The organism is Sphingobium sp. GW456-12-10-14-TSB1, from assembly GCF_059424385.1.
Map to the genome: position 1 here is coordinate 432,501 of NZ_JBWKZI010000002.1, position 57,671 is coordinate 490,171.

The 57,671-nt window shown below is 62.0% G+C and carries 51 protein-coding genes (2 of these 51 cut by a window edge); 28 read left to right on the forward strand and 23 right to left on the reverse strand.

Annotated features, from left to right (window positions below):
* The 9 genes from AC07X9_RS19230 to AC07X9_RS19270 all read right to left on the reverse strand — a co-directional run.
* Positions 1 to 2,375, reverse strand: the 5' portion of a protein-coding gene (locus AC07X9_RS19230) for an efflux RND transporter permease subunit (RefSeq protein WP_017183559.1). 784 nt of this gene lie to the left of the window's left edge; only the first 2,375 of its 3,159 coding nucleotides appear in the window; its start codon is at positions 2,373 to 2,375; its stop codon lies off the left edge, out of view.
* Complete coding sequence (locus AC07X9_RS19235; protein ID WP_017183560.1) at positions 2,365 to 3,609, reverse strand: efflux RND transporter periplasmic adaptor subunit; 1,245 nt, start codon at positions 3,607 to 3,609, stop codon at positions 2,365 to 2,367. The genes AC07X9_RS19230 and AC07X9_RS19235 overlap by 11 nt, the downstream gene beginning before the upstream one ends.
* A complete protein-coding gene (locus tag AC07X9_RS19240; RefSeq protein ID WP_017183561.1) occupies positions 3,609 to 4,877 on the reverse strand; it encodes a TolC family protein in 1,269 nt (422 codons plus the stop codon). Before AC07X9_RS19240 ends, AC07X9_RS19235 begins: the two co-directional genes overlap by 1 nt.
* A gap of 57 nt (positions 4,878 to 4,934) precedes the next feature.
* The gene (locus tag AC07X9_RS19245) at positions 4,935 to 5,348 is read right to left on the reverse strand and encodes a hypothetical protein (RefSeq protein WP_017183562.1); all 414 of its coding nucleotides are present in this window, start codon (positions 5,346 to 5,348) and stop codon (positions 4,935 to 4,937) included.
* A gap of 195 nt (positions 5,349 to 5,543) precedes the next feature.
* Positions 5,544 to 7,937 carry a TonB-dependent receptor gene (locus AC07X9_RS19250; protein ID WP_086486120.1) on the reverse strand — a complete coding sequence of 798 codons (2,394 nt, stop codon included), beginning with the start codon at positions 7,935 to 7,937 and terminating at the stop codon, positions 5,544 to 5,546.
* A 222-nt stretch (positions 7,938 to 8,159) separates the two neighbouring features.
* Positions 8,160 to 9,644: a lignostilbene-alpha,beta-dioxygenase NOV2 gene (gene nov2 / locus AC07X9_RS19255; RefSeq protein ID WP_017183563.1), complete on the reverse strand. Its 1,485-nt coding sequence runs from the start codon at positions 9,642 to 9,644 to the stop codon at positions 8,160 to 8,162.
* Positions 9,645 to 9,730: 86 nt separating this feature from the next.
* On the reverse strand, positions 9,731 to 11,353 hold the full coding sequence (locus AC07X9_RS19260; protein ID WP_086486119.1) for a GMC family oxidoreductase: 1,623 nt from the start codon (positions 11,351 to 11,353) through the stop codon (positions 9,731 to 9,733).
* 8 nt (positions 11,354 to 11,361) lie between these two features.
* Positions 11,362 to 13,536 (reverse strand): PQQ-dependent dehydrogenase, methanol/ethanol family, encoded by a 2,175-nt coding sequence (locus AC07X9_RS19265; RefSeq protein ID WP_017183565.1) that lies wholly within the window; start codon positions 13,534 to 13,536, stop codon positions 11,362 to 11,364.
* Positions 13,533 to 14,447 (reverse strand): NAD(P)H-binding protein, encoded by a 915-nt coding sequence (locus AC07X9_RS19270; RefSeq protein WP_017183566.1) that lies wholly within the window; start codon positions 14,445 to 14,447, stop codon positions 13,533 to 13,535. The genes AC07X9_RS19265 and AC07X9_RS19270 overlap by 4 nt, the downstream gene beginning before the upstream one ends.
* Positions 14,448 to 14,542: 95 nt before the next feature.
* On the opposite strand from AC07X9_RS19270, the gene AC07X9_RS19275 reads away from it, so the two are divergent.
* Complete coding sequence (locus AC07X9_RS19275) at positions 14,543 to 15,040, forward strand: nuclear transport factor 2 family protein (protein WP_017183567.1); 498 nt, start codon at positions 14,543 to 14,545, stop codon at positions 15,038 to 15,040.
* Positions 15,041 to 15,044: 4 nt separating this feature from the next.
* On the opposite strand, the gene AC07X9_RS19280 is transcribed toward AC07X9_RS19275, so the two are convergent.
* Genes AC07X9_RS19280 through AC07X9_RS19295 form a run of 4 tightly spaced genes read right to left on the reverse strand, consistent with a single transcriptional unit; the run spans position 15,045 to position 18,302 of the window.
* Positions 15,045 to 15,566 carry a hypothetical protein gene (locus tag AC07X9_RS19280; protein WP_017183568.1) on the reverse strand — a complete coding sequence of 174 codons (522 nt, stop codon included), beginning with the start codon at positions 15,564 to 15,566 and terminating at the stop codon, positions 15,045 to 15,047.
* Complete coding sequence (locus tag AC07X9_RS19285; protein WP_017183569.1) at positions 15,563 to 15,976, reverse strand: c-type cytochrome; 414 nt, start codon at positions 15,974 to 15,976, stop codon at positions 15,563 to 15,565. The genes AC07X9_RS19280 and AC07X9_RS19285 overlap by 4 nt, the downstream gene beginning before the upstream one ends.
* Positions 15,973 to 17,505 (reverse strand): FAD-binding oxidoreductase, encoded by a 1,533-nt coding sequence (locus AC07X9_RS19290; RefSeq protein WP_017183570.1) that lies wholly within the window; start codon positions 17,503 to 17,505, stop codon positions 15,973 to 15,975. Before AC07X9_RS19290 ends, AC07X9_RS19285 begins: the two co-directional genes overlap by 4 nt.
* 29 nt (positions 17,506 to 17,534) lie before the next feature.
* Complete coding sequence (locus tag AC07X9_RS19295; protein WP_017181826.1) at positions 17,535 to 18,302, reverse strand: SDR family NAD(P)-dependent oxidoreductase; 768 nt, start codon at positions 18,300 to 18,302, stop codon at positions 17,535 to 17,537.
* 210 nt (positions 18,303 to 18,512) lie between these two features.
* Between AC07X9_RS19295 and AC07X9_RS19300 the strand changes: the two genes are divergently transcribed.
* The 4 genes from AC07X9_RS19300 (at position 18,513) to AC07X9_RS19315 (ending at position 21,772) form a co-directional block, all read left to right on the forward strand.
* Positions 18,513 to 19,367, forward strand: a complete 855-nt coding sequence (locus AC07X9_RS19300; RefSeq protein ID WP_017181828.1) for a p-hydroxycinnamoyl CoA hydratase/lyase — start codon at positions 18,513 to 18,515, stop codon at positions 19,365 to 19,367.
* A 117-nt stretch (positions 19,368 to 19,484) separates the two neighbouring features.
* Entirely contained in the window at positions 19,485 to 20,612 is a 1,128-nt protein-coding gene (locus AC07X9_RS19305; protein ID WP_017181829.1) for a cobalamin-independent methionine synthase II family protein, read from the forward strand.
* A complete protein-coding gene (locus AC07X9_RS19310; protein ID WP_241763587.1) occupies positions 20,609 to 21,007 on the forward strand; it encodes a nuclear transport factor 2 family protein in 399 nt (132 codons plus the stop codon). The genes AC07X9_RS19305 and AC07X9_RS19310 overlap by 4 nt, the downstream gene beginning before the upstream one ends.
* A 6-nt stretch (positions 21,008 to 21,013) precedes the next feature.
* Positions 21,014 to 21,772: an IclR family transcriptional regulator gene (locus AC07X9_RS19315; protein ID WP_019054646.1), complete on the forward strand. Its 759-nt coding sequence runs from the start codon at positions 21,014 to 21,016 to the stop codon at positions 21,770 to 21,772.
* Positions 21,773 to 21,942: 170 nt separating this feature from the next.
* On the opposite strand, the gene AC07X9_RS19320 is transcribed toward AC07X9_RS19315, so the two are convergent.
* The 3 genes from AC07X9_RS19320 to egtD are packed head-to-tail and all read right to left on the reverse strand — an operon-like array spanning position 21,943 to position 25,459.
* Positions 21,943 to 23,187 (reverse strand): MFS transporter, encoded by a 1,245-nt coding sequence (locus tag AC07X9_RS19320; RefSeq protein ID WP_019054645.1) that lies wholly within the window; start codon positions 23,185 to 23,187, stop codon positions 21,943 to 21,945.
* A gap of 32 nt (positions 23,188 to 23,219) precedes the next feature.
* Positions 23,220 to 24,461, reverse strand: a complete 1,242-nt coding sequence (egtB, locus tag AC07X9_RS19325; RefSeq protein ID WP_017181833.1) for an ergothioneine biosynthesis protein EgtB — start codon at positions 24,459 to 24,461, stop codon at positions 23,220 to 23,222.
* Complete coding sequence (gene egtD, locus AC07X9_RS19330) at positions 24,461 to 25,459, reverse strand: L-histidine N(alpha)-methyltransferase (RefSeq protein ID WP_017181834.1); 999 nt, start codon at positions 25,457 to 25,459, stop codon at positions 24,461 to 24,463. The genes egtB and egtD overlap by 1 nt, the downstream gene beginning before the upstream one ends.
* A gap of 357 nt (positions 25,460 to 25,816) precedes the next feature.
* Between egtD and htpG the strand changes: the two genes are divergently transcribed.
* Positions 25,817 to 27,703, forward strand: a complete 1,887-nt coding sequence (htpG, locus tag AC07X9_RS19335) for a molecular chaperone HtpG (RefSeq protein WP_026002170.1) — start codon at positions 25,817 to 25,819, stop codon at positions 27,701 to 27,703.
* Between the two features lie 3 nt (positions 27,704 to 27,706).
* Entirely contained in the window at positions 27,707 to 28,588 is an 882-nt protein-coding gene (locus tag AC07X9_RS19340; protein ID WP_017181836.1) for a Rossmann-like and DUF2520 domain-containing protein, read from the forward strand.
* A 150-nt stretch (positions 28,589 to 28,738) separates the two neighbouring features.
* On the opposite strand, the gene desA is transcribed toward AC07X9_RS19340, so the two are convergent.
* Entirely contained in the window at positions 28,739 to 30,139 is a 1,401-nt protein-coding gene (gene desA, locus AC07X9_RS19345; protein ID WP_017181837.1) for a syringate O-demethylase, read from the reverse strand.
* Between the two features lie 40 nt (positions 30,140 to 30,179).
* A complete protein-coding gene (locus AC07X9_RS19350; RefSeq protein WP_017181838.1) occupies positions 30,180 to 30,914 on the reverse strand; it encodes an alpha/beta fold hydrolase in 735 nt (244 codons plus the stop codon).
* Positions 30,915 to 31,030: 116 nt separating this feature from the next.
* Between AC07X9_RS19350 and AC07X9_RS19355 the strand changes: the two genes are divergently transcribed.
* Genes AC07X9_RS19355 through AC07X9_RS19370 form a run of 4 tightly spaced genes read left to right on the forward strand, consistent with a single transcriptional unit; the run spans position 31,031 to position 33,999 of the window.
* The gene (locus AC07X9_RS19355) at positions 31,031 to 31,900 is read left to right on the forward strand and encodes a methylenetetrahydrofolate reductase (protein WP_017181839.1); all 870 of its coding nucleotides are present in this window, start codon (positions 31,031 to 31,033) and stop codon (positions 31,898 to 31,900) included.
* 29 nt (positions 31,901 to 31,929) lie between these two features.
* Positions 31,930 to 32,784 (forward strand): formyltetrahydrofolate deformylase, encoded by an 855-nt coding sequence (gene purU, locus AC07X9_RS19360; protein ID WP_017181840.1) that lies wholly within the window; start codon positions 31,930 to 31,932, stop codon positions 32,782 to 32,784.
* A 2-nt stretch (positions 32,785 to 32,786) separates the two neighbouring features.
* Complete coding sequence (locus AC07X9_RS19365) at positions 32,787 to 33,650, forward strand: bifunctional methylenetetrahydrofolate dehydrogenase/methenyltetrahydrofolate cyclohydrolase (RefSeq protein WP_017181841.1); 864 nt, start codon at positions 32,787 to 32,789, stop codon at positions 33,648 to 33,650.
* Positions 33,643 to 33,999, forward strand: coding sequence for a dihydroneopterin aldolase (locus AC07X9_RS19370; RefSeq protein ID WP_017181842.1), 357 nt, complete (start codon positions 33,643 to 33,645; stop codon positions 33,997 to 33,999). Before AC07X9_RS19365 ends, AC07X9_RS19370 begins: the two co-directional genes overlap by 8 nt.
* Here AC07X9_RS19370 and AC07X9_RS19375 read toward each other — a convergent pair.
* On the reverse strand, positions 33,996 to 35,315 hold the full coding sequence (locus AC07X9_RS19375; protein WP_241763588.1) for an MFS transporter: 1,320 nt from the start codon (positions 35,313 to 35,315) through the stop codon (positions 33,996 to 33,998). The genes AC07X9_RS19370 and AC07X9_RS19375 overlap by 4 nt on opposite strands.
* A gap of 128 nt (positions 35,316 to 35,443) precedes the next feature.
* Here AC07X9_RS19375 and AC07X9_RS19380 point away from each other — a divergent pair, with 128 nt between their 5' ends.
* A complete protein-coding gene (locus tag AC07X9_RS19380) occupies positions 35,444 to 36,670 on the forward strand; it encodes a Bcr/CflA family efflux MFS transporter (RefSeq protein WP_241763589.1) in 1,227 nt (408 codons plus the stop codon).
* 5 nt (positions 36,671 to 36,675) lie between these two features.
* Here AC07X9_RS19380 and AC07X9_RS19385 read toward each other — a convergent pair whose 3' ends face one another.
* A complete protein-coding gene (locus AC07X9_RS19385; RefSeq protein ID WP_017181845.1) occupies positions 36,676 to 37,245 on the reverse strand; it encodes a MarR family winged helix-turn-helix transcriptional regulator in 570 nt (189 codons plus the stop codon).
* A 42-nt stretch (positions 37,246 to 37,287) separates the two neighbouring features.
* Positions 37,288 to 37,689, reverse strand: a complete 402-nt coding sequence (locus AC07X9_RS19390) for a nuclear transport factor 2 family protein (RefSeq protein ID WP_017181846.1) — start codon at positions 37,687 to 37,689, stop codon at positions 37,288 to 37,290.
* Positions 37,690 to 37,811: 122 nt separating this feature from the next.
* Here AC07X9_RS19390 and AC07X9_RS19395 point away from each other — a divergent pair, with 122 nt between their 5' ends.
* From AC07X9_RS19395 to AC07X9_RS19405, 3 genes are read left to right on the forward strand one after another with little or no spacing between them, the layout of a single operon-like run.
* Positions 37,812 to 38,201 (forward strand): nuclear transport factor 2 family protein, encoded by a 390-nt coding sequence (locus AC07X9_RS19395; protein ID WP_017181847.1) that lies wholly within the window; start codon positions 37,812 to 37,814, stop codon positions 38,199 to 38,201.
* Positions 38,202 to 38,212: 11 nt separating this feature from the next.
* A complete protein-coding gene (locus AC07X9_RS19400) occupies positions 38,213 to 38,962 on the forward strand; it encodes an SDR family NAD(P)-dependent oxidoreductase (RefSeq protein ID WP_017181848.1) in 750 nt (249 codons plus the stop codon).
* 12 nt (positions 38,963 to 38,974) lie between these two features.
* The gene (locus tag AC07X9_RS19405) at positions 38,975 to 39,478 is read left to right on the forward strand and encodes a DUF3237 domain-containing protein (protein ID WP_017181849.1); all 504 of its coding nucleotides are present in this window, start codon (positions 38,975 to 38,977) and stop codon (positions 39,476 to 39,478) included.
* A 95-nt stretch (positions 39,479 to 39,573) separates the two neighbouring features.
* On the opposite strand, the gene AC07X9_RS19410 is transcribed toward AC07X9_RS19405, so the two are convergent.
* Positions 39,574 to 41,703: an acetate--CoA ligase family protein gene (locus AC07X9_RS19410; RefSeq protein ID WP_176342169.1), complete on the reverse strand. Its 2,130-nt coding sequence runs from the start codon at positions 41,701 to 41,703 to the stop codon at positions 39,574 to 39,576.
* A gap of 125 nt (positions 41,704 to 41,828) precedes the next feature.
* On the reverse strand, positions 41,829 to 42,272 hold the full coding sequence (locus tag AC07X9_RS19415; protein ID WP_017181851.1) for a MarR family winged helix-turn-helix transcriptional regulator: 444 nt from the start codon (positions 42,270 to 42,272) through the stop codon (positions 41,829 to 41,831).
* Between the two features lie 124 nt (positions 42,273 to 42,396).
* Here AC07X9_RS19415 and AC07X9_RS19420 point away from each other — a divergent pair, with 124 nt between their 5' ends.
* From AC07X9_RS19420 to AC07X9_RS19480, 13 genes are all read left to right on the forward strand, one after another.
* Positions 42,397 to 43,815: an aldehyde dehydrogenase family protein gene (locus AC07X9_RS19420; protein ID WP_017181852.1), complete on the forward strand. Its 1,419-nt coding sequence runs from the start codon at positions 42,397 to 42,399 to the stop codon at positions 43,813 to 43,815.
* Positions 43,816 to 43,982: 167 nt separating this feature from the next.
* Positions 43,983 to 44,726, forward strand: coding sequence for a DUF4198 domain-containing protein (locus tag AC07X9_RS19425; RefSeq protein WP_017181853.1), 744 nt, complete (start codon positions 43,983 to 43,985; stop codon positions 44,724 to 44,726).
* A 24-nt stretch (positions 44,727 to 44,750) separates the two neighbouring features.
* The gene (locus AC07X9_RS19430) at positions 44,751 to 45,131 is read left to right on the forward strand and encodes a hypothetical protein (protein WP_017181854.1); all 381 of its coding nucleotides are present in this window, start codon (positions 44,751 to 44,753) and stop codon (positions 45,129 to 45,131) included.
* Positions 45,132 to 45,260: 129 nt separating this feature from the next.
* Positions 45,261 to 46,475: an acetyltransferase domain-containing protein gene (locus tag AC07X9_RS19435; protein WP_017181855.1), complete on the forward strand. Its 1,215-nt coding sequence runs from the start codon at positions 45,261 to 45,263 to the stop codon at positions 46,473 to 46,475.
* A 310-nt stretch (positions 46,476 to 46,785) separates the two neighbouring features.
* Positions 46,786 to 48,927 (forward strand): TonB-dependent siderophore receptor, encoded by a 2,142-nt coding sequence (locus tag AC07X9_RS19440; protein ID WP_017181856.1) that lies wholly within the window; start codon positions 46,786 to 46,788, stop codon positions 48,925 to 48,927.
* A gap of 100 nt (positions 48,928 to 49,027) precedes the next feature.
* Positions 49,028 to 50,071, forward strand: coding sequence for a PepSY-associated TM helix domain-containing protein (locus tag AC07X9_RS19445; protein WP_017181857.1), 1,044 nt, complete (start codon positions 49,028 to 49,030; stop codon positions 50,069 to 50,071).
* Entirely contained in the window at positions 50,068 to 50,997 is a 930-nt protein-coding gene (locus tag AC07X9_RS19450; protein ID WP_017181858.1) for a 2-hydroxyacid dehydrogenase, read from the forward strand. Before AC07X9_RS19445 ends, AC07X9_RS19450 begins: the two co-directional genes overlap by 4 nt.
* 21 nt (positions 50,998 to 51,018) lie before the next feature.
* Positions 51,019 to 51,825 (forward strand): haloacid dehalogenase type II, encoded by an 807-nt coding sequence (locus AC07X9_RS19455; protein WP_217884273.1) that lies wholly within the window; start codon positions 51,019 to 51,021, stop codon positions 51,823 to 51,825.
* Between the two features lie 7 nt (positions 51,826 to 51,832).
* Positions 51,833 to 53,116 (forward strand): NAD(P)/FAD-dependent oxidoreductase, encoded by a 1,284-nt coding sequence (locus AC07X9_RS19460; protein ID WP_017181860.1) that lies wholly within the window; start codon positions 51,833 to 51,835, stop codon positions 53,114 to 53,116.
* On the forward strand, positions 53,113 to 54,657 hold the full coding sequence (locus AC07X9_RS19465) for an ABC transporter substrate-binding protein (RefSeq protein WP_017181861.1): 1,545 nt from the start codon (positions 53,113 to 53,115) through the stop codon (positions 54,655 to 54,657). Before AC07X9_RS19460 ends, AC07X9_RS19465 begins: the two co-directional genes overlap by 4 nt.
* A 95-nt stretch (positions 54,658 to 54,752) precedes the next feature.
* Positions 54,753 to 55,637: an ABC transporter permease gene (locus tag AC07X9_RS19470; RefSeq protein WP_254908127.1), complete on the forward strand. Its 885-nt coding sequence runs from the start codon at positions 54,753 to 54,755 to the stop codon at positions 55,635 to 55,637.
* On the forward strand, positions 55,634 to 56,467 hold the full coding sequence (locus tag AC07X9_RS19475; RefSeq protein ID WP_017181863.1) for an ABC transporter permease: 834 nt from the start codon (positions 55,634 to 55,636) through the stop codon (positions 56,465 to 56,467). Before AC07X9_RS19470 ends, AC07X9_RS19475 begins: the two co-directional genes overlap by 4 nt.
* On the forward strand, positions 56,464 to 57,671 hold the 5' portion of the coding sequence (locus AC07X9_RS19480; protein ID WP_017181864.1) for an ABC transporter ATP-binding protein. Its footprint extends 601 nt past the window's final position; 1,208 of the gene's 1,809 nt are visible here — the first part of the coding sequence; it begins with the start codon at positions 56,464 to 56,466; the stop codon falls past the right edge of the window. Before AC07X9_RS19475 ends, AC07X9_RS19480 begins: the two co-directional genes overlap by 4 nt.

The window sequence follows — 57,671 nt, forward strand, 5'->3', positions numbered from 1 at the left end:
CGGATCTCTTCGGGCAAGCGGACAATCACCGGAAAGCGGCGGTCGCCCTCAAACATCTCGCCCGCTTCCTTGCCGCCGATGGAAATGGCGACAACATTCTGAACGTCACCAACATTGAGGCCCAGGCGCGCCAGAGCGGCGCGATCGGGCGTGATCTGCAGCACCGGCAGGCCAGTCACCTGCTCGACACCGACATCCGCCGCGCCGTCTATCTGGCTGACGACCTCCTCGACCGATTGTCCGATGCGGAGCAATTCGTCGAGATCGTCGCCAAATATCTTGATCGCGACATCGGCGCGGACCCCCGACAAAAGCTCGTTGAAGCGCATCTGGATGGGCTGGGTGAATTCATAATTATTGCCCGGTATCTGCTCGACCGCTTCCTGCATTTCAGCGACCAGCCGAGTGCGCGGCTTGCGCGGGTCGGGCCAGTCCTTGCGGTCCTTGAGCATGATGAACGTGTCAGCGACCGATGGCGGCATCGGATCGGTCGCGACCTCCGCCGTACCGATCTTGGCCACGACGCGCTCGACTTCAGGAAAACGCTTGAGCCGGGATTCAACCGCTTTCTGCATCCCGATCGCCTGGGTCAGACTGGTGCCGGGGATGCGCAGGGCGTGCATGGCAATATCGCCCTCATCCAGATTGGGGACGAATTCCGATCCCATCCGGCTTGCAGCAAAGCCTGCCAGCAGCACCAGACCGACAGCGAGTACGACAATGGCTTTGCGCAATTGCAACGCCCGTTCCAGCGCGGGTTCATAGATGCGACGCGCCCAGAGCATCAGGCGGCTTTCCTTCTCTTCGACCTTGCCGGTGACGAACAGGGCGATGGCAGCGGGCACAAAGCTGAGCGAGAGGATAAGCGCGGCTGTCAACGCCATGACGACGGTGATCGCCATGGGATGGAACATCTTGCCCTCTACCCCGGTAAGCGCGAAAATGGGAACATAGACCAATGCGATGATGAGGACGCCGAACAGCGATGGGCGGATCACTTCCGACGTGGCAGAGGCGGCCAGCGCGAAGCGCTCGTCGCGGTCGAGCAGGCGGCCAAGGCCGTGCTGCGCCTCGCCATAGCGGCGCAGGCAATTTTCCACGATGATCACCGCACCATCGACGATCAAACCGAAATCGAGCGCGCCAAGGCTCATGAGATTGCCCGACACCCCCGCCTGCACCATGCCCGTGATGGTCATCAGCATCGCAATGGGAATGACGGCCGCGGTGATGAGAGCGGCGCGGACATTGCCGAGCAGCAGGAACAACACGACGATGACGAGCAACGCGCCTTCGAGCAGGTTTTTCTCGACCGTCCAGACTGCCCGTTCGACCAGATCGGTCCGGTCGTAGATCGCGACCGCCTCAACCCCGGCGGGCAGCGCCTTGGCGGCCTGCTTCAGTCGCTCCGCCGCTGCGCGCGCGACCACGCGGCTATTCTCGCCCGCCAGCATGACGACTGTGCCCAGCACGACTTCCTGCCCGTTTTCTGTGGCGGCACCGGTACGCAATTCCTGACCCATCCCGACATCGGCGACGTCATTGATGCGGATCGGCACGCCGCCGCGATTGGTGACGATGATGGATTTGAGGTCTTCAACGCCCCCCGCCTGCCCCGGCACCCGGACCAGATATTGCTCGCCATAGCGTTCGACATAGCCTGCGCCGACATTGGCATTGTTGCGGCCTAGCGCCTCGACCACATCATCGAGCGCAAGCCCATAGGCCGCCATCCGGTCCGGCAACGGGGTGACATGATATTGCCGTTCATAGCCGCCAATGCTGTTGACTTCAGTGACGCCCGGCGTGTTGCGCAATTGCGGGCGGATCACCCAATCCTGCAAGGTGCGCAAATCCTCCGCATTATAGGGCGTGCCGTCCGCCTTGCGCGCGCCCGGTCTGGCCTCCAGCGTGTACATGAAAATTTCGCCAAGGCCGGTCGCGATCGGCCCCATTTCCGGTTCGACGCCGGGCGGCAATTGCGATCGCGCGGTCTGCAACCGTTCGTTGATCAGCTGGCGCGCGAAATAAATGTCGGTGCCATCGGCAAAGACGGCAGTGACCTGCGACAGGCCGTAGCGGGAGATGGAGCGTGTATAGTCCAGCCCCGGCAGGCCCGCGATCGCCGTTTCGATCGGAAAGGTGACCCGCTGTTCCGCCTCCAGCGGCGAAAAGCCGACGGCTTCGCTGTTGATCTGCACCTGGACATTAGTGATGTCCGGCGTCGCGTCGATCGGCAGCCGCTGAAAGCTCCATATGCCAAGTGCGCAAAGCACAAGCACGGCTGCCAACACCGCCCAGCGCAAGCGGATGGAGGTGGTGACGATACGTTCGAGCAGCGGGGGCTGGCCGGCGGCGATGGCCTCAATGGTCATGGCTGGCTCCCGACTTGTCGATGTCGGCGCGGATCAGGAAAGCGCCATCAGTGACATATTCGGTGCCGGGCTCCAGCCCGTCCAGCACTTCTGTCCATTCCGGCGTCCTGCGGCCCAGTTCGAGCATGCGTACTTCATAGCTGTTGCCGACCTTGGCATAGACGACATCAAAATCGCGGAAGCGCTGGATCGCCTTGGTCCGCACCGCCAGCTTCGCCTGCGTTTCGGCAACGGCGAAGGCGCCTTCCACTCCCATGCCGGGGCGGAACTGATCGGCTGCGGATTCGGGCAGATGGACATGGGCGAGCAAGGTCTGGCTGGCCAGGTCTGCGGTCGGCAATATCGCTTCCACTGCGCCGGTCAGCCGGGCCGCACCCGACAGACTGCGTAGCGCGACCTTCTGCCCTACCCGCACCCTTTCAGCATCGCGCGGATAGACGAAAAATTCGGCATGCAGCTTGGCCGGATCGGCAATCACGAACAGCGCCCGGTCCCCGGTCATGTCCCCAATATTGGCATTTTTTTCCACGATGATGCCGTTGATCGGCGCAGTGACGGCATAGGTCTGGAGCGAATGGCTGGATTCGACGCGCAGCAGTGCCTGGCCCCGCCGCACAGTCTGGCCCAGTTCGCCGTTCATCGACATGATCTGCCCAGGCAGTCGGGCGCGGACGTCGGCCTTGCCTTCAGGCGTGATTTCAATGCGGCCCGACAAGTCGATCAATTCGGCGATCGAGGCTGGCCCTGCCCGTTCGGACCGCACCCCGCCCGCCCGCGCAGCGTCCGCGGCGATGGTGGTTCGGCCTTCATAGGACGCATAGCTCCATTTATGCGTCCGGCCAGCTTCGGCAGCCATGACCTTTACATCGAAACTATGCGGTTCTTTCACAGCCCCGCGACCACGCAGAAAATCATCCTGCGGGGAGAAGGCAAATCGATCGATCTTGCCGCCCAGCCTGGTCAGTTCGACACTCAGTTGAACATCTTGCGGCCTGACCGGCTTGTCGTCACGATAGGCGTAGACATGGAATTCGGGTTCGGCGCCATCTTCAAAGATGGTGATTTCAACCGCGAAATTGCCGTCGCGCAGCATCCGACCGCGATGGGGACCGCGCTCTTCCTCGGCCTCTTCCGCGCCATGCTCTTCATGATCGTGCGAGGGCGGGGTTTCGCTACACCCGGCAAGCCAGGTGGGGGCGAGCAGCAGGGCCGCAAATTTCAACAAGGGGGACATCAGCGATTCTCCGCGCTGGCAAGAAGGGATGCATGGCGACCGGTCAGCCGATCGAGCCGCGCGCCGTCGAGATGGTAGGATTTGAGCAGGGCGATGCGGCGATCATAGACATTGATCATCGCCTCCTGTGCCTGCGTGACTTCCAGGAAAGTGAAAGCGGTGCCGCCGCGATTATAGCCGTCGCGCACCAGCACGACCGCGCGTTCGGCGCTGGGCAGAACCACATTGTCGATCTTGTTGATTTCGCGCACGATCGTCGCGCGCTGCGCCAGCAGCCGGTTTATGTCGCGCGTCGCCTGCACCCGCAGCACCGCAATTTCGGCTTCGGCGACACGACGTTCGGCTTGCGCCTGCTCGACATTGCCGCGCTGGGCGCGCCGACCGCCAAGCGGGATGGAGCCGCCGACCACGATGCTGACATCATTGCCCTGCCCATAATGGCGCAGCCCCGCGCGCAGGACCGGATCGGCAGCGCTGTTCGCCTCCGCCAGCCGCGCGCGCGCCGCCGCCGCATCACGCTCTGCATCGAGCAGTGCGACATCTATGGGCTGTGCGTCGGCGGCCGGATCGGGTGCCAGGCGGGAAAAGCTGCTGCTATCGATCTCCACGTCGCCCTGCGCGCCCCACCATGCGGCCAGCGACATGCGCGCAATCCGGGCAGCCTCAATCGCCTGTTCATGGGCGATGCGGGCCTGTGCCACGGCGGTGCGGGCGCGTTCCAGCGCGAACAGGGGATCGAGCGCGCGCGCGACCCTGCGCGCCACTTCCCGCTCCAGTCGTTGGGCGAGCGTCAGCCGTTCCAGCGCGACAGGGATTTCGGCTTCCGCCGCCAGCGCCTCCACCCAGGCGGTCTGCGCCTGTGCCAATATGTCGAGCTGGCGCAGGCGGCCGCGTTGCTCGGTCACATCGCGGTTCAGCCGCGCCGCGCCGATCCGCGCCTCCCGCTTGCCACCACGTTCCCAGGTCCGCTCATACCAGGCAGTCGTCTGGGTGCTGGCGATCGGCGTGTAGGGATCCGTGCGGGCCAGATCCTCCAGGTCGACCGTGACGACATCCTGGGGCCGGACCTCCGCCTGCTTTATGGCGGCGCTCGCCGCGTCATGTTGGGCGGCAGTCACGGCAACGCCGGGATCGGCCTGCGCCACGCGCGACAGCGCATCGGCAAGCGTCAACCCCTGCGCTGCCAATGGCGGAGCGGGAAAGAGAGCGCTGGCAAGCAGCATGATGGTCAGGCGCGGAACAGCGCGCGCCCTGAAATATGGAGACATGAAACAGGCTTTCGCTATGCGACGTGGATCAACCCGCGCCGCATGGCGGCCGCAGGCTCAGACGCGGAAAGCGAACAGCCTGGGTGGGCGCTCTTGCCCCTGAAAGGCGGAGTCCGGCTCCACCTGATCAATCATCATGGCAGGCGGCGCAAAGCGCGACGAGGGCGCAGCGAGTCCTGCCTGCGTGAGCAGGATGATACCGGACCCGCTATCGCCATGATGGTGATGGCTGTCGGGCAAGCGATCGGACTGCCCTTCATCCTGTTCGCCATTGACATCATGGTCGGCGTCATGCGCCTCTTCCACAGTCAGAGCGCTTAACAGGAGATGCCCATGGGCCTGGGCCGCGCCGGGCGCATGCTGCACCTTATCGATCATCCGCGAAAGGCCCATGCCCGCAAACAGGGCCAGCAGCGCAATGCACAGCAATGCGACCAGGCGAGCATGCAGGGAGAAGCGCAAGGCGGGCATGGCGTCAGCCTATCCAGCCAAGCAGGGCGGCACAAGTCTCTGTCGATCGCAAAGCGCCATCGTAAATCGCATTCATGGGGCCGGTAGCAGCATATCCTGCCGCCCTGCCCGACCAAAGCCATCGCGGCATCGGCCTGTCATGCACGGCAATGGCCAGTCGCCTTGTCCGGCGACCGGCCATTTTTGATGCCTGTGTCAGAAGCTCTTTTTCGCGGTGATCATCCATTCGCGCGGCCGACCGACCACGCCGGAAACGACGCCGAAGCTGCCGACATTTTCCGCCTTGCCAGCATAATAATAGCTATCGAGCAGATTGGTGACCCCAAGGCTGAGCGACCAGTCCTTGTCCGGCCCCTGATAGGTCAGGCGCGCATTGACGAGATGCGGCGGGTTGATCTGATTGAAGGCATTGTTGATGGCATTGTAAAAATAGTTGGAGCGCCAGGACCAGTCGATACGCGGTGTCAGCGTGCCCGATCCGGCCAGATCCGCTTCATACTGGATGCCCGCCGACAATTGCCATTTGCTGATGAACGGCGCGATCATATTCTTCGTCACCAGCGTCGCGGGATTGGTGATCTTCTTATAGTCAAAGTCGAGATAACCCGCGGACGCATCGATCGACAGGCCGTCAGTGGGACGAAGCGAAGCTTCCAGTTCCCAGCCAAGGACGCGCGCGTCGCCCGCGTTGGACGGGACCGAGCAGGAGAATACGACGCTTTCCGGGCACTGATAGCGGACCAGCTGCATATCCTTGTAATCATTGAGGAACACAGCGCCGTTCAACCGTAGCATCCGACCCATCAGGTCTGCCTTGAAACCGGCTTCATAGGTCGTCAGCTTTTCCGGGCCGAAAGTCTGCACCTGGTCGGGGGCTGAAGGACGCGGGTTGATGCCGCCGCCCTTGAAGCCGGTCGACACCTGCGCATAGGTCATCAACTGGTCGTTCCAGCGATAATTCACGCCCAGACGGTAATCGAGGCGATCGCCCTTGAACGTGCCCGACAGTCCGTCAAGACCGGCCAGCAGGAAGTTGGGCGTGAAGAAGGCGCCGCTGGGCAGACTGCCGTCAATATTCCGGCGCGAATAATTATAGGTTTTCTTGTCGTCAGTGTAGCGCAGGCCCGCGATCACGTTGAACGCATCGGTGACATGGAATTCGGCATGGGCAAAGGCCGATGCACTGCGGTTCTTGACCACGTCATCCACCAGAAAATCGAACAGGAGCGTCGGGATGGCGCTGCGCCCCGACAGAAGATCGGTCGCCTTGTAATAGAAGCCGCCCACGGTCAGGTCGACCGCATCGTTGAAATTGGCGCTCAGGCGCAGTTCCTGCGTGAATTGTTCATGGCTGTAGTTGAACTGCTGCAGCAATATGGCGAGCGGCGAGCCATCCACGTCGATCGCGCTGGTGCCGTCCGCCTTGCGATAGCCGGTGATCGATTTGAGCTTGAGCATGTCGGACAGATCATAGTCGATCGTCCCGGCAATGCCCCAGCTTTTGACCGAACTGGTCGGGCTGGCGGAGAAGCCACCGGGTGCGACCTGGGTCGGGATGCCGAACACGGTCGTGTAATTGCCGCCGGTCGCATAATTGGCGTAGGAGGTGTAGCTCTTCGACGCAGTGATGAAGCGGCTGTCGAACGGAATGCCGGCCGTAGGATTGCCCGGCACATAGCTGCGCACCAGCGGGTTGTTGGCATAGAGCAATTTGGTCGCGACCGCTTCGCTATTATCCTTCGACACGTCGGCAACGATGTTGACTTCCAGCGGCGAGCCGACCGGCGCAAAGCGCAGCGCGGCGCGCAGGGCCATGACGTCGATGCCGCCTTCGGTGCCGACCTGGCACCCCTTGTCATTGGTGCCGGTGGGCGCGATGCCCGACGCGGGATTGACGCAGCCATAGTCCAGCAGTTTCATATAGCCGTCGACATTTTTCGACACGCCCGACACGCGCAGGAACAGGCTATCGCTCAACGGGATGTTGGCGCTGCCGCGCAGTTCCAGCCGGTCATAGCTGCCATAGGTCGCTTCGATGAAGCCGCCCGCTGTTGCGTCGGGCTTCTTGCTGAACAGCTTGACCGCACCGCCGACGCTGTTCTTGCCAGCCAGCGTTCCCTGCGGGCCGCGCAGCACTTCGACCCGCTCCAGATCGGTCAGGTCCATCACCGCACCATAGGTCGTGCCATAATAAATATCGTCGATATAGATGCCCACGCCCGGCTCCAGCGCGAAGCTGGAATCCAGCTGGCCTACGCCACGGATGAAGGCCGCGACCGAATTACCCTGAAGGCTGGTTGCCGGGGCCAGAGCCACGTTGGGGGCGAACTGGCCAAGGTCGGTGACGCTGGTCTGGCTGCGCGCGGCAAGGGTTTCGCTGGACACCGCAGTGATCGCGATCGGCGTGTCCTGCAAATTCTGCTGGCGAAACTGGGCAGTGACAATGATGTCGGCGGACTGGTTCGACTGATCGGCCGCCTGTTCCGGCGCGGATGCGTCCTGGGCCAAAGCGGGACCAGCGGCCATCGCGGCCATCATCGCAATGCAGGCGGCATTGCTGCGAAATGCAGACTTCCAGATATGTGACATTATTTTCCTCCCTATTGTCAGTCAGCAAGGCAAAGGGGGAGGATCACCGGACCGCCCATAGGCGATGCCGGTCCAGGCGACGCTTATGCGTCTGCCCTTCCTGCCGTCCTCTGATCCTGCCTGCCCGACTGTTCTGCTCTGACAGTATTTTTGGAGGGGGCGACGGATAAGGCCCACCCCCTCCTCTTCAATAAATAACGATCGTTACGATTTGTCAAGCCGTCACGCGGCTTCACTGTCCACATTCTGGCGCGCATTCGCCAATTGCCGGGCCGATACCCATGCGCCATGAACCTGCGCGCGCATCGGCATGGGCATGGGCACGCGAGCGATCGGCCCGGCCGCAATTGCGCCAGCCTCCACCACCCAAAGTTCGGACTTGAAATCCGCCTCGCCCGCCTGCCGGTCGACGACCATCAACAGCCAGCCTTCATGTTCATCCTGCGTCGATGGCACATGGACCGGTTCGCTGATCGCCATGCCCGGCTCCAGCCCCATCATGTCGATACGACCATTGCCTGGTTCGATCCGCAACAGCGCGTTGAACGCAACCCCTACAGGTCCGCCGGGCAAAGGTGGCCCGCCTTGCGGGTTCATCGACAGATACCAGGCCGCCCGATAAGGCCTTCCCTGATCCGCGTCGCGCAGCCGTGGCATGTCGCCGGGCGGACCAACCAGACGCTCCTCGAACATGTCGCCCTCCTTCGACAGGTCGAAGGTCCAGCGGGTCAACCCGCCCTGTATATCCCGCTGGTCGCGCTGGATGCCACCCGCCTCGCGCATGAAGCCGAAGGCATTGGTGTCCGACAGGCAGAGATCGAGATGGACGAAACCATCCTCCTCATAGGCGTTCACAAGATGGAAGGCAGAGACGCCATTGCGTCCCTTGAACCAGCGCATCTCCTCCACCTTGCCATAACGCGGCATGATGCCGACCCAGCTTTCCAGATCCTGCTGGTGCGCCCAGTGCGCGCCGCCCGCTTTCAAGCGGTCGAGATCGGCCGTGGTGGGGAAGATCGGGAAAATGGCGTAATGTTCGGTGATCGCGAAATCGTGGATGGTCGAGCAATAGGGCTGATCGAACCATTGTTCACTGATCAGTTTCCCGTCGCGATCAGCGATCGCATAGGAAATTTTGGTCGAACACAGACCATCGGCTTCATAGCCGAAGAAGAACATTTCCCCGGTTTCCGGGTCGACGCGCGGATGGGCCGTGAAGGTCTGGGATTTGAGCGCACCATAATAGTCAAAGCGGCCCAGCGTCTCCAGCGTGTCGGGATCGACCTGATAGCCCAGGCCGTCCTCCTTGGTCATCAGCAACCGACCGCCGTGCCAGACCGGGGTGGTGTTCGCCACGGTGCGATCGCGACCCGCCACGCTGGCGTCATCGGTAAAGGGATTGCGATACTGGCCGAACAGGGCGCGCCGCGCATCCTTTTCCAGCCGGTATCGTTCGGTTTCGACATAGCGGATCGCATAATCGACCTTGCCATCATGGATCGCGAATTTCGCGACCATTCCATCGCCCGACAGCACGATGTCATCGTCAAACATCGGCGGATGGGCAGGGTCCGGCACGGCGCGGAAGAAGGCGCCGTCAATTTCCGCGGGGATCGTCCCGATGACGTCCAGATTGCGGGCGGACCATTCGATGCCCACGGGCGTATTCAGTCCGACGAAATGGATGGTCTGGGGATAGTTTGGCATCGCCCTGGGTTCCTTATTCTCTCCTGACGCACATACTAACATTCGTTACTATTATTGCAAGCGCAGAATGTATGCCGGGGCAACCATCATCCTGGTGGCTTCATGTTGCGACGTAGCGTCTTGAGGACATGATCGGCCCCCTTGTCGCCGATCATGATTGCCGTCGCATTGGTGTTACCCGCCGGCAGCGACGGCATCACCGAAGCATCGGCGACCCACAGCCCCTCCACACCAATGACGCGCAAATCCTGATCGACCACCGCAGCGGGATCGTCCCGACGACCGATCCGCGCGGTCCCGACGGGGTGATAGAGCGGGATGGACGCCATCTTGACATAGTCGCGCAGTTGCTCCGTCCCGGCCAGCGCCGCGCCCGGTCGCAGTTCGCTTTTCACATGGGGCGCGATCGCGGACTGGCGCAAAATATCGCGGGCGATGACGATGCCTTCGACGATCTGTTCTATGTCCAGTTCACTGTCGAGTTGCCGATGCGCGATGACGGGGGGCGCCAACGGATCGGGCGAACGCAGCGTGATCCGCCCGCGATGGCTGGGCCGCATCAGCCCCACCAGCGTCGAGACGGAAGGATTTTTGCGCAGCATCAACCGACCCCGCTCATCAAAATCGAAGGCGAAGGCGGCAAAGCTGATCTGGAGATTGGGCACAGGCAAATCCGCCCGGCTTTTGACGAAGGCCTGCGCGTGGCCAATCGCCGTGGTCAGCGCGCCGCGCTTCGCCAGCGCATAGCGCAGCACCTGCCACGCGCCGCGCAACCCCTGTGCGTCGCTGTTCAGCGTCGCGCCATCGACTTCATTGACGACATGGGTGCCGACATGATCCTGCAAATTGCGGCCGACACCCGGCAGGTCGCGCACCAGGTCTATGCCCATCTCCGCCAGATGATCGGCCGGGCCGATGCCCGACAGCATCAGCAGGCGCGGCGTGTTCATCGCCCCGGCCGACAATATGACGCCATGGCGCGCACGCAATGTCTTTTCGACGCCATCCTGACGATAGACGATGCCGACCGCGCGATTATCCTCGATCAGCAGCCGAAGCAGTTGCGCCTCCAGCAGGATCGTCGGCGTCTTGCCACCACGCCGTTCATGCAGATAGCCGCGTGCCGAAGAGCAGCGGGTGCCGTTGCGCTGGGACACCTGGACATAATCGACCCCCTCGGCGCTTTCGCCGTTCAGGTCCGTCGAGCGGGCGATGCCAGCCTGTTGCGCAGCCGCAATCCACTGGTCAGTGATCGGATAGCGCGCGCGCCCTTCCGACACGGCGATCGGTCCGCCGGTCCCGCGCCACGCATCCGCACCGCGTTCATTATCCTCCATCCGCCGAAAATAGGGCAGCACGGACGCATAGTCCCAGCCATCGGCACCCAACGCCGCCCACCGGTCATAATCCCAGCGGTGACCGCGAATGAACATCATGCCGTTGAGTGCGCTTCCCCCGCCCAGCAGTTTCCCAGCCGGCCAGATGTCGGCCCGTCCGCCCAGCGACGGATCCGGTTCGACCTGATAACACCAGTCATAGTCCGGATTCTGGACGATCGAACTGGTCAGCGCAGGGACGCGCGAACGCATATGCCGGTCGGTCTTGCCCGCTTCTATAAGGGTGACGGCCAGCCCGGCTTCCGCCAGCCGCCCGGTCATCGCAGCCCCGGCAGATCCGCCGCCCACCACGATGATATCGCTCTGTTCCATGTATGATCCTAAAAATTGGACATGACGGCGATGCTGGGTGCATCGAGCGGCTTGCCCGCCGCCTTGAGTTTCATTTCCCGGTCACGCAGCGCGCCCTGCTCGGCGATCAGCCAGGCATGGATCGCATCCACGTCCTGCGTCGACAGAATATCGTCCCAGCGCGGCATTCCGCCCGGCAGCAACAGACCATCGCGCACGATCGCGCCGAATACATCATGGGTCGCAGGCTGCATCCGGCGCAGGTCCGGCGCGGTCGAGCGCAACTGGTTGCTGTGACAGATGGCGCAATTCTGGAAGAAGAGGCCCTGCCCCCGCGCGATCATGGCCGCAGTAACGCCGGGCTTCTGCGCCGGGGGCGCAGCTGCGACCTCCAGCGGCGGCAGCGGATCGGGCTTCTTCACCGGTCCGCCGTCCAGTTTGAACACCAACAGGCGGTTGGCATTGCCAAAGCGATAGGCCGCGGCATAGTCGGGCACATAGCCCCAGCCGCCACCGCCAAAGCCGGTTGCGACAGCGACATATTGCACGCCCTTGACCCGGTAGGTCATCGGCGCGGCCATAATCGAACTGCCGGTATCGATTTCCTTGAGCAGCCTGCCAGTATCGGCATCCCTGACCATCAGCTTGCCGCCGATCGTCCCGTGAAAGACCAGTCCCGACGCGGTGGCGAGCGTTCCCATCCGGTCCTGCCACCCCTGGGTCGGAACAGTCCATTTTGCCTTGCCGGTCAACGGGTCGATGGCGCGCAGTTCGGAACTATAGGGCTTGTCCTTGACCCATTGCATTTCCGGCAGCTTTTCGACCTGATCGCGAACCGCCGGCGGTAGCGTCGGCAGCACCTGTTGCAACATCGGCGTGAAGATCAGCGTGGTCTGGACATTGAGCGCCCTCGCGCGGCGGGCCTGTTCAGGCGTGCCGGGTGGCGGCCCGAACATGAGATTGCCCATGTCCAGCACATGCGCGAAATAGAGTTTGCGCGTCGGATCATAGGCTGCGGGGTACCAGTTGCGCGCGCCAGCCGAGGCTGGATAGACGATGCGCGGACCGTTCCAAAAGTCGACATTGCCGGGCGTCATCTGCGCAACGCCATCCTTGTCGAAGCCCCTGGTCCAGTTGGCGCGTACCAGAGCATTGATCCGCAGCGGCTTGCCGGTTTCCCGATCGATCACGAACAGATAGCCATTTTTGGGCGAATGGAGGATGGCGGGGCGGACCTTTCCGTCCACCTCGACATCGGCCAGCACCATCGGCTGGGTCGCGGTAAAGTCCCAGCTGTCGCCCGGCGTTTCCTGATAATGCCATTTGACCGTCCCCGTCTTGCGATCCAGCGCGACGATGGACGAGAGGTAGAGATTTGTTCCACCCTTGGGCGAGCGGGTCTTTATCGAATAGGGTCCACCATTGCCGACACCGATATAGACAGTGTCGAAGGCGGGGTCGTAGTTGATCGCGTCCCATACAGTGCCGCCGCCGCCAATGTCCCAACGGCTGTCCTTGTCCCAGGTCTTGAGCGCGGCATCGAGTGCGGGATTTTCCTGCGGACCGGCTTTGGGATCGTGGGGCACGGTGAAGAAGCGCCATGCCTGTTTGCCATCAGCGATGCGATAGGCAGTAACATAGCCGCGCGTGTCATATTCCGCGCCTGCATTGCCAATGATGAGAAGGTCGCCCGCAACCTCTGGCGCGCCTGTGCTGGTATAGCCGCGCGTATGATCTATGATCGTATCGACCTTCCAGACGATCGCGCCGGTCTTGGCATCGAGCGCGTAGAGCTTTCCGTCGAGCGCGCCGACCATAACCTTGCCATCGGCGACGGCAACGCCGCGATTGGCCTGATCACAGCAGGCCGAACGGTTGGCCTGCATGTCGACCTCCGGCTCGAAGGTCCAGAGCGACGCTCCCGTTGCAGCATCCAGCGCATAGACCCGGCCGAGATTGCCGCTGGTGTACATGATGCCGTCGACCACGACCGGCGTGGCTTCCTGCACCCGGTTGGTACCAAGGTCATGCGACCAGGCCAGGCCCAACCGCGCGACATTGCTAGCATCGATATCGGTCAGGCGGGAAAAATGGCTGCCGCCGACATCGCCGCCGGTAAAGGGCCAGTCGTCACCCGCACCGCCTTTGCTGCCCCCGCTCGCGCATCCCGCCAGCATCAGCAGGGCAAATAGCGCGCCTCTCACAGCGGCCAGCTTGCCTTGTGCGCCAGCATGACCTCGCGCAGCGATTTGGGTTTGCGACCCGTGATCCGTTCGACGCAATCGGTCGCCTGGGCAAAATAGCCTTCGCGGATCGACTGGCCAAAGGTGACCATGTCATCGCTCGACCAGGGGATTGGTCCATCAGGCATGATGTCCGACGCGTGACGGGGAATGCCCAGAGAATCGAAATAGGCGAACATGCCATCGTCATCGACTGGTTCGACGATGATCGGCTTGCCGGCCATGTCGCTGGCCATGGCCATGGCCTGCGGAATGGTAATGAGATCCGGGCCGGTCAGCGTGTAGGCCTTATTCTCATGGCCCGGCTGAGTCAGCACGCCAACGGCGGTGGCGACACAATCGTCGCGGCTGACAAAGGCCACCGCACCATCGGCGCAATTGTCCGGTTTCGTCCCGGCCATCAACGCGGGAATGACCATCGCCGCGGCAACCGCCTCGGCATATTGGCTGTCGCGCAAATGGGTCCAGGCAGCGCCCGACGCCTCGATAATCTCTTCGGTCGCGCGGTGATCATATTTGACGATGGCGGGATTGCCCGGTTCGTCTGCGGCGATGATCGAGGTGTAGACGATATGGCGCACGCCCTGCGCGACCGCTGCCTCCACCGCGTTACGATGCTGGCCGACCCGCGTGCCGACGCGAGCAGTGCTGATCAAAAGCATCCGTTCGCCCCCAGCCATGGCGGCGGGAAGGGTCGCGGGATCATCGAAATCGGCGAAGCGGACGTCAGCGCCCCTGGCGGCAAAGTCGGCTAACCTAGCAGGAGTGCGCGATAGCAGGATGACGTCTTGCGGAGCGACCTTGTCCAGCAACAGCGCCGCGGCGGCGCGGCCAAATGCGCCGGAAGCCCCTGAAATAATGATCTTTCCCATGCAGCCCCTCATCTGTCTTTCTTATCGACGGTTGCGCATGATAGTAACGAATGTTATTGTTGCGTCAAGAGAGTGAAAACAGGAGAGTGACCATCATGCCAAGCCTGCCCATCGAAGACCGGATCGCCCTGCAGGATTTGATCGCCGCTTATAGCTGGGCGCTGGATACCGGCGATGTCGATGCGCTGGTCGCCTGCTTCACGCCCGATGCGCGGATGGTGGAGGAAGTGTTTGACGATCCCGACATCTGGGAAGGGCATGACGGGATTCGGGGGATTGCCGAACATTATCGCAATGCGCCAGGCTTCCCCGGTCGCCAGCATCATGTGAGCCAAATTCAATATATGCCGCAGGCGGATGGCAGTTGCATGATGCGGTCCTTCGCTTTCGTGACGGAATGTGAAGGCGAGCCGCCCTATCTGCTGCGCTTTGCAGGCTGGTATGACGATCATGCGGTCAAGGGCGATGATGGCGAGTGGCGTTTCCATCGTCGTACCGTGCGCCTTTGGGACGGCGCGGTGCTGAGCAAATTTCCTGGCCGGGGCGAGTGGGTGCCGCGCAAGCGCCCCGACTCGCTCATCATCAAGCGCTAAGGATTTAGCGGGACCGGATCAGCACCCAGCTGAGCGCCGGTTCCGCCATCCCCGTAGCCGGGACGACGGCGCATTTCTCCACACCGCCCAGCGCCAGTTCGGCAAAGGCTTCGGGCCAACGGGCGCCCGCAAGCCGCGCCAGCGTGCCGATGGTCGCGCCATCGGGCGCGCAGATCGGCACCATGACGCCGACGGGGCGATGCAGGACCAGCGCGATGCGGCGATAGCCTGCCTCTGCCGCGATTTCGCCGATCAGCAGTTCATCGCTACGCCGGGTGACGCCGAAGATCGATGCCGGCTCGCTGACCAGCAGGCCGCGCAATTGGCGGACGCGGTCGCCCTCCAGCGCAAGCGATGTGCCGCCCAGCGCCGCCGCCCGCACGGCGAACCGATGTCCTGCGCCAAGGCCGGAATCATGCAGCAGCAGCGGCCCGCCAGTTCGCGCAGCCATAGCGCCGCCAGAACCAGCGAGCGCGGAAGCAACCGCCGCGCTCGCCAGAAAGTCGCGTCTTGTCACGATCGTCATTGTCCCCCCTCCCCGGCGCGTGCCAGATGCCTGGCGATCAGGTTCATGTCGGCGTCGCTCACTTCACCACGCGGAATGGCGGGCATGTTGCCAATGCCCATGCGCGCCGCCTGCACGACATAATCGACGGTCAGGTCCGTGCGCTTTTCCAGCAGTGGTTGATCCGTCCGGCGGGCAAGCAGGCCTGTTCCCATGCCGCCTGGGCCGTGACACATTGCGCATTTTTCCAGATAGAGCCGCTCGCCCGGTCCTGCCTTGGGCCGGGAGGAGACGGTTTCCGGCGCGGGCAGCGGTGGTGGCCCCTTGGACGCTTCTGCCGGTGGCGCCGCGCTTTCATTCGCGCGGCCGCACGCCGCCCCGGCCAGCACCATGGCGGATGCCGCCAAAGTCATCCATCCGCGCCGCATCATGCCCGCCCTCCTGCTTTCCGCGTGGGCCAGATGCCGCTCTTGCCCGGCGCGATCACGCCGTTGGGATCAAGTGCGTCCTTGACCTTGCGGTTGATCTGCCAAAGCGACCCCTTGTTGAAATCATAGGTGGCAGCGACCGCATCCATATAGTCGAGATGGGTGCGATATTCGCCATAGCCCTGCGCCTTGGCGTCAGCGATCAACTGTTTGAGGAAGGGATCGACCCTGCCCATCAAGGCAGGATCATCCTTGTTGATCAGCACAGCATTGACGTTGATGAGATGGCGTTCGCCAAAGGCGAAGCTGGCCTGATAATCCATGCCATATTCCTTGTAGCGGGCATAGGTGCGCTGAAACTGCGCCATCGCCGCTGCGCCCGATTGCGGCAGGATGGGCGAGAAGCCGACATGGCCGCCGCGTCCGCCATGCCAATTGGCATTTTGCATCGGCATGGTCAGCGGCGTGCCGGTCCAACCGCTCGCCTCCATCGGCTCGCCCGTCTTCCAGCTTGTCGGGCGCATCGCCATGGGCTTGAGCGCGGACATCGCCTGTTCCAGCACGGCATAGGCCGCCTTGTTCACCGACTCGCGACCATAAAGGCGCAGGCTCACGCCCCACCAGCCGACATTGAATTTCTTGCGAATAGCGGCAATCACGTCATCGCCCAGAGCGCCGGGCTTGTCGGTCCACTGATCGCGCGTCGTCAACACAGCGGCTGCGCGCAGCCAGTTGCCGATGGTGGGCGACTGCTGCAACAGCCCTTCGCGTCGCAATGGCGCGATCGCATCGATAAGCGGTCCCAAATCCTCTGGCCGGTCAAATTCCAGATCCATGCCCATCAGCGATTCCGGCGCAGGCATCAGCCACAGGCCCATTTTGGTCACGATGCCGAAATTGGACTGGACGAACATCTGATCCCAGCTTGGACCAAAGCCGAAGCGATAGAGTTGCCAAGTGGGGGCGCCGTCCAGTGCGCCCATGCCCGTGCGCACGACCAGCCCGTCGGCCATCACCGCTTCGATGCCGCAGATGCGCGCGGCATGTTCGCCATAGGGCGTGTAGCCCACCCCCCGGTCAAGTGCATTGCCGACCACCGATCCCCAGCTGTTGCCGGGCACCGACAGCCAATGTTTCATGCCCCTCGACTTCAGGAAATCATAAAGATCGTAGAAGCCTACCCCCGGTTCCAGCAGTACTGTGCCGTTCGCCTCGTCATAGTCGATTTTCTTCATGCGGCTCATGTCGAGGACGACAGAACCCGCCAGTAGCGGCGCGGAGCCGCCATAGCCCAGATTCTTCCCCCGGCTGATCGGCCAGAGCGACAGGCCACGTTCCGACGCGACGCGGACAATCGCCTGCACCTGTTCCACCGTGGTGGGCGCGACCGCACCGGCGGGATGATGCAAGGCATCGTCGATGGCGAACTTGTCCTGATAGGCAAGCTGGTCCGCTTCATCGAAGAACACATTATCCTTGCCAACGATCGCAGCGAAGGCGGCGATGACGGAGGGCGAAAGGGGTTGGGCCATATTGTTGTGCCTTGTGACTGGAAAGAAATTCAGGCCGCCGCGGTCCAGCGGGTGCGGGCCGGCGGGCGCGCACCACCGTCGAGCCGCAATATTTCAGCGTTGATCATCGGACTGCGGATCAGGAACATGGCGGCATCGGCAAATTCCTGCGCGGTGCCCGCGCGGCGGGGAAATTCCATGCCGTCGATCAATTCGTCGACCAGCGCATCGGGCATGGGCGCCGTCATCGGCGTTGCAAAAAAGCCGGGCGCTATCCCCACGCAGCGGATCGCATGGCGCGACAGGTCGCGCGCCCAAATCAGCGTCAGCGCAGCCAGCGCCGCCTTCGACGCGCCATAAGCGTCCATCCCTTCCTGCCCCTCGAACGAGGCGATCGAGCAGGCGTTGAGGATGATGCCGCGTTCGCCATCAGGGCCATCGGGCATATTGGCAATCATGGAATGGGCAACATGGGCAGTGACGGCAACCGCGCCGATCAGGTTGACGTCGATCACCCGCCGAAAAGCGCTGATGTCCCCCGGACCAGCGGGCGATGCGATCGAACCGATGCCGCCGATGCCAGCCACATTGGCCAATATCGCGATCGGGCCATGGCGATCGACAATGGCCGAGATGACAGCCGCTACCGCCGCTTCGTCCGTGATGTCGCAAGGGATCGATTCGATCCCGGTCAGGGTAGCCGGATGTCGATCGAGCACGACGACCCGCGCTCCTGCGTCGCGCAGCGCATGCGCCAAGGCTTCGCCCAGGCCCGATGCGCCCCCGGTCACGAGCGCCAATTTGCCGTTCACGTTCATCCCGCCTCGCTCCGCCGTTCATGTCGACGATTTAATAACGATCGTTATCATCTAGCGGGTCGACGGCGTTGTCAAGCCAGCGCCGGGCGGGCCGATAGGCAGGATCATAAAATTCGCTTGCCAATTCTCCCTGCGATATTGTATCCCTAGCATACATATTCGGTGAGGCCGCCCCCGGCCCGCCTTTCACAGGACCAGCCAGGGAGCAGGATGATGGAAAACGAAAAAGACGTCGTATCGGTGCATGTTGAGGACCGGATCGCCTGGGTGAATTTCGCCCGCCCCGCCAAGCGCAACGCGATGAGCCCGACGCTCAACCGGCGCATGATGGAAGTGCTGGACGAACTGGAATTCCGCGACGATGTCGGCGTACTGGTGTTGAGCGGCGAAGGCACGGCCTGGTCAGCGGGCATGGACCTGAAGGAATATTTCCGCGAGACCGAGGCCGATGGCCTGCGCGGTGTGCGCAAGTCGCAGCGCGAAAGCTATGGCTGGTTCCGCCGCCTGCGCTGGTTCCAGAAGCCGACCATCGCGATGGTCAATGGTTGGTGCTTTGGCGGTGGCTTTGGCCCGCTGTTCGCCTGCGACCTCGCCATCTGCGCGGATGAAGCGCAGTTCGGCCTGTCCGAAATCAACTGGGGCATATTGCCCGGCGGTGGCGTGACCAAGGTGGTGGTCGACCTGCTGTCGATGCGCGACGCCATGTGGCTGACGCTGACCGGCGACCTGATCGACGGCAAGCAGGCGTCGGCCATGCGACTGGTCAATGAAAGCGTGCCGCTCGACCAGCTCAAAGACCGCACCCGCGCGGTTGCCGACAAGCTGCTGTCGAAGAATCCGGTCGCTCTCAAATTCGCCAAGGATGCAGTCCGTCGCGTCAACACCATGACCTATGACGAGGCCGAGGATTATCTGGTGCGCATGCAGGAAGCAGCCAATTTCCACGACAAGACTGAAGGTCGCAAGGAAGGCATCCGCCAGTTCATCGACGAGAAGAGCTACAAGCCGGGCCTGGGCGCCTATGACCTGTCCAAGGCCAAGGCGAACGCTGACAGCGCAGCCTGATTCCCCTAACCCTCCTGACGGGCGCCGGACAATGTTCGGCGCCTATTTTTTCATATCCGCGATATATCCATATCCGCGAAACTGTGGCAGGGTGCTCCAAACAGGAGGAGGATCTTTATGTCCATTGCCACCACCCATGTGGGCAGCCTGCCGCGTGGTGACGCACTGACCCCGCTGCTGCTGGCCCGCGACAAGGGGGAGCCCTATGACGCTGCAGCGTTCGACACATTGGTGCAAGCCGCCGTTTGCGAAGCCGTGACCGCCCAGATCGAGGCGGGAGTATCGATCGTGAGCGATGGCGAATTGGGCAAGGTTGGCTATTCCACCTACATGATCGAGCGATTGTCGGGTTTTGGCGGTCATACCGACCGCAGGCCTGCCGCCGACCTCGCGCCCTTGCCGGAACTGCGGCAGAAGCTGGCTGCGATCATGGGCAGTCAGGATTTTACCCGCGCGTCCTGCATCGGGCCGGTGCGCAAGGTGACGCTGGAACCGCTGCATGACGATATCCGCCGGTTCAAGGCCGCGCTGGCGCCCCATGGGGATGGCGTGCGGGCGTTCATAAACGCAGCCTCGCCAGGACTGATCACTGCCTTTCAGGTCAATCGCCATTATCCAAGCCACGAAGCCTATCTGGCCGATCTGGCCGACGCGATGCGGGAGGAATATGAGACGATCGTCGCGGCAGGCTTCGACCTGCAACTCGATTGCCCCGACCTAGCGATGTCGCGGCACACTGGCTATCAGGACGCCAGTGAAGAAGAATTTCTGAAAATTGCCGCGGCCAATGTCGAGGCGCTCAACGCTGCCACCGCAAATATTCCGCCGGAACGGATGCGGATGCATATTTGCTGGGGCAATTATGAAGGCCCGCATGACCATGACATTGCGCTGGAGAAGGTGATCGACATCATCCTTGCCGCCCGTCCGGCGACCATCCTGTTCGAGGGCGCTAATCCCTGCCACGAACATGAATGGACGGTGTGGCGCGATGCGACCATTCCCGATCACAAGATATTGGCGCCGGGCCTGATCGACACCTGTTCCAACTATGTCGAGCATCCCGAACTGATCGCCCAGCGGATCGAGCGCTTTGCGCGGATCGTCGGCAAGGATCGGGTGATCGGCAGCACCGATTGCGGGTTCGGTACATTTGCTGGCTATGGCAAGATCGACCCGGCAGTGACGTGGAAGAAATTGCGGTCGCTGCGCGCGGGCGCGGATCTGGCGGACGCACGGCTGTGACGGCGGATGAACGACGCGACATCGAGGCGGATTGCGCGCGGCTGATCGCGCTCTATGCCAATTTGAACGATGCCGCCGATTGGCAGGGCGTGGCGGCCCTCTACGCGCCGGACGGACGGATGGCGCGGCCAACGGCACCCGACGACTGGGTGGAGGGGCGCGACGCCATCCTGGCAGCGTTCCTTGCCCGCCCGGCGCGGGTGACGCGGCACATTTGTTCCAATGTCGTGATCGACGTGCTGAGCGCGACCGAGGCGGTGGGGGAAAGCGCGATGCTGTTGTTCACGGGCGATAGCGCGCCTAAGGTCGGATCGTTTCACGACCGCTTCGTCCTGGGCGCGGCGGGATGGCGCTTTGCCGAGCGGCGGGGTAGCCTGACTTTCCAGGGGAGCTAACTGCCCATGAATGGCACCACGCCATCTACTGTCAAATCGGCGATGCGGACGATCGACATCATAGAATATGTCGTCGCGCGGCCGGCAGGCGTGGTGGCGCAGGAGATTGCGGCGGGCCTTACCATTCCAGTCAGCAGCCTGTCCTATCTGCTCGCAACGCTGGTCGAGCGACAGTATCTGGCGCGGGTCGGGCGGCGCTACCTGCCCGGCCCGGCATTGGCCCGGCTCGTGTCGCCACGCATGGCCCTGTCGCTGGCGGACAGGGTGCGGCCGCTGGTCAAATCCTTGCGGTCACAGACCAACGAGACCGCGTCTTTCTTTGTGCGGGACGGTTGGCAACTGGAAGCCATTGTCACGGAAACAGCGGAACAGTCGCTGCGCTATTCGATCAGCGTGGGAACGCGGATTCCCATGCACAGCCTGGCGGCGGGCAAGGCATTGCTGGCTACGCTGTCCGGCGATGAAATCGACGCCTATTTCGCACAAGTGCGATTGGAGCCGTTCACGCCCCATAGCGTGACAGACGAGAAGGCGTTGCGAAAGGAACTGGCAGCGATCCGCACGACGGGCGTTGGGCGCACGCGGGAGGAGTATACGCCGGGCATTTGCGGCCTTGGTATGGCGGCATTGGTCGATGGCATGGCGGTCGGCGCCTTTGCTGTCGCCATCCCCCTGCCCCGCTTTACCGCGGAGCTGGAAGCCCGCGTGGTTCAAAAACTGGAGCAGACCGTCGGTCTTTTCGCCGCGGCGGAGACGCCAGCATAGTGAGAGAAAAGGCCATCCGGCAGAGGCGCGCCGTGCAATGCCGCCGTCGGCTTGTTACAGCTCAATGCGGGCCGAGCATGGAACCTCATCCTGAATTCTAGACGTCGGACAGTCGATGACGGAACCGATCCTTACCTCATATTGCGAATGACACTCTGGACGGGCGGCAGCTATCGAGCCGCGGGCGCAGTTGTTCCCGCGCTCTGCATCGTTCTGGCCAGTACCAGACCGGACGCGACAGCGACCGCGCCAATCATCACGCCCGGTGTTGCAGGCGAATTTGACCAGTTCTGAAGCAGATATGCCGCATAGGGGGCGGCACCGCCGAACACAGCCGTCGCGGTGGTTGCACCCAGCGCCAAGCCGCTGAGGCGGACGCGCGCGGGAAATTGCTCAGCCGTTGCCACGGCACCCACGGCGCTCACCCCGCCTGCCAGCGCGGCCAGCAACATGACGGCGAGCAGGGCGGGCATCCGGTCGCCATGGGCAATGAGCGAGAACATCGGCACCGACAGCGTGGCGCATAATCCGCACAAGCCCAGTAAAACCGGCCTGCGGCCAATGCGATCGGACAACCATCCGATACAGGGCGTCACCAGGATGACAACGAGCGCCGCAACGGTCGAAAGTTCCAGCGCCGCCGCTTCGTCCGCCGATTGGACCAGACTGACGAAGGAAGGAACATAGGTAATGCCGACATAATAGGAAATCGAACCGATCGCCGATATCGCAAAGCCGATGCCGATGCCCCGGCGCTGGTTCAGCAAGGCGTCGCCCATCGGCGAACGGCTTGAGGCATTCAAACCTCTATCCGATATGAAGGCAGGCGGTTCGGGAATCATCTGTCGGACCAGCCAAATCCCGGCAGCCAGGGCGGCACCAAAAAGGAACGGTATGCGCCAGCCCCAGCTATCAAGGCTTTCCTGCGGCAGCGCGTTGGTGAGCCAGGCGCAGAGCCCGACAGCCAGCAGCCCGCCAATTTCGCTCGCGGCTGCCGCGCTGGACGTCACAAGACCGCGCCGGTGTTTGGGTGCTGTCTCGAACAAATAGGTCACGACCGCTGGATACTCGCCGCCCACGCTAAAGCCCATGAGGCAGCGCATCACGATCAGCAACCAGCCCGCACTGGCGCCGATCTGGGCGTGGGTCGGAAGCAGCGCCAATACCAGCATGGAAACCGTCATCAGCGTCATCGATAGGAGCAGGGTAGGCTTACGGCCCCGTCTGTCACCGAACTGACCGAAGGCGATCGCCCCAAGCGGGCGCATCAGATAAGCGATGGCAAATCCCGCGAGCGTTTTGCCCAGACTTTCGCCACCAGCCCCGAAAAACACTCGCGCCAGGGTCGGCGCAAAATAGAGACAGAGTGTGAAATCATACCATTCCACCACCGTGGACAGAGCAACGGCTATCATGGAACGGCGGGGAATGGGTTCGGTGGGGGCAGTCACGCCATGTCTCTGGCCAGCCGCAGTCCCATGAATTGCCAACGGTGATGGGGATAGAAGAAGTTGCGATAGCTTGCGCGCATATGGCCGCGGGGTGTCGCGCAACTGCCGCCGCGCAACACGCACTGTCCGCTCATGAACTTGCCATTATATTCGCCAATCGCGCCATCGGCAGCGCGAAATCCGGGATAGGGACGAAAGGCGCTGCCGGTCCATTCCCAAACATCGCCGAAGAAGGAAGGGGCATCTTGCGCCGGACGCGGGCGGATGTCCCCGGCCCTATCCAGCAAATTGCCGCGATCTGGATCATGCTGCGCAGCCGCCGCTTCCCATTCGGCTTCGGTCGGCAGCCTCGCTCCAGCCCAGGTGGCAAAGGCATCCGCTTCATAAAAGCTGACATGACAGACAGGAGCAGCCGGATCGACGGGATTGCGGCCCGATAATGCGAAACTGGTCCAGCCATTTTCACCATCCGCCCAATAAAGAGGGGCCTGTATATCGTTAGCCTGACGCCAGGCCCAGCCATCGGACAGCCACAGACGCGGATCATCATATCCCCCGTCTGCCATGAAGGCGAGCCAGTCCGCGTTGGTGACCTGTCGATCGGCGATCTGATGCGAATGCAACAACGCGGTGTGGCGCGGTCCTTCACAATCGAACGCGAATTCCCGGCCCCCGGTCGTGCCAGCGCCGATTTCGACCAACCCCTCTATACCGTCCAACCAACTGAGCGGGCCGGGCTGCCCGTGAGGCGCGCCACTTTCGCGCGGCCAGAGCGCATCCTCCAGCGGGTTGAGGGAGAAGGCGTGAAGAATATCCGTCAGCAACAATTCCTGATGCTGCTGTTCATGCTGACACCCCAGGTCCACCAGCGCCAGCACTTGCGGCGAAAGTTGCCCGATTGCGCGATCCATCGCCGCATCCACCGCGGCGCGATAGTCAAGAATGTCGGCAAGCGAAGGGCGCGACAACATGCCACGCGCCGCGCGCGCCAGTCGCGCGCCTTCAGCTTCATAATAGCTGTTGAACAGAAACGGCCAGTCCGCACGATAATGGCGATAGCCCGGTACATGGTCGCGCAGGATGAAGGTTTCGAAAAACCACGTCGTGTGCGCCAGATGCCATTTGGCCGGCGACGCATCGGGCATGGATTGTATCGTCGCATCCGCGTCCGAAAGCGGGTTTGCCAGGTCTCCGGTCAGTTTGCGGACAGAATGGTAGCGATCCTGCGCAGCGCCCATCAGCCCGCCACGCGCAGCAGGTGAACGCTGAACAAGGCGTCCTCGTCCGTCCATACGTCGACGCTATCGAACCCGGCTTCTTTGGCAAGAGAGGCAAATTCGCCGATTGTATATTTGTGCGAATTTTCGACATGGATCGCCTCGTCCCGCGCGAAATCGAAAGACCGGCCATCAAGCCTGACCGTCTGATCGCGACGACTGACCAGCGAAATTTCGATATGGCCAGGCTGGCTGACATAACGAGCGCGATGCGCAAAGGCGCCAGTGTCGAAATCGGCGGCCAATTCCCGATTGGCGCGATGCAGAAGGTTGAGACTGAACTGCGCCGTTACTCCTTGTGCATCGTCATATGCATCCTCCAGCAGGGCGATGTCCTTCTTCAGATCGACGCCAATCAGCATCAGGCCATCCTGGCCCAGGCGCTGGCTCCATCGGCGCAAAAACGCACGCGCATCATCCCGGTCGAAATTGCCGATGGTCGATCCGGGGAAGAAGCAGACGTCGCGCAAATTCCCGCGCGTCGGCAGATCAAGCTCTCCAAGATAATTGCCGCAAACCGAATCGACTTCGATAGCGGGATAGCGCGTCCGCACGGCGGCAGCCGCCGACGCAAGCGGGACAGGCGATATGTCGATACAGATATAGGCGCGCACCTGCTCCATCGCATCAAGCAGGATTTCGGCCTTGCCGCCCGATCCTGCGCCCAATTCTATAAAGCGTATGTTACCGCGGATCGTCTCAGCGATCGCCTTTGCATGCGTCTCCAATATCCGCCGCTCGGTTCGCGTCGGATAATATTCCGGCAGTTCGCAAATACGGTCGAAAATTGCCGATCCCGCTGCGTCATAGAGGAACCTGCACGGGATCGCCCGGTCCGGTCTGGACAATCCCTCCACCACTGCCTGTCGAAATTCGGCTGTATCAGAGACGGGCGCAGGGGTGACCAGATCGATCAGCGTTTCATCATTTTCGATCGCATTGCGCGCCATATTGTACATGCAGAGTTCCTGTTAGCTTCAATGGCCGGGGATAAAGCGTGATTCATATCTGAGCCAACAGGAAGGACCGAGCGAGGAAAGCCGTTGGCAACAGAGGAGTCTCATTGTCCTGTTGTGGTTCGATTACAAAGACCCGCGTGGAAGTCGAAATAGCAAAACGATCGCCACGCGATAGCGTTCCCCGGTATGTGACAGGCCAGTTGTTCCAGACCATTTGTCGGTTGCTGCAATGGCGACATCGCGCCTTCCATGTCGTGGACAATGCAGCAACGATACCGGAGCGATGGCCCCAATCTTGCAAAAATCCCATGTCACCGCCATCTCCCCGCTGCATCGTGACATAAGGGGAGTAACATCGTGACCACCGAGACTGCATCGCGGCCTGAGACCCACGCCTTTGAGGCGGACGTGTCAAAGTTGCTGCACATGATGGTGCATTCGGTCTATTCCGACCGCGACGTCTTTTTGCGCGAATTGATTTCAAACGCAGCCGACGCCTGTGAGAAGCTGCGTTATGAAGCCATTGCCACGCCTTCGCTGCTGGGGGACGATCCGCAACCGCGCATCAGCCTGACGCTGGATGCTGACCAGGGGCGGTTGACGATCGAGGATAATGGCATCGGCATGACCGCAGCGGACATGGGCGAGACGTTGGGGACGATCGCGCGGTCCGGAACAAAAGCGTTCATGGACAGGCTGGCAGCGGACGCAGGCAAGGCGGATTCGCAATTGATCGGCCAGTTTGGCGTTGGTTTCTATTCAGCATTCATGGTGGCACGCGAGGTGGAGGTCTTTTCCCGCCGGGCAGGCGCTGACGATGCGGCATGCTGGCGTTCCGACGGGCTGGGAACCTATACGATCGCCCCCGTGGACCTGGACGATGCGCCGCAACGCGGCACCCGCGTCGTCCTCCATCTGCTCGATGATGCCAAATCTTATGCGGAGCGATCAACCGTAGAGCGGATCGTCAAGGCGCAGTCTGGCCATGTGCCCGTGCCTATCACCCTGTTCGAAAAGGCCGATAGCGAAGGCGCGCTTGTCGCCGATGGCGCTGCATTGTGGCTGAAGCCCCGTTCGGAGATCAGCGAAGCCGACTATGCCGACTTCTACCGCAGCGTTGCCGGGCAATATGATTCACCTGCACATACCATTCACTATAGGGCCGAAGGACGGTTTGAATATTCGGTCCTGACGTTCATTCCGCAGACCAAGCCGTTCGACCTGTTCGATCCCGACCGCAAAGGGCATATCAAGCTCTATGTGCGCCGGGTCTTCATCACGGACGAAGCACCTGTATTGCCCCGCTACCTTCGCTTCGTACGCGGGCTTGTGGATTCAACCGATCTGCCGCTCAACATGTCGCGCGAGATGATCCAGGACAGCCCGGTCTTGGCAGCCATTCAAAAGGGCGTGACGGGCCGCGTGTTGAACGAGCTGCAGAAACTGGCCGATAGCGACAGCGAAGCATATCTGCGTATATGGGAGAATTTCGGGCCGGTTCTCAAGGAGGGCCTTTATGAGGATTTCGAGCGGCGCGACACGCTGCTTGGTCTCGCCCGCTTCAAGACCACGACGTCTGGTGATGACTGGCGTTCGCTCAAAGATTATGTCGCGGACCTGCGGGAGAACCAGACGGCCATCTACTATGCCACCGGCAGCGATCTGGATCGGCTCTCAACATCCCCGCAGTTGGAAGGTTTCCGCGCCCGCGGCATAGAGGTGTTGCTGCTTCCTGATCAGGTCGACAATTTCTGGACCTCGATTGGTGTCGACTTTGACGGCAAACCGTTCAAGTCGGTGACCCAGGGCGGTGCCGATCTTACCCTCATCCCACTGAGCGACGGTGCCCCATCGTCCCCTCAGGCAGAGGCGGGCGCGCTGGATAGCTTCATTGCCTTTGCCAAAGAGGCGCTCGCCGGATCCGTATCCGACGTGCGGGTGTCGGAGCGGCTGACAAGCAGCGCGGTCTGCCTGGTCGCGTCGGAAAGTGGGATGGATCGACAATTGGAGAAGTTGCTCGCCAATGCCGGGCAGCTGCCACAGGCAAGCCTGCCTGTGCTGGAAGTCAATCCCGGCCACCTGTTGATCCAGAAGCTCGCGACGACTGATGATGCGAATGCGATGAAGGCCGATCTGGCCCATCTACTGCTGGATCAGGCGCGGATCGCCGATGGTGAGCAGCCGAGCGATGTCCGGGCGTTTGCGGAGCGGCTCGACAGGCTCATGCGCCGCGCCGTCGATTAGGCCATGGCCGCGCGGGCACCTTATCGACGGATCGGGATCATAGGCACTGGCCGGGTTGCTGCGGCAATCGGGCTGGCGCTTGTCCACCAGTCTGGCGACCCACTCCATATCTGGGGCCATAATCCGGCAAATTCGGCCGCTCTTGCCGCATCAATCGGCCGGGCCAGTGCCGTGACGCAGTTGGCCGATATAGGCGATGGGTGCGATCTGATCATTCTGGCTGTCTCGGACGATGCGCTCGAACCTTGCATCCATCAACTTGCAGCGGTTGCCGGATCGGCGCCGGCCTTTGCCTTCCATGTCAGCGGACGCAGTGGCGCAGGGATACTGGCCCCGCTCGATGCCAAGGGCTGGGGTACTGCGGCTGTCCATCCGGCCATGACCTTCACTGGCGATCCGATCGCCGAGGCGCAGCAGATGATCGGCGCGCGTTTCGCCGTGACGGCCAGCACGGCGCAGTCTGTCGCGAAGGCGCGGGCCATAGTCGCGCTGCTGGACGGCGTGCCAGTCGAGATCAGCGAAGCGCACCGACCGCTCTACCATGCCGCGCTCTGCCATGGCGCCAACCATCTGGTTACTCTGATTGTCGGCGCCACAGAAGCCTTGGCGGCGGCAGGCGTTGACGATCCCGCAGCGCTGCTGGCGCCGCTTGCCCGCGCCGCGCTGGCGAATGGGCTCGGAAAGGGCATGGCTGGCCTGTCGGGTCCGCTGCTGCGCGGCGACGCAGCAACGATCGGCGGGCATCTGGTCGCCTTGCGACAGGACTGCCCCCCTCTCCTGTCACCATATCGTGCCATGGCCTCCGCAACGCTTGACGCGCTGGAAAGGGCGGAGGGATCAAGCGGGTCTGATGCCTGTCGCTCGCTTCTGGAAACGGATGAATGATAGCGCAGATGATGGATGCGCCACCCTTTTGAGCGAGTGGTAGTTGGCGGAAATCACCGGCAATGACGCTTCTGGCCCAACCGACATCTGCCCCAAATGGAAACGGGGGACGCCTTTCGGCATCCCGCTCCTCCCGCTCACAAGGAGTGATCAGGCCTTCTTGGTGCGCCAGCCGTCGGCATAATTGTCACGGGCAGCTTCCGAATAAGGGACCGAGGAAACGATCGCCTTGATTTCGGTTTGGACGTGAGGCTCGACGGTCGGCTTGGAGGTGCCGCCATTGGGTTCGCCCCAAAGCAGGGTCACTCCGGTGCCCGGTTCGGCGAACTCGGCATCGACCATCGCCAGCGCCAGGAAGCGACCTGCGTTGATGGTATAACCGATCCAGGTGGACAGACCGATGGTCTTGCCGTCCTTCAGCACTGCGTCATAGGGATGCATGCAGTAGACCGCGCTGGGGAATTCAAGGAACTTGGCCTTGTCGCCGGTCTGGAGCATCGAGCTCATGACGCGGACAATATCTTCATTGTCCAGTGCCAGCGTCACCTTCTGGCGATGCGGCTTGTCCTTGATCTTTTCCAGCGCTTCGCGGCCGATGAAGTCATGGTCGAACTTGACCATGATGCCATAGCCCAGCTCCCACGGGTTGAGATAATAATCCTCGATATTGTCCGACACGAAGCTGCCGCCGAGCGAACACATGCCTTCATAGGATTTGGCGGGCAGCCATTCGCGGAACGCCTTGGAGCCTTCACCGGTATAGGTGGCGGGCAGCGGAGACGGGATCCAGCCCGATTCCAGCGTGTTCGAGGAATAGGTGCGGCCGCCGCAAAGGGTGAGGCCGTAATCCTTGCCTGCTTCGATCAGCGCATTGCGGACGGTGTCATAATCCTTCCAGGGACCAAACAGCTCGTAACCGGGCTGGCCGGCCATGCCGTGGCGCAGCGCGCGCACTTCGACGCCCGCGATCATGATCGGCGCCATGTGGAAGAATTTGAGATCCGGCGGGGTCTGGCCCATCGCCTTTTCCAGGACGGGCATGGCGTTTGGCCCCTGCAGCTGGAAGCGATAGTTGCGACGGTAGCCCTGCTGGTCGAGCGGGCGGGCCGCAGTACGCTCGTCGCGTTCGACCTTTACGTCCCACTTGCCGGTCGAGGCCCAATATTCGACCCATTCGATCGAGGGAGCGCGGCCGACCAGCTCGAACTTTTCTTCTTCGAGATAGAAGAGAATGACGTCGCCGATGACATAGCCTTCGGGCGTGACTGGAGCGAACTGCTTGGCGCGGTTCGGCACGAAGCCCTTGAAGCTGTTGGGGGCGAGATAGGCCAGCATGTCGAACGCGCCGGGACCGGTGACGAGCAGGTCGACCATGTGGAAGCTCTGGTTGAACAGGACCGAGCTTTCCGCCCAGCTGCGCTGTTCATCGCGCCAGTTGCTATATTCGCCCGGAACGCCCGGATAGGCGTTCGGGCCGACCTGCTGGTTACGCAGGAATTCAACGATGTCGCCCTTTTCGTCGAGCAGTTGTTGCAGGGACTTGTCGGTCATTCAAACCTCTCCTTTGGGATGATGTGCAATGTGACGGAAATCATGGGGTCGGGGCGATGGCGAGCCATTCCCCGACCAATTGGTTGAAAACCTGCGGCGCTTCGGCGGGCATCATATGGCCTGCGCCTTCGACGATGCGCAGTTGCGCGCCGGGAATGGCAGCCACGATCGCTTCATGCTGGACGACCGGCGACCACTGGTCCTGGCGACCGACCATGGCGACAGTCGGACACGCAATGGTCGGCAACAGCGCATCGACTGACGGACGATTGAGCAACGCCTCGATCTGCGCCTCGAACGTTGCAAGGCCAGCTGAGACCGCCATGGCGTAGAGACTGTCCATAAGCGGTTCGTTGCGAAGGCCAGCGAAGCCCATCATCGGCGGCAGCCAGTTCGCGACCAGCGCGGCCATGCCCTGTTCGCGGCCAAGATCGCGCAGCGCATAGCGCGCGTCGCGTTCGCCCGGCTTGGGGCCATGAACGCCAGTATCGACCAGCGCCAATCGCTCGACCCGGTCAGGCGCCTTGCGCATGACTTCCAATGCAATGCGCGCGCCCATGGAATGGCCAAGTAGCGAGACGCGCGCTGGCATACGAGCAAGCACATAATTTGCCATCGCCTCGATCCGGTCGCAGCCGGCATAAAAACCGTCAATCACCTGGGCTTCGGGGAAAGCCGACAGCAGTTCAGCAAACATGCGCGAATCGCACATCAGCCCCGGAAGGATGATGAGCGGTGCGGCTTTGCTGCCCCGATAGGATGATTTCGTATCCATGAAGTTTTCATCTATACGAATGTTTACGGATAGGCTAGGGGAAAAATGCGCCGGGGAGAGGCACGCCGCATCCGTTTTGCGGGCCGCCCCTGATCGAACGCTACCGGGAGAGAGACATGAGCCTGCCGTCGATCCATCCAAACTGGGATTTGCCGCCAAAGGGCATGACCGATGGCTATTCGCTGGAAATCACGGCGAAAGACATTGACGCTCTGCGCGAAGCAGCGCCTGCCATGGCCCCTGAAACCCCAGTCGCCGTGACCTTTCTGCCGGGCGAATCGCTGGAGGCGCGAATCGAGGCCGCACGGACGGTGCGGGCTCTGGGCTTTGAACCGATGCCACATTTTTCCGCGCGCAGGCTGGAGTCGGGCGACGATTTCGAGGCCTATCTGGCGGCAGTCGTGCGCGAAGCAGGCGTAACCCGCTGCTTCATCATCGCTGGCGATCCGCCTGAAGCCGCCGGTCCCTATTCAGACAGCATGTCGCTGATCCGTACCGGTGCGTTCGAGCGCGCCGGGATCAAGGCGATCGGCGTCGGGGGTCATCCTGAAGGCCATCCCAATATGACGCCTGACCAATGTTTCGACATATTGATCGCCAAATGCGCGGAAATCGAAGCGCGCGGCATGGCCCCACTGATCGTCACCCAGTTCAGTTTCGACGCGGCGCCAGTGCTGTCCTGGCTGGAAGAGTTGCGCGGGCGGGGCATAGATGCGCCGGTACGCGTAGGTATTCCTGGGCCTGCCGGCATCAAGACGTTGATGCGCTTTGCCGCACGGTGCGGCGTGGGGGCTTCGGCTTCGGTGCTGACCAAATATGGCATTTCGATCACCAAGCTGATCGGCACCGCGGGCCCAGACAAGCTGGTCGACGCCCTTGGCAAAGGGCTGGGAAGCCAGCATGGCAAGGTTCGGCTGCATTTCTATCCGTTCGGCGGCCTCGCCCGGACGGTCGAATGGATTAATAATTACACAAAAAGCCGCTAAGGGCGGCAAGACTTGAGCGGAGAAGCGATGTGACCGAGATTTGCACCCTGACCCTGCAATGCGACGACCGGCCAGGCCTGGTGGCCGATGTTGCCGGCTTTCTGGCGCAGCAGGGCGGCAATATTACCGACGCCCAGCAGTTTAACGACAAGCTGACCGACCGCTTTTTCATGCGGGTGGAGTTTGAAGCGGCCGACGACAGCGTGGACGGGTTGCGTACGGCCTTCACCAATGTGGCGCAGAAGCGCGGCATGGAATGGAGCCTGCGTCGCCGCAGCGAACGGCAGAAGGTTCTGCTGCTGGTCAGCAAGTTCGACCATTGCCTGGGCGATCTTCTGTATCGCTGGCGCATTGGCGAACTGGACATGGATGTCGTGGGCATCATCTGCAACCATCCGCGCGAAGCGCTGACCATATCGCTGATCGGAAATATCCCGTTCCATCATCTGCCGGTGACAAAGGACACAAAGGCGGAGCAGGAAGCGCAGATCAAGGCGATCGTCGAGGAAACCGGCGCGGACCTGATCGTGCTGGCACGCTACATGCAGATATTGAGCGATGATCTGGCGGGATTCGTGTCCGGCCGATGCATCAACATCCATCACAGCTTCCTGCCCGGTTTCAAGGGCGCCAAGCCCTATCATCAGGCGCATGAGCGTGGGGTCAAGATGATTGGTGCAACGGCGCATTATGTGACCGCGGACCTGGATGAAGGTCCGATCATCCATCAGGATGTCGAGGCGATCGGCCATGCCGATACGCCCGACGATCTGGTGCGCAAGGGCCGCGACATTGAACGGCGTGTGCTGGCAAGCGCAGTGCAGCATCATCTGCAAGGTCGGGTGTTCCTGAACGGCGCCCGCACCGTCGTATTCAAGGCCTGACCATGGCGCAGGTCATTGACGGGCGCGCGATGGCGCGCGCCCTCTCGGACGAAACCGCCGCACGGGTGGCGGCGCTGGTCGACCGGACCGGCCAGCCACCCGCGCTGGCGGTTGTGCTGGTCGGCGACGATCCGGCGAGCCATGTCTATGTGCGCCGCAAGATCAGCGAATCTCGCCGCGTGGGCATTACATCGATCGAACATCGATTGCCGGTCGATTGCCCGCAAACAGAGTTGCTGGCGCTGATCGACGCGCTGAACGCAGATGCCGGCGTCCATGGCATATTGATACAGCTGCCCTTGCCAGCCGGTATCGATGCGGCGCTGGTGCTGGACCGGATCGACCCGGCGAAGGATGTCGACGGATTTCACCCGGTCAATGTCGGACGCCTGTCCACCGGGACCGGGGGGCTGGTGCCTTGCACGCCGCTGGGGATCATGAAGCTGCTCGACAGCGTGATCGAAGATTATCGCGGTTTGAACGCGGTGGTCATCGGCAAGTCCAATATTGTCGGCAAGCCTGTCGCCATGCTGTTGCTGGAACGGGAGGCGACAGTCACCGTCACCCATATAGAAACGTTGAACCTGCCCGACATTGCACGCAAGGCCGATATCATCGTTGCCGCCGCTGGTGCGCCCAACCTGGTGCGCGGCTATTGGGTCCGCCCCGGCGCGATCGTGATCGACGTGGGGATCAACCGCATCACCAGAGATGACGGCAGCACGCAAATCGTGGGCGATTGTGCCACCCATGAACTCGACCATGCCAAGGCCGTGACCCCGGTACCGGGCGGCGTCGGACCCATGACTATCGCCTGCCTGCTCAGCAACACCGTGCTGGCAGCCGAAAAGAGCGAAGATGCCTGAGCCAATCTGCACCACCCGCGTCAAGGTGCGCGACCTGCCCTTGCTGGCCGATATCGGCATCAACCCTGACGAGATCGGCCGTCGCCAGCCGCTGGTAATCTCGGTCGACCTGCTGCTGTCTGCCGATCGGGTGGACGGGATCGGCGACACGGTCGATTATCGCAAGGTCGCGCAAGCGGCCGAGGATCTGGCCCTGGTCCACATTCCGCTGATCGAGACATTCGCGCAGAAGCTGGGCGAGCGCTGCCTGGAGTTTGCCTGCGTGGTCGAGGCGCAGATCAGGGTCGACAAACCCTTTGCGCTGACGCGGGGGCTGGCAGGCGTCGAGGTGACGGTGCAACGCGCCTAATTTTCGTCGGCAGGGCGAATCCGCGAGGCTAGCAGGACCAAAGCGGCGATGCCCGATCCCAGCGCCAGCAGCAGGGAAGTCGTCCCCCGCCCTGCCCCGGCCGCGAGCAACTGACCCGCTGCGAAGGGGCCAAAGGCAGCGCCAAAGCGCCCGAAGCCTATGACCGCGCCAGTGCCTGTCGCGCGCAGGGTGGTCGGATAGACATTGGCGATGAGCGCGTAGAGGCCAACCACCGACCCGTTGGACAGAAAGCCAAGGACGAAGGCCGCGCCCTGAAGCAGGACAAGTTCAGGTGGCACGGCGCCGAAGGCGGCGACCGCCACCGCTGCGCCCGCAAGACCAAAGATGACGAGCGGGCGCAGGCCGAGGCGGGGTGACAGCAGGCCCAGGACCAGCCCGCCGATCGCGCCGCCCGAATTCATGAATACCGACACGATCGTCGCACGCGACGGATCGAAACCCAGCACCACCACCAGCGAGGGCGCCCAGCCAAGCGCATAATAGAAAGTCATCATGTGCAGGCCATACATGACGATCAAAGCGATCGTTACGACGCGATAGCGATCGGCAAACAGGGACCGCATGGAGGCTTTGGGTTCCTCAAGCGCGATCAATTGCGCGGCCTGCGGCTGGCCCAGGCGTCGCAGGATCGCGTTGATCCGCGCCAGTGCATTCGGACCACCGCGCGTCGCCAGCCAGCCGATCGATTCGGGAAGAAACGCCAGCACGAGCGGCACCATGGCCAGCGTCGCCACGCCGCCGAACAGGAAGATCGCTTCCCATCCGTGCGTCCGCAACAATTGCGCCGCACCCCAGCCGCCGATGATGCCACCGACCGGATAGCCTGCCGCCATGATGCTGACGGCGAGGTCGCGGCGGCGGCGATTGGCAAATTCCGCCGACATGGCGTTGATCGCCGCCAGCATCGCGCCCAACCCCAGGCCGGTCAGCACGCGCAGAAGGCCAAGCGACACCACGCCCATGGCAAAGGCGGAGGCGAACATGCCGATGGTCATGATGCCAAGGCAGAGCAATATCTGGCGGCGGCGACCGATGCGATCGGCCAGTTGGCCCAGCGTCAGCGATCCGATGACCATGCCGACAAGTCCGGTCGACACGATGATGCCGATCGCCCCCGGCCCGACCGCCCAGTCCTTCGCAATGCCCGGCGCAGCGAAGGTAACGGCCAGCACATCGAAGCCGTCGAGCGCGTTCAGGAGAAAGCAGACAGTGACTGCGACAATCTGCCGCAGGCGCATCGGGCTGTCGGCCATGATGCTGCGCGGATCGTCCGCTGGCAGGGTGGCGATGGCCATATTCATTCTCTCCTGTCGCGCCATGCGGCCCGTATGACGAATTTGTATGCTGATGACACAATTAGGCGATCCTGCACGCTTGCACCAGCCCCATGATGAATGTAACGATCGTTATTAAATGGGAGAGGGTGCAGATATTTATGGGCGAGGCGAGCCGGACCATGGCCGGAGAAAGCGCACAGCCAAGCCTGTTGCTGGGGATCGGCTTTGGCCTTTTGTCATCGCTTGGCCCCCTAGCGATCGATCTCTATCTGCCCGCCATGCCTGGCATGGCGCGCGAAATGGCGGCGGATAGCGGTGCGGTGCAGCGGACCTTGTCTGCCTTTTTCCTGGGACTGGCGCTAGCGCAAATTCCCTTGGGCACGCTGGGGGACCGTTTCGGACGACGATGGCCGCTGATCGGCGGACTTATATTGTTCATCCTCGCGTCAACGGCCTGCGCGCTGGCCACAAGTCTGGAACAGTTGATCGTCTTTCGCTTCTTGCAGGGGATGGGCGCGTGCGCGGGGACGTCGAGCGTGCGGGCCATGATACGCGACCGGCACAGCGGGCATCGCGCTGCGCAGTTGATGGCATTCACATTCCTGGTGATTGGCATATCCCCGGTACTGGCTCCGCTTGCGGGGAGCTATTTGTTGCAGCTCACCAGCTGGCGCGGGTTGTTCGGGCTGCTGGCGGGCGGCGGTCTGATTGCCATATTGGCGGTGCTGCTGTTCCTGCGTGAAACGCTGCCACCGGAGCGGCGGCAGGCGCGCCAGTCGATGCTTCGATCCTATGGGGATTTGCTGGCGACGCCCGCCTTTATTGGCTGGACCCTGGTCGCCGGGCTAGCGACGACCATCCCCTTCGCCTTCGTAACGGCCGCGCCTTTCATATTCAGCCTTGGCTTTGCCCTGAGCGCGCATGAATATAGCCTGTTGCTGGCCCTCAACGCCGGCACATCGATCATCGCGACGCAATTCGCGCCGGGCCTGATGAAGCGTTTGGGCGCAAGGCGACTTGTGCTGACCGTAGCGACGATTGCCCTTGTCGCCACCGCTGCGATTGCGCTGGCGGCGATGAAACAGCCCGTCGCGCTGCCGCTTTTCCAGCTCTATTCCATGTTGCTATTTGCGATAGCGGGCCTGATCCTTACGCCAGCTGCGATTTCGGCGCTGGATGCGGCAGCGGGTGGCGCGGGCGCGGCGGCAGGCCTGCTAGGCACGCTGCAACTGGCGATCACGGCGCTGGCCAGCGGGATCGTGTCGCTGCTGCCATCCCTTTCCATATTGCCGCTCGTCAGTGTGCTGGGCGGCGCCTTCGCCATCATGTGGGTGACGGCCGGGTTGATCGGTCCGCGACAGGCGCGGGCCTGATCAATCTAAAGGTCCGCCTCGTCCGGGCGGGTGGATTCGAGGAACCGGCTATTGCCAGCCTCGTCTTTCGCTTCGAGTGTTTCAACCAGCGTGTCGAGGAAATGGTTGAGCGTATCGACCTGCGCCGCTTCCAAGCCGGACACCAGATAGTCTGCAACCTTGTCGGTCTGCGGGCGCATCAGCCCATAGAGGCGCTGGCCTTCTTCTGTCAGCACCAGCGTCTTGCGCCGCTTGTTGCTGGCGTCACGCTCGACGGTGATACGGCCATGCTTTTGCAAGGCGGCGACCGCGCGCGAGACGCTCATCGGGTTCACCCCGGTCATTTCGGCCAGTTCATGGCTGGCCGAATCAGGGAAGCGGCCGATCAGCATCAGCAGCCGAAATTCATTGAGGCTGATCTTGTAGCGATGCTCCAGATATGTGGAGAAGGGCGCCATCAATTTGTTGGCCAGCCGCAATATCCGATGCAACGTATCGGATTGGCTGACTTCGTCAGCTCGTGACCGGGGCGACTTGCGCGATGCGGTCGGGCTTTTGGGCGCAGGACTGTTCGACATGACTTTCCGATAGGACATTTGCCGGGCCTCAAGTCAAGCCGGGCATGGGAGAAGGCGCGCTCAGGCGGCAGGAACAATCGCGCAGCCGACGCTGGTGAAGTGTCCGTTGGCGACATGATAATGGATATATTGGCGCATCTCCTGCACCTCGCCTTTGCGGATCGGAGCAAATTGATCCAACCCCTGTTCGCGCAAAGCCTCAGCGGTCAGGTCACGGATCCCTTCAACCCGGATGATCCCTTCCAGCGCGACCAGATTTTCGCTGGCAGCGAAGCGTTCGATCGTCAGCGTTTCGATCACATGGGCGTGGAGGAAACTGTAGAAGCGCTTGAATGCTTCGCGCGTGCCCAAGTCTACGCCGAAGAACTGGATTTTCGCGTCGGGTGCGTAAAAATCGAACACCGTGTCATAATCGCGATGGTTGAAGGCGTGCGCGTAACGCTCATAATCGGCGCGGTTCATATCGGCCTCTCCACTTTTCGGGACTGCGATTTTTCGCCTGCCCGCTTGCCATATTAATAACGATCGTTATCGTAATGGCAAAGGGCGATCAAACGCCAGCGAAAAGATGGGATGAGGATGATATGGCCCGCACAGAGCAGGAAGAGCGCAATCTCAAACTCGTCATGGCGATGTTCGACCATGTGCTCAAACCCATGGATGCCGACGCGGTCGACCGCTATCTGGCCCCTGATTATATCCAGCACAACCAATGGGTCGATACCGGGACTGAGCCGCTCAAAGCGTTTTTGCGGCAGGTGCGCGGGGAAAACCCCGACGCGGTCCACGACATCAAGCGCTGCTTTGTCGAGGACGATCATGTGATCGTCCATTATCATGTACGGCGACGGCCGGGTGATCCTGGTTTTGCCGTGATCGACATTTTTCGCGTCGAAAACGGGCTGATCGCCGAGCATTGGGATGTGGTGCAGGATGTACCGGCCGACAGCCCCAATCCCAATTCCCCCTTTTGACGGAGCGCGAGATGCGGTTCAGCGACAAGATCATACTGGTTGTCGGCGGCAATAGCGGCATCGGTCTGGCAAGCGCCCAGGCCTTTGCCGCCGAGGGCGCGATCGTGCGGATAAGCGGACGCGATCAGGCGACGATCGACGCGGCGGTGGCAACCATCCCCGGCGCAAAAGGCTATCGCGCGGACATTGCCGATCCGGACGCGATGGACGCGATGATGGCCGACATCGCGGCACAGGACGGGCGGATCGATACATTGTTCGTGAATGCCGGCGTCGGCGGCTTTGCCCGCTTGCGCGATATGACGCCAGCAGACTGGGATCATGTCCATGGCGTTAATCTGCGCGGCTGCGTGTTCGCCATCCAGAAGGCGTTGCGACTGATGCGCCGGGGCGGATCGATCGTCGCGACCGGTTCCATCGGGGGCCATGCGTTCGTACCGGGCAATACGGCCTATGCGGCGGCCAAGGGCGGGCTTTATGCAGCGATGAAGGTGATTGCCGGCGAGTTGGTAAGCGAGGGTATCCGCGTCAATCTGGTCAGTCCCGGTCCCATCGAAACGCCCCTGCTCCACCGCAATCCGGGGATGAGCGAGGCCGATGTGGCAGCGATGCGCGAGGCGATGATCAATGCCGTACCAATGAAGCGGATGGGCCGACCGGAGGAAGTCGCCCGCGCGGTGCTGTTCCTGGCGTCGGACGAGGCGAGCTTTATCACCGCGGCTAACCTTTTCGTCGATGGCGGTACGCTTGAACTGGGATGATGGAGAATTGGGATGACGGATATGTTTTCGACGCTGGATAATCCGCGACTGGAATTTGCGATGGAGGTACGGCTGCAATTTCCGCGGGTGCAGACGATCGTGAATACGCCGATGGGCGGCAATCGCAGCGCCGTCTATGTCGATGGCGGCACGTTCGAGGGGCCAAGGATCAGGGGCAAGGCCGTTCCGGGATCGGGCGGCGATTATGCCTATTTCCGGCCTGACGATGTCGCGGTGTTCGATGCACGCTATATGCTGGAGGAGGAGGACGGCACGCTGATCCTGCTCAACAATCGCGGCTTCCTGTGGGGGCGCAAGCCCGATACGATGACGAAGTTGCGGGACTGGGCCTTTGGCGAAGGGCAACCTGTCGAGCAGCAGGACTATTATCTGCGCGGCAATCCGACTTTCGAATGTCCTGTCGGCAAGCATGACTGGCTGACCAAACATGTGTTCATAGGCGTTGGTGAACGGCGGGCCGATGGCAATGTGTTGCGCTATTATGCGCTGACATAAATACAGCGTCACCCATCCGCTGCGAGCGAAGTCGAAAGGCGTTCAGGGCAGTCCCTGGCGTTTTTCGACTTCACTCGCAGCGATCAGAGGCAGGATCAGAGCGAGATCAGAGCGTCCAGCGCCAACGCGCCCTGTCCTTCGGGATAGACAATGACGGGGTTGAGATCGACCTCGCGAATGGCAGGCGTTGCGGCGACCATGCGGCCCAGGCGCTGGACGACGTCGGCGACAGCGCCGATGTCCATGACCGGCGCACCGCGAAAGCCGTCGAGCAAGGGTGCCATGCGCAGCGTGCGGATGCGGGCGATGATGGCGTCGCGCGGCAGGTCAGGCGGAAGCAGACAGACGTCATGCAGCAATTCCGCCGCGACGCCACCAAAACCGACCAGGACGGTCGCGCCCCAGTGCGGATCGTTCCGCGCACCGACAATGAGTTCGACACCCTTGTCGGCCATCCCCTCCACCAGCACGCCGTCGAGCACGAGATCGGGGCGGGACGCTGCGATATTGGCGGCTAGCCTGTCCCAGCCTTCGGCCAGTTCGTCGCGATTTTTAAGGTCGACGATAACGCCGCCCGCGTCGCTCTTGTGCGGCAGGTCTGGCGACTGCGCCTTTAGAACGACAGGATAGCCCAGCGTCTCGGCAGCGGCGATCGCCTCTTCCACGCTCTGCGCCATGGCGAAGCGAGGGAAGGCGATACCATGTTCCGCCATGATCGCCTTGGATCGATATTCCGGGATAGAATGGCCGACCTGCGCCAGATCGGCAACCGGAGCGGCGTCCAGCGGGGCCGCCGTGAAATCGCGCGCAGCAGCGGCGCTGATCCGGGCGAGCGCGCGCACGGCGCGTTCGGCAGTCGGCAGATAGGTGACGCCTGCCTGACGGAGAGCGGAAAGATCGTCCGCAAACACTGCGCCGCCTTCATCAACGCCGCCCACTATGATGGGCTTGTCTGGCCGGAGGGTGGCGAGCGCATTCAGCACGGCGGTGAATTTGACATGGGATGTGCCGGTGTCGGTCTGGATCAGGGTCAAAAGGATTGTGGCGATACGCTGATCTTCGACCAGAGCGGCAAGCGTGCTACCGTAAAGGCCCGGATCGACCAGCCCCTGCGCCGTGACATCGAGCGGATTGGTGACGGGAACGAAATCGGGCAGCGCCGCGCGCAGCGCCGGGCTGTCGGCGTCGGTCAGCGTCGGCAGGTCAAGCACGACCGCTTCGGAGAGGTCCAGCATCATCGCCTTGAATGCGCCCGATTCAGCGATGATGCCGGTGCCGCCCGCGCCGATTGCCGCGTTGCGCGCCAGCATTTCAGCCACGTCACCCAATTCTTCCAGCGAGTCGACCAGGATGACGCCCGCCCGTTCGACATGGACCGCCATGACGGCATGATCGCCCGCCATCGCGCCCGTATGCGTGGCAGCGCTGGCCGCGCCCGCCGCGCTGCGGCCTGGGTGGAGCAGCACCACCTGCTTGCCGGCCAGCCTTGCCGCGCGGGCGGCGGCAAGGAAACGGGCGGGATCGCGGACATGTTCGGCGATCATCGCGATCACCGCGGTTTCGGGCTCGTCTACCAGATGGGCAAGATAATCCTCGATCCCACTGGCCGCTTCATTGCCGGTGGAGATGTAGCAGCTGAGCGGCACGTCGCGATGAATCATCGTCGTCGCCAGCACAGCCGCCATGGCGCCCGATTGCGAAACGATGCCCACCCGGCGGTCACCCTGGGCCGTCGCCTCCGGCATTTCGATGAAGGTCAGCGAAACATTGTCGCGGAAGTTGACGAGGCCGAGGCAATTGGGCCCTTCGACCACCATACCGGCTTCGCGGGCGATGCGCGCGATTTCCTGCTGGTCGGCGAGACCTTGCGGGCCATCCTCGGCAAAGCCGGCGGAAAAGATCACGGCCGCGCCGACATGGCGACGGGCAAGGCCGCGCATCGTGTCGAGCACGCCCGCGCGCGGGATGGCAAGAACAGCGGCATCGACACCTTCGGGCAGATCATCAACCGATGCGACGCAGGGGCGGCCGCCGATTTCCGCACGCTTGGGATTGACCAGATGGATGTCGCCAGCAAAGCCCTGCCGCACCAGATTGGCCAGCACCGACGCACCCAGAGCGCCCGGCTTGTCCGACGCACCCACGATCGCGACGGACCGGGGCCGCAGCAACCGGTCGAGCGAGGGGGCTGCCATGGATACTGCCGGCCGGTCGAGGTCGATCATGTCGGTCAAGCGTGTCTCTCCCCAGAAATTCTTCAGTAGAAGCGGCTCGAATCAACCGCTGTTTCGCGCCAACATTGTGCGCCTGTGATACAATTTACGCAACCGCTTTTGCGTCACCTTGGCCGTCAGTCAGCGCTGGCGGCGCGCGGCACTGGGCCAAGCTTGCGCAGCAAGGCACTGAGCGTGCGGACTTCCTCGGCGCTCAGCCGGGCCGTCATCCGCGCGTCGGATACGCGCAGCGCATCGACCATGACCGGCACTTTCGCTTCCCCTTCGGCCGTCAACCACAGCGCGTTGGTACGCAAGTCGCGACCCGGCCGCCGTTCGACAAGCCCGCGTTCCGCCAATATGTTGACCAGCTTCATCGCGCTCGACCGGTTGATGCTGAGTGCCCGACCCAGGGCAGTCTGGTCGCAGCCGGGATTGTCGCGGATCAGGATGAGCGCCGTCAGCTTGGCGGGCGAGAGGTCGTGCGCCGCCATGGCGGCGCGCGCGTCCGTATCAATCAAGAGATGCGCACGCTGGACCTGATAACCAACCAGTCCACGAAGATCCGCCCCCTGTTTCATCGTTGCCTTTACCCTCTTGCCAAAATTGTATCACAGGCGCACAAATACATGCTACAGGCTCGCATCGCACAAAGCGATAGGCAAAGCCGATCGAAATCAGGACTTGCATTCAAGGAGAGCGACAATGGATCATGAATACCGCCTGTTGATCGATGGTGAACTTGTGCCGGGCGTCAGCGCCTTCGACGTGGTGAACCCGGCGACCGGCGCGGCCTTTGCTTCCGCGCCCAAGGCCGACGAGGCGATGCTGGAGCGCGCCGTCGCCGCCGCGAAACGCGCCCAGCCTGCATGGTCGGCGCTGCCGGTCGATGAACGGGCCGCGCTGGTCAACAAGCTGGCCGACACACTGGAAGCGCGAATCGGTGAGTTTGCAAGCCTGCTGACCGCTGAACAGGGCAAGCCACTCGATCAGGCTGGCTATGAGATCATGGGCAGCGTGTTCACGCTGCGCGGATTTGCCGCGATGCGGATCGAACCCAAGGTGCTGAAGGACGAAGGTGGCAACCGCGTTGTCGAACATCGCACGCCGCTGGGCGTCGTTGCGTCGATCACGCCATGGAATTTCCCGGTAATTCTGCTGATGAACAAGCTGGGGCCAGCATTGATGACCGGCAACACGATGATCGCCAAGCCTGCGCCGACGACGCCGCTCACCACACTGCTGTTCGGCGAACTGGCGCAGGCCATCCTGCCGCCCGGCGTGTTCAACATCGTGTGCGACCAGAATGAGCTGGGCGCGCTGATCACCGGGCATCCCGACATTGCCAAGGTCGCTTTCACCGGATCGACCGCGACCGGCAAGAAGGTGATGGCGTCCTCGGCCAGCACGGTGAAGCGGGTTACGCTGGAACTGGGCGGCAATGATGCCGCGATCGTGATGGACGATGTCGACGCCAAGCAGGCGGCGAAGAAAGTCTATCAGGGCGCGATGACCAATGCTGGCCAGATCTGCGTCGCCATCAAGCGCGCCTATGTCCCCACCCCGATGTATGACGAATTTTGCGATGAGTTGGCCCGGCTTGCCAATGAAGCGATCGTCGATGACGGGGCCAAGCAGGGCACGACGATCGGTCCGGTGCAGAACAAGATGCAGTTCGACAAGGTCAATGCCTTGATCGAGGATGCGCGTTCGCGTGGCACGGTGATGACCGGCGGCGCGCCGCTCGACCGGGCAGGCTATTTCATTCCCCCCACGATCGTTCGCGATCTGGACGATGATGCGCCCCTGGTGCGCGAAGAACAGTTCGGTCCGGTGCTGCCGGTGCTGAAATATGACGATATTGAGGATGTGATCGCCCGCGCCAATGACAGCGAATATGGGCTGGGCGGCACGGTGTGGGGCAAGGATCTGGCCCGCGCCACGGATGTCGCGATGAAGATCGACACAGGCACCGTCTGGGTGAACCAGCATCTGGCGATCGATGCCAATATTCCGTTCCGGGGCGTGAAACAGTCCGGGCTGGGCGCGGAACTGGGCGAGGCGGGGCTGCTGGAATATACCCAGGCGCATATCGTCAATTCAGTGGAATTTGCCGACGCCTGATCATTATCCCGACGGGTCGTAAAAAGGGCCGGAGAAGCACATCGCTCCTCCGGCCCTAACTTTTTGACATTTTTACGTCGCATCAATGACGTTTTCAAAATTTTCGTTCGTGCCGTCAGCATAGCCTCGATCCAGGAATTGGCCCCCTTTGTCGAGGAACCTGCCCGATGCGTTTTTCCCATATGGTTACAGCCGCTGTTGCGGCATCTACCCTGATCATCGCCACGGCACCCGCTGGCGCGCATGCCATCTGGTTCGCGCAGCGCGCCAAGCAGACCGCGTTGATCTACGGCGTTGGCGCAGACGATCTGGACATGGTCAAGCGCCTGCCGCTGGTCAAGTCAGTGACCGGCTATGACTCCGACGGTGCGCCAGTCAATACGTCGCTGCGCGCGGCTGGGGCTATTCCGGTGGTCGACAGCGACGAACCGATCGCCGTCGTCGCGGCAGTTATGGACTATGGCTATTGGAGCAAGACGCCGGATGGCGAATGGCACAATAAGGGCCGCGACGAAGTGCCCAATGCGACATTGGCCGAACATAATTTCAAATATGCCGTCTATCTGACGCAGATGCCGACCAAGCAGATCCCGCTGTATGAAGGCCACACGTTGCAGGTCGTGCCGGTGGGCACCGCCATTCCGCAGAAGATGGGCGAACCGATGAAGGTGCGGGTCTATTATAAGGGCCAGCCGATTGCCGGTGCGACCGTAATGCAGGATTATGTCAACGATCCTGACGAGGTTAATCCCGCCAAGACCGCTGCCGACGGGACTGCGACGATCAAGGTCCGCAACCAGGGCAATAATGTGCTGATGGCGATCTATGTCGCAAAATCCGATGACAAGAAGGCGGACCATATAGAGCATAGCGCTTCGCTGAGTTTCGTCCTGCCGCACGTGCCGGAATAACATCATTCTGTTCGGAGATTTGCCGTGAATATCCAGTATATCCGCAGCGGCATCGCCGCACTCGCCCTGATTGCTGCACCTGCGATGCTGCAAGCCCATGGCAGCATGAAACCGCAGCATGGCGGCATGGTCCAGATGACCGGCGAAACCGTGTTCGAACTGGTCGCGGGGCCGAAGGGCGTGGACGTCTATCTGAGCGAAGAGGATGAACCGCTGGCAGCAGTGGGCTATACCGCAAAGCTTATCCAAACTGTCGCAGGGGCAAAGACCGAGGCCGTCTTGACGCCGGCGGGTGGCAACAGACTCTCCGCACCGGGCTTCAAAGCCGCCAAAGACGCGAAGCTTGTCGTCGCTCTGATCGACAAAAGCGGCGCCAAGACTTTCGCCACCTTCCAGGCGAAGTAAGGAGCCGGAAAATGCGTAGCGCGATCCGCCGCCAGTCTTGCTACTCAGACGTGCGGCGGATCGCAACATGACAGCTTCCACCCTGCGTCCGCCAGAGGGCGAGTAACCCAGGGAAAAGAAGGACAGACGATGAGCAGCATTGCAGGCCACGCGCCCCTCACCCAATTTACTACAAGCGCGCCACCACCGGTCGCAGCCGCCAAAGCGCGCACGCGATTGATAGCGATCGACGCGCTCCGCGGCCTCGTCATGCTGTTCATGCTGGTCGATCATGTGCGCGAGACTTTTTTCCTCTACATGCAGGTGACCGATCCGGTCGATGCCAACACGACCGATCCCGGCCTGTTCTTCACCCGGCTGCTATCCACCTTCTGCGCGCCGACCTTCGTTGCGCTGACCGGCCTGTCAGCCTGGCTCTATGGCCAGTCGCACAGCAAGGGGCAGGTTTCGGAATTTCTGCTCAAGCGGGGGCTTTTCCTGATCTTTCTGGAAGTGACTGTGGTCGGCTATGCCTGGCCGACCCAGGCTCCCGCTTTCCCCCCGACGGCGATCTGGTTGCAGGTGATCTGGGCGATCGGCATTTCGATGGTCGCGCTGGCCGCCCTGCTGCATTTGCCGCGGGCCGCGCAATTTGGGGTGGGACTGGCGATCGTGGGACTGCATAATCTGCTCGATCCCATTCGGCTGACCGCAGACCAGCCAGGCTATGTCGCCTGGGCGATTTTGCATCAGCGGTCGCTCATAGAATTTGGCGGGGCGGCGATCAAGACCACCTATCCGGTGCTGCCATGGATCGGCGTCATCCTGCTGGGCTATGCCTGTGGACCCTGGTTTGCCAAGGGCAGCGATCCGCAGCGGCGTATGCGCCGCCTGCTGATGACCGGCCTTGGGCTGATCCTGGGCTTTGTTGCGATCCGCTATCTCAACATTTACGGCGACAAGCCCTGGTTTGTCGGGGAAACGCCCTTGCGTACGGTGATGAGTTTCCTGGCACTGACCAAATATCCGCCGTCCCTACTGTTCCTGATGCCGACCGTGGGCACCGGTTGCCTGTTGCTCGCCCTGTTCGAGAAATATGAGGACAGCGCGGTCATGCCGCATCTGGCGTTGCTGGGCGGGGCGCCGATGTTCTTCTATATTCTGCATCTCTATGTGCTGAAGCTGATCTACAATGTGGCGCTCGCCCTATACGGACCGACCAAAGGAACGGTGTTCGGGGTCGACAATCTTTCCACGGTGTGGATTTGGGTCGCTCTATTGATCCTGCCGCTTTACTTTCCCACCCGCTGGTTCGCGCAGCTCAAGCAGCGGCGCAAGGACATATGGTGGCTGAAATATCTGTAAAGGCGACAACTCGTCGCCTCCCCCTTGGAGGCGGCTATTTCCGGGGCATTTTTACCTCTTTACTGCAAGGATCGGGCGCAGCATTTTCATGCCGTAACAACCGCCGATTCACAATTTTGCGCCGTCCGATGTGCCAAGTTTGACGGATTATTTCTGGAACTCATCCTAGCCTCGAACTCAAGAAGAGGTGGAATAAACACCCAATGGCCGGCGTCCGATGACAGGAGCAACAGTTCGCGTCGGAAATGAAAACCCGTCGGCCCCGTTCGCAGGACGTTCAGAACAGCGATTTTTTAAAGGGGATTTCATCATGCGACCATTCTCCACCCTCCGGCTGGCACTGATCGCCAGCACCGCCACTATCGCGTTGCCGTCTGCCGCGATTGCGCAGGCACCGGCCGCCGAGTCCAGCGACATCGTCGTCACCGGTCTGAAGCGCCAATATTTCGGTGACACGCCGGTCAAGGAAATCCCGCAGGCTGTTCAATTTCTGGAAGGCGAGTTGCTGGATGATTTGAACATCACCCGGCTGGACACCGCGCTGGAACTGGCGAGCGGTGTGTCGAAGCAGAATAATTTTGGTGGTCTGTGGGACAGTTTTGCGATCCGCGGCTTTGCGGGGGATGAGAATTTTCCGAGTGGCTTTCTGGTCAATGGCTTTAATGGTGGCCGCGGTTATGGTGGCCCGCGCGACGCATCGAATGTCGAGCGCATCGAAGTGCTCAAAGGCCCCAATTCCGCGCTGTTCGGGCGCGGTGAGCCGGGCGGCACGATCAACATCGTCAGCAAAAAGCCGACCTTCAAGGAGGGCGGCAGCTTTTCCGTCGCCGGTGGCAAATGGAATACCTACCGCGTCGAGGGCGACTATAACCTGCCCATCACCGACATGGTCGCGGTCCGCCTGACTGGTGCGGTGGAAGATGCGGAAAGCTTCCGTGACACGGTGAAAACGCGCAAATATGTGCTGAACCCGTCCTTCCTGGCGAAGCTGTCGGACAAGACGATCTTCACCTACGAACTGGAATATGTGAACCAGGAAGTGCCGTTTGAGCGTGGCGTGGTGGCGATCCCGACCGTAACGGCCAATGGCATCACCTATGATCTGGGCGCAATTCCCAATACCCGTTTCCTGGGTAACCCAAATGATGGCCCGACCAAGGTCGAAGTGCTGGGCCACCAGGCGCAGTTGCAGCATGACTTGAGCGACGATTGGGTTGTCATGCTGGGTGCTGGTTACAAGGACACGTCGTTTAAGGGCTTTTCGAGCGATCCTGAACTGGTCCTTGGTCGGCAGCGGATCGACAATGACGGCCGTACCCTTACCCGCCAGCGTCGCTACCGCGATTATAGCACGACCCATATGGTTTTCCGCGGCGAAATCAGCGGCAAGGCGCAGACCGGATCGATCGTTCACAATATCCGCGTCGGGGCGGACTGGGACAAGTTCGAGATCGACACGTTCCAGACCCGATATCGCCCCGTGGCGGCGGACCAGTCCTATTCGATCGACATCTTCAATCCCGATTATGCCATCCCGGCACCCGTTCCCAACGTCGTGATCCAGAACGCCGACGAAGTGCAGAAGGCCTGGGGCGTTTATGCGCAGGACCAGATCGAGATCACCGAACAGTTCAAGGTGCGCTTTGGTGGCCGCTACGACCATTTCAGCCAGAATATCGACCTGCGCCTGAACAATACCAACCCCAAGAAAAGCTACAGCAAGTTCAGCCCGATGGCAGGCCTGGTGTTCGAACCGACCAGCAGCGTGTCGCTCTATGCCAGCTATGGCAAAGGCTTCCGTCCCAACAGCGGCGTTGGTTTCGACGGGCAGCCATTTGAGCCTGAAATCAGCACATCCTATGAAGTCGGTGCAAAGTTCATTACCCCAGATGGTCGCCTGACCAGCACGATTTCGCTCTACAAAATGAAGAAGAGCAATGTGCTGTCGACCGACCCGGCCAACCCCGGCTTCTCCAAGCCGGTCGGTTCCGCCGACAGCAAGGGCGTGGAGTTTGACGTCAATGCCAAGCTGCCAGCCGGGTTTGAACTATTCCTGACCTATGCCTATACCGATGCGGGCTGGGCCACCAACGTGTTCGACCCCAATTTCGGCCTGCCGATCCTGAAGGGCGATCCGCTGATCAACATTCCCAAGCATCAGGGCAATATCCTGCTGTTCAAGAATTTTTCGATCGGCGATCATCAAGCCATGCTGGGCGGTGGCGTAAACCATGTCGGCAAGCGTCTGGGCGAGACGGCAACGACCTTCTTCCTGCCCAGCTATACGATCGCCAAGCTGATGGGATCGGTCACGATCAACGACCAGTTCAAGCTGTCGGCCAATGTCGATAATCTGTTCGACAAGAAATATTATGCCAGCTCTTACGCAGCCCTGTGGATACAGCCAGGCATGCCCCGTTCCTTTACGATACGAGGTACGTTCAACTTCTAGAACAGGTGCCGGGGAGGCTTTCGCGCCTCCCTCTTCGGGCCGTCAACGACACCTCCTCCTCCTGTCGTTGGCGGCCCTTTTCGTTTTTGAGGGCTACCCCATGAACCGCGCGCTGATGTTGCGCCTGCATCGGACAATCGGCCTGGCCGTGGCGGCATTGCTGCTGGTGCAGGCGTTGAGCGGCGCGATGTTGGTCTATCGCGGGCCGCTGGCGCGGCTGATCGATCCGGTGGCGATGACCAGCGGAAAAGCCGGACCTGCAGTTTCGGTGGGCGAGGTGATCATGACAGCGAACCGGACGACGGCAGGCTATGCGGTAACGCGGCTGTTTGCGCCCGATGCCGATGGGGCCACCTATTTCGCGCAAATGGGCAATCGTGACGGCGCGGTGCGCTATGCGTCGGTCGATCCCGCGGGCGGCGCGGTGCTGCGGTCGGGCAATGTCCTGGCCTTTCCGGTCGAAGCGGCGTTACAAATCCATTATCGGTTGATGGCCGGCACGGTCGGCATAGCCGTCATCGGCCTGAACGGCCTCGCCCTTTTGGCCATGGTCGCGAGCGGGCTGGCCTATTGGTGGCCCAAGCGCGGCAAGATGGGCAAGGCGCTGGCGATACGCTGGACATTGTCGCCCAAGCTGGTTCTGCGCCAATGTCATCGCACGGCAGCTGTCTTGCTGAGCGCGTTTCTGCTGTTCATGGCGACGACGGGATTGCTGCTGGTGGTGCCCGAATTGCTGAGCAAGGGTGCCGCCAATGCGCCGTCCGCCGCATCGGCCGCCACGATCGACCGCAGCCTGATGCTGGCGCAATCGGCCTTCCCCGATGCCACGCTGCGCGACCTGCGGATCGATGGCGATCGGCTGATCGTCAATTTCAATGCCCCTGAACATAATGCGCGCGCGATCCACAGGGTCATCGTAACGCTGGCGCAGCCCCGCATCGTTAGCGCCATGCGTGCGCAGAACAATCCCGCCTCGTGGATGACCGTGCTGCCATTGCATGCGGGCGATGCCTTTGGTCCGATCGGCCAGCCCCTATTGCTGATCACCGCACTGGCGCTGGCTGCGCTGTGTGTTTCCGGATTAGTCATGTGGTGGCAGGCCAGGCGCGCCCGCCGCCCTGCCCCCGCCAGAAAGTCTGTATGATGACCCTGCTTTATACCTCCGATCCTGAACGCGGCCGCACCTGGCGCGATGTTTTCGCGGCTGAGGCTGCGGATATCGGCTTTGTCGATCCGACCGACCCGCATGACCCCGCCACGATCCGCTACCTCGCCGCGTGGAACCCGTCAGTCGAACTGATCGCCACACTGCCCGCACTGGAGATATTGTTTTCCATCGGCGCCGGTATCGACCAGTTCGACATGAGTCGCCTGCCGCCCCATGTCCGCGTCGTGCGAATGATCGAGCCGGGCATCGCGCAGGGCATGGTCGAATATGCGACGATGGCGGTGCTGGCGCTGCATCGCAACCTGATCGACCATGGTATCGCCCAGCGCGAGGGTCGTTGGGCACCGATCAAACTGACGCCCGCCAGCCAGCGACGGATCGGCGTGATGGGCCTTGGCATTCTGGGTCAGGCGGTGCTTGGCGCGTTGCGACCGTTCGGCTTTCCACTGTCAGGGTGGAGCCGGTCGGCCCATGCCGTGGAAGGGGTCGATTGCTTTGCCGGCGCGGCGGCGTTGCCCGCCTTCCTTTCGGGATGCGACATATTGATCTGCCTGCTCCCGCTCACCACCGAGACTCGCGGCATTTTGTGCCGCGAAACGCTGTCGCAACTGCCGCGCGGGGCGGGCCTGATCAATGTCGGGCGGGGTGGGCATCTGGTGGAGCAGGATCTGCTGTCGCTGCTGGACGAAGGTCATCTTTCAGGGGCGGTGCTGGATGTATTCGACCCCGAACCGTTGCCTCAGGGCCATGCATTGTGGGCGCATCCCCGCATCATCATGACCCCCCATGTCGCCAGCATGACGCGGGCGGACAGCGCTGCGCGCGCGTTGATCGCCAATATCCGCCGCCACGTGTCGGGGGCGACCATGGAGGGGGAGGTCGCACGCGACAAGGGCTATTGAGAGCGCAGCAATCTATGCCGAATGGGCCGCGATAAAAGCCCGATATATGCGTTCGCGCCCTTAGAAATGGGCTTCATGTTCCGGCGCGCCCATGTCGTAATGTGCCTGTCACATGGCCGCCAGGCCGCGCTTCAAGAACCTGCAAAGGATGATCAGCCGATGCCCAATTTCCGGCCCAAATATATCAGCTTCGACTGCTATGGCACGCTCACCCGTTTTCGCATGACCGAAATGGCGACCGCCTTCATGGCCGATCGCATCGATGCGGAAAAGCTGCCCGCCTTTTGCAAGGACTGGAGCGCCTATCGGTTCGATCAGGTGATGGGCGATTGGCAGCCCTATCAGGAGGTCATCCGCAACTCGTTGCGCCGGACGTGCAAGAAATGGGGCGTGGCCTATAATGAGGCTGATGCCGATGCTGTGTACAACACGGTGCCGACATGGGGTCCGCATGACGACGTCGTTGGCGGTCTGTCCGAGATCGGCGACAAGATTCCGCTCGTCATCCTCTCCAACGCGATGAACGACCAGATCCATCATAATGTGGGGATGCTGGGCGCGCCTTTCCATGCGGTCTATACCGCGCAGATGGCGCAGGCCTACAAGCCGCGGATGCAGGCGTTCGAATATATGTTCGACCAGCTGGGCGCAAATCCGGAAGATATGATGCACGTATCATCCAGCTTCCGCTACGATCAGAATACGGCGACCGACCTGCATTTTGGCTGCCGCGTGTTCGTGGGGCGTGGGCATGAGCCGTCCAACCCCTTCTACCGCGACGTAGAAATTCCCCATATCGGCTGCCTGCCGGCGGTTGTGGGCCTCTGATCGTTCGATGAACGCCTCCCCCCTCTCCTACTGGCTTGCCAGCGCGCCGCCCTTCATGGGCGGTGCGAAGGGCGGGGTCGAAGGGTCGGCTGACATCGCCATCATCGGTGGTGGCTTCACCGGCCTGTCGGCGGCCCTAGCGCTGGCGAAGCGCGGCGCAAGCATCGTTCTGCTGGAGGCGGGGAAGGTCGTGGGCGAGGCATCCGGGCGCAATGGCGGCCAGTGCAACAACGGCACCGCGCATGACTATGGCGCATTGTCGGCAAGGTTCGGCAAGCCGGTCGCCAAAGCCTGGTACAGGGCGCATTGCGACGCGGTCGATACGGTCGAGCGGCTGGCTCGCGAGGAAGGGATTGCCTGCAATTTTACCCGCTGCGGCCGGGTAAAGCTGGCGGCCAAGCCCAAACATTATGACAAGCTGGCGCGGGCGCATGACCTGCTGGCCGCGGAAGTCGATGAGCATGTGCGGCTGGTGCCCCCGGCGCGGATCGGTGACGAGGTTGGGTCCGACGCCTTTCATGGTGCGCTGATCCAGACCACAAGCGCGCAAATCCACCCTGCCCGTTTCGGGGTGGGTCTTGCTGAAGCAGCAACGAGGGCCGGCGCACATATTTTCGAAGGGGCCGAGGTCACAGGGCTTGACCGGACACAGACCGGTTGGCGGGTTGTCTCTTCACGCGGGTCCGTCGATGCAAAGCAGGTGCTGGTCGCCACGGGCGGTGCGCCTGCCGCTGCACCGTTCGGCTTCTTCCGTCGCCGGATCGTGTCGGTCGGCAGCTTCGTAATCGCGACCGAGCCGCTGGACGACGCGCTGATCGAAACGTTGCTGCCAGGACGCCGCAATTATGTGACCAGCAAGAATATCGGCAATTATTTCCGTCTGGCGCCCGACAATCGCCTGATCTTCGGCGGGCGGGCGCGCTTTGCCATCAGCGATGCCCGATCGGATTTGAAAAGCGGACGTATTCTGGAAGAGACGCTGGGGCAGATATTCCCAGCGCTCAAGGGCGTGGGCGTCGACCATGTGTGGGGCGGGATGGTGGACCTGACCGCCGACCGCCTGCCCCGCGCGGGCGAGACGGGCGGCCTTTATTATTCGATGGGCTACAGCGGCCATGGCGTGCAGATGGCGACCCATATGGGGCAGCAGATGGCGCGCGTGATGAGCGGCGAGCCCGACGCCAACCCTTGGGCCGAACTGGACTGGCCGAGCGTGCCGGGGCATTTTGGCAAGCCATGGTTCCTGCCGCTGGTTGGGCTATGGTATAAATGGCAGGATGTGATCCATTGACCGATATCTTGTCCCCCTATTCCCGCCGCGGCCTGATCGGCGCTGGCCTTGGCGTTGGCGCTGGACTGTTGCTGCCCGATAGCGCGATGTCCGCCAGCCGCCCCCGTCGGGGTGGACGCATCCGCGCCGCCGGGATGACGGCATCGACCGCCGATACGCTTGATCCCGCCAAAGGTGCGAATTCAAGCGATTATATCCGTCACTACATGTTCTACAGCCTGCTGACCCAGCTGGACCGCAACCTGATCCCCCAGTTGGAACTGGCCGAACGGATCGAGAGCAGCGACCAGATCAACTGGCATATCAGGCTGCGCAAGGGCATCACATTTCATGATGGCGCAACGCTGACGGCGCAGGATGTCGTCTGGACCCTGATGCGACACAAAAATCCGGCGACCGGATCGAAAATGGCGCAAATTGCCGAGCAGTTTGCCCAGATTCGGGCCACGAGCAAACAGGATGTGTTCATTCGCCTGACCGGCCCCAATGCCGATCTGCCCGCCATTCTTGCACAAACGCATTTCGGGATATTGCGCGAAGGGACGAGCGATTTCCGTACCGCCAACGGCACCGGCCCGTTTTTGTGCGCACAATTTCGCCCCGGCGTCCGTACGCTGGCGCGGCGCAATCCCAATTTCTGGAAGCCGGGCAAACCCTATCTGGATGAAATCGAGCTCATCAGCATTCCCGACGAGACCAGTCGGGTCAACGCATTGCTGTCGGGCGACGTCCACATCATCCTGGCGGTCAACCCGCGATCGAGCAAGCGCATCCATGCCTCGCCCCGCCACAATCTGATGGTGACACCATCGGGGCTGCACACCAACCTGATCATGCGACAGGATCGGCTGCCGACCGGAAACCCGCATTTCGTTGCAGCGATCAAATATCTGTTCGACCGCCCCCTCATAAAACGAGCGCTTTTCCGCGGCTATGCAACGATCGCCAACGATCACCCGATCCCGCCTTTCCACCCCTATTATCGCGCCGATCTGCCGCAGCGGGCGCTCGACCTGGACAAGGCGCGCTGGCACCTACAACGGGCAGGATTGAAGGGAACGCGGCTGCCGATCTATGCGTCACCCGCGGCGGAAGGATCGGTCGATATGGCATCGGTCCTGCAGGAATATGGATCGCGCATCGGCCTAAATCTGGCCGTCAATCGCGTGCCCGCCGACGGCTATTGGTCGACCCACTGGATGAAACATCCAATGGGCTTTGGCAACACCAACCCGCGTCCGACCGCCGATCTGATGTTCAGCCTGTTCTACAAGTCGGATGCGGCGTGGAATGAGAGCGGCTGGAAAAATCCGCGCTTCGACCGCCTGCTGGTGGAAGCACGCGGCGAAGCCAACCAGGCAAAGCGCAAACAGCTTTATGGCGAGATGCAAGAGCTGGTCCGCGACTATTGCGGGGTTTCCATTCCGGTTTTCATCAACCTGATCGATGCCCATGACCGGCGGTTAAAGGGCATGTATCCAATCGCCATTGGGGGCATGATGGGTTACCAATTTGCCGAACATGTCTGGTGGGAAGGCTGATGGCGGGCGCATCCTCCCGCAGCGGCATGAGCGCCGCGCTGACATTGATCGGCAAGCGGTTCGCATCATCTTTGCTGACGCTGTTGCTGGTGTAGATGACCATCTTCGTGATCGCCCAATTATTGCCCGGCGACGCGGCGCAGGAAGCGCTGGGGCAGAGCGCCACGCCGGAACAGGTCGCGGCATTGCGCCATGAAATGGGCCTCGATCGCCCGGCCCATGTACGTTATGTGAGCTGGCTTGGCGGCATGCTGACGGGCGATCCCGGTCAATCGATGGTCGCGAACATGCCGGTCGGCGAAGTCATTGAGGAGCGCTTGCCCAACAGCCTGCTGCTCGCCGCTCTGGCCGCCATGGTCGCAATCCCCGTCGCCCTGTCCATCGGCATCGGATCCGCCATGAACCGCGGCGGGCGGATAGACCGGGCGCTCAACGTCGTGACGCTCGCCATGGTGGCGGTACCCGAATTTCTGGTCGCGACCATCGCCGTGCTGATCTTTTCGGTGAAGCTGCGCTGGCTGCCGTCGATCGCGTTGGCTTCAAGCGACATGGGATGGGGCGAATATCTGCGCGGTGTGGCCATGCCGGTCCTGACATTATGCGTGATCGTTATCGCGCAGATGGCGCGGATGACGCGCGCGGCAGTGATCGACCAGATGGACCGGCCCTATGTCGAAATGGCGGTGCTGAAGGGCGTTGCGCCGGTGCGTGTCATATTGCGGCACATCATGCCCAACGCCATCGCGCCGATCGTGAACGCCATGGCATTGAGCCTGTCCTACCTGCTGGGAGGGGCGGTGATCGTGGAAACCATCTTCAACTATCCGGGGCTTGCCAGCCTGATGGTCAATGCGGTCACCAGTCGCGACATGCCGTTATTGCAGGCGTGCGCCATGATATTCTGCGCCGCCTATCTCATCCTGATGCTGATCGCGGACGTTACCGCGATCCTGGCCAACCCAAGGCTGCGGTCGCAATGATGGGCGATATCTTTCAACGGGCCAAAGCCCTACCGCTGTCGGGCAAGCTGGGGTTGGCCCTGGTCATCTTCTGGCTGGCTGTCGCGCTGTTCGGACCCATGCTGGCCCCCTATCCGGTCGGCGCGTTCGTCGCCTATGACGTGTTTGACGGCCAATCAGCGAAGTATTGGCTGGGCAGCGACTATCTGGGCCGCGATGTGCTGAGCCGGCTGATGTCGGGCGCGCGCTATACGGTGGGGCTGGCGGCGGCGGCGGCCCTGCTGGCGAGCACCAGCGGGACGGCGCTGGCGCTGACGGCGGCAGTGGGCGGGGCCAAGGTCGATGAGCCGCTTTCGCGCTTCATGGATATGCTGATTTCGATCCCCTCCAAGATATTCTCTCTGGTGCTGGTCGCTGCATTCGGGTCCTCGCTGGGGCTGCTGCTGCTGATCGCGGCCTTCACCTATATCCCCGGCAATTACCGGATCGCGCGGGCACTGGCCGTCAATCTGGCGCAGATGGATTATGTGCAGGTGGCGAAGGCGCGCGGCGAACGGCGCTTCTACATCGCGATCGCTGAAATATTGCCCAATATGATCCACCCGCTTCTGGCCGATTTCGGCCTGCGCTTCGTGTTCATCGTGCTGCTGCTGTCGGGCCTGTCCTTCCTTGGCCTTGGCGTGCAGCCCCCCGACGCTGATCTGGGATCGCTGGTGCGCGAGAATATCTCCGGGCTGGGCGAAGGCGCGCTTGCGATCATAGCGCCAGCCGTTGCGATTGCGACGCTGACGGTAGGCGTGAACCTGTTGATCGATGCGATCGGCTTTTCAGGCAAGGGCAAAGGCCAATGAGCGCGACGCCCCATGTCGAGGTAAAGGGCCTGACCGTTACCGCGCGCAATGGCGCGGGCGAGATATTCCCGATCGTCAGCAACATTGATTTCGCGCTGAATCGCGGCGAAGTGCTGGCGCTGATCGGCGAGAGCGGATCGGGCAAGACGACGATCGCGCTGACGCTGCTGGGCCATGCCAGGCCTGGGGCGAAGATCGCGGAAGGGTCTATCCGGGTGGGCGAGTGCGACCTTACCAAGCTCGATCGCGGCGCGCTGGCACAATTGCGCGGCAATCGCATCGCCTATATCGCACAAAGCGCGGCATCCGCCTTCAATCCATCGCGCACCATCATGGATCAGGTGGTCGAGCCTGCGCTGATCCACAATCTGATGCCGCGCGCGGAGGCCGAGGCCAAGGCGGTCGACCTGTTCCGCGCGCTCGCACTGCCCTTTCCCGAAACGATCGGCGCGCGCTATCCGCATCAATTGTCGGGCGGACAGTTGCAGCGGTTGATGGCCGCGATGGCGCTGATCACGGATCCGGAACTGGTCATATTGGACGAACCGACGACTGCGCTGGACGTGACCACCCAGATCGAGGTGCTCCGCGCGTTCAAGACAGTAGTGCTGGAACGGGGCGCAACCGCCATCTACGTGTCGCATGACCTGGCCGTCGTCGCACAGATGGCCGACCAGATTGTCGTGCTGAGCCAGGGGCGCATCCGGGAGGCGGGCGCGGCTGCGCAGATCCTCCACGCCCCCGCGGATGACTATACCAGGACACTGATGGCCGCCGCCCGGCCCGCTATCCGCCCGGCACCCCCAAAAATTGCCCTGCCCGCCGCGCCGCTGCTGGAAATACGCGGCATGACGGCGGGCTATGGCAAGATCGGCAAGGATGGTCGTCCGCGTATTCCGGTACTGCGCGACATCAACCTGACGATCGAGCGGGGCGCGACTTTGGGCGTGATCGGCGAAAGCGGATCGGGCAAATCCACTATCGCGCGGGTCATCGCCGGGCTGCTGCCACCCGCCAGCGGGCAGGTGCTGCTGGATGGCGAAACTCTGCCGCCAGGCTTGCACGGGCGTAGTCGCGACCAGTTTCGCCGGGTGCAACTGGTGTTCCAGAATGCCGATACAGCGCTCAATCCCGCGCACAGCGTCGGCCGGATATTGACGCGACCGCTGGCCTTTTACCATGGGCTCAAGGGCAATGCGGCGCG

Coding starts and splice junctions, on each gene's coding strand:
- egtB (WP_017181833.1), bottom strand. CDS start 24,461: ATGGGCGCTGCGCAGGATCGCTACCATTCTGTCCGCAAACTGACCGGA.
- nov2 (WP_017183563.1), bottom strand. CDS start 9,644: ATGCCAAACTATCCCCAGACCATCCATTTCGTCGGACTGAATACGCCC.
- AC07X9_RS19240 (WP_017183561.1), bottom strand. CDS start 4,877: ATGTCTCCATATTTCAGGGCGCGCGCTGTTCCGCGCCTGACCATCATG.
- AC07X9_RS19425 (WP_017181853.1), top strand. CDS start 43,983: ATGCGTTTTTCCCATATGGTTACAGCCGCTGTTGCGGCATCTACCCTG.
- AC07X9_RS19420 (WP_017181852.1), top strand. CDS start 42,397: ATGGATCATGAATACCGCCTGTTGATCGATGGTGAACTTGTGCCGGGC.
- AC07X9_RS19260 (WP_086486119.1), bottom strand. CDS start 11,353: ATGGAACAGAGCGATATCATCGTGGTGGGCGGCGGATCTGCCGGGGCT.
- AC07X9_RS19400 (WP_017181848.1), top strand. CDS start 38,213: ATGCGGTTCAGCGACAAGATCATACTGGTTGTCGGCGGCAATAGCGGC.
- AC07X9_RS19435 (WP_017181855.1), top strand. CDS start 45,261: ATGAGCAGCATTGCAGGCCACGCGCCCCTCACCCAATTTACTACAAGC.
- AC07X9_RS19320 (WP_019054645.1), bottom strand. CDS start 23,187: ATGATAGCCGTTGCTCTGTCCACGGTGGTGGAATGGTATGATTTCACA.
- AC07X9_RS19450 (WP_017181858.1), top strand. CDS start 50,068: ATGATGACCCTGCTTTATACCTCCGATCCTGAACGCGGCCGCACCTGG.
- desA (WP_017181837.1), bottom strand. CDS start 30,139: ATGACCGACAAGTCCCTGCAACAACTGCTCGACGAAAAGGGCGACATC.
- AC07X9_RS19250 (WP_086486120.1), bottom strand. CDS start 7,937: ATGTCACATATCTGGAAGTCTGCATTTCGCAGCAATGCCGCCTGCATT.
- AC07X9_RS19385 (WP_017181845.1), bottom strand. CDS start 37,245: ATGTCCTATCGGAAAGTCATGTCGAACAGTCCTGCGCCCAAAAGCCCG.
- AC07X9_RS19245 (WP_017183562.1), bottom strand. CDS start 5,348: ATGCCCGCCTTGCGCTTCTCCCTGCATGCTCGCCTGGTCGCATTGCTG.
- AC07X9_RS19445 (WP_017181857.1), top strand. CDS start 49,028: ATGAACCGCGCGCTGATGTTGCGCCTGCATCGGACAATCGGCCTGGCC.
- AC07X9_RS19390 (WP_017181846.1), bottom strand. CDS start 37,689: ATGAACCGCGCCGATTATGAGCGTTACGCGCACGCCTTCAACCATCGC.
- AC07X9_RS19235 (WP_017183560.1), bottom strand. CDS start 3,609: ATGTCCCCCTTGTTGAAATTTGCGGCCCTGCTGCTCGCCCCCACCTGG.
- AC07X9_RS19275 (WP_017183567.1), top strand. CDS start 14,543: ATGCCAAGCCTGCCCATCGAAGACCGGATCGCCCTGCAGGATTTGATC.
- AC07X9_RS19410 (WP_176342169.1), bottom strand. CDS start 41,703: ATGATCGACCTCGACCGGCCGGCAGTATCCATGGCAGCCCCCTCGCTC.
- AC07X9_RS19300 (WP_017181828.1), top strand. CDS start 18,513: ATGATGGAAAACGAAAAAGACGTCGTATCGGTGCATGTTGAGGACCGG.
- AC07X9_RS19470 (WP_254908127.1), top strand. CDS start 54,753: ATGACCATCTTCGTGATCGCCCAATTATTGCCCGGCGACGCGGCGCAG.
- AC07X9_RS19475 (WP_017181863.1), top strand. CDS start 55,634: ATGATGGGCGATATCTTTCAACGGGCCAAAGCCCTACCGCTGTCGGGC.
- AC07X9_RS19280 (WP_017183568.1), bottom strand. CDS start 15,566: ATGACGATCGTGACAAGACGCGACTTTCTGGCGAGCGCGGCGGTTGCT.
- AC07X9_RS19415 (WP_017181851.1), bottom strand. CDS start 42,272: ATGAAACAGGGGGCGGATCTTCGTGGACTGGTTGGTTATCAGGTCCAG.
- AC07X9_RS19290 (WP_017183570.1), bottom strand. CDS start 17,505: ATGGCCCAACCCCTTTCGCCCTCCGTCATCGCCGCCTTCGCTGCGATC.
- egtD (WP_017181834.1), bottom strand. CDS start 25,459: ATGTACAATATGGCGCGCAATGCGATCGAAAATGATGAAACGCTGATC.
- AC07X9_RS19285 (WP_017183569.1), bottom strand. CDS start 15,976: ATGATGCGGCGCGGATGGATGACTTTGGCGGCATCCGCCATGGTGCTG.
- AC07X9_RS19370 (WP_017181842.1), top strand. CDS start 33,643: ATGCCTGAGCCAATCTGCACCACCCGCGTCAAGGTGCGCGACCTGCCC.
- AC07X9_RS19375 (WP_241763588.1), bottom strand. CDS start 35,315: ATGGCCATCGCCACCCTGCCAGCGGACGATCCGCGCAGCATCATGGCC.
- AC07X9_RS19460 (WP_017181860.1), top strand. CDS start 51,833: ATGAACGCCTCCCCCCTCTCCTACTGGCTTGCCAGCGCGCCGCCCTTC.
- AC07X9_RS19455 (WP_217884273.1), top strand. CDS start 51,019: ATGGGCCGCGATAAAAGCCCGATATATGCGTTCGCGCCCTTAGAAATG.
- AC07X9_RS19395 (WP_017181847.1), top strand. CDS start 37,812: ATGGCCCGCACAGAGCAGGAAGAGCGCAATCTCAAACTCGTCATGGCG.
- AC07X9_RS19315 (WP_019054646.1), top strand. CDS start 21,014: ATGAATGGCACCACGCCATCTACTGTCAAATCGGCGATGCGGACGATC.
- AC07X9_RS19365 (WP_017181841.1), top strand. CDS start 32,787: ATGGCGCAGGTCATTGACGGGCGCGCGATGGCGCGCGCCCTCTCGGAC.
- AC07X9_RS19440 (WP_017181856.1), top strand. CDS start 46,786: ATGCGACCATTCTCCACCCTCCGGCTGGCACTGATCGCCAGCACCGCC.
- AC07X9_RS19355 (WP_017181839.1), top strand. CDS start 31,031: ATGAGCCTGCCGTCGATCCATCCAAACTGGGATTTGCCGCCAAAGGGC.
- AC07X9_RS19340 (WP_017181836.1), top strand. CDS start 27,707: ATGGCCGCGCGGGCACCTTATCGACGGATCGGGATCATAGGCACTGGC.
- AC07X9_RS19305 (WP_017181829.1), top strand. CDS start 19,485: ATGTCCATTGCCACCACCCATGTGGGCAGCCTGCCGCGTGGTGACGCA.
- AC07X9_RS19295 (WP_017181826.1), bottom strand. CDS start 18,302: ATGAACGTGAACGGCAAATTGGCGCTCGTGACCGGGGGCGCATCGGGC.
- AC07X9_RS19350 (WP_017181838.1), bottom strand. CDS start 30,914: ATGGATACGAAATCATCCTATCGGGGCAGCAAAGCCGCACCGCTCATC.
- AC07X9_RS19405 (WP_017181849.1), top strand. CDS start 38,975: ATGACGGATATGTTTTCGACGCTGGATAATCCGCGACTGGAATTTGCG.
- AC07X9_RS19270 (WP_017183566.1), bottom strand. CDS start 14,447: ATGGGAAAGATCATTATTTCAGGGGCTTCCGGCGCATTTGGCCGCGCC.